Raw genomic sequence first — 57,671 nt, 5'->3', positions numbered from 1 at the left:
GACTCGGGCATCGCGGTTCCTTCCGTTGCGCAGGCGGTGAGGGTGAGCGCAGCGCACACGATGGCTGCCGCGAACATCGAGGGATGTGTGCGCATGGAGCACCTCCTTCCCGCGAGGCTACGCGCGCCGCGTGCTCTCGGGGAGGGGTCCGGCCCGATTCGAAGCGAAGGCGCGTAGCCTGAGCCGATGATCCCCACGGCTGCCCGAACCGCCACCGATGTCGTCGACTGGCGTCGACGCGTCTTCGCCCTCTACGCGGACGTTCGACAAGCTGCGAGTCCGGAGGAGGGCCACGCGCGGTGGCAGCGCGGACGCGACGACATGCTCGCGACGCACCCCGCAACCCCCCTCCTGCCGGAGGTGCGTCCCGACTTCACCGGCGTACCGATCGCGGCGTACGACCCCGACTGGCGGTTCGAGTTGCCGCTCCTGCCAGCCGAGCCCGGCGGGTTCGAGTTCGCGACGGGCACGGACGGGGTGGTGCCCTTCGAGCGGATCGCCCTTGTGGAGGTTCCGGAGGTGGGAACGCTGGACGTGTGGCGCCTCACGACGTACGGCGGCGGTCTCTTCATCCCTGTGCGCGATGCGTTGGCGGGACGCCCTGAGGGAACCTACGGGGGCGGCCGCTACCTCATCGACACGATCAAGGGTGCGGATCTCGGCTCGGATGCCGCGGCCGGAACGATCGTGCTCGACTTCAACTTCGCCTACAACCCGTCGTGCGCCTACGACCCGGCGTGGGCCTGCCCTCTGGCGCAGCCCGGCAATGTGCTCGCGGTCGAGGTGCCCGTCGGTGAGCGGTACCCCGGCGCCTGAAGGCAGGCAGCGAACTGTCCGCCGCGTCAGACGCGGACAAGAGGTCCGATGTATTCGTACGTCACTGCGGACTATTCCCGCGAAAACACGCCTTCCTGGTAGCGTTCGGCTCATACATTGGATGAATCGGCTCGCCGCCGCGGTAATGCCGCCCCGCGCCGCCCGCTCAGCCGACAACGAAAGAATCGATGACCGGATGACCGCCCTCTCCCTCGCCACGCGATCCATCAGGGGGCATCTCCCCGTCAGCGATGTCGGTTTCGGCGCCGCGCAACTCGGCAACCTCAATCGTCGGACGACCGACGAGGAGTCGACCGCGGCGGTACACGCAGCCTTGGCCGCGGGAGTCACGTACTTCGACACAGCTCCGCACTACGGCCTCGGCCTCTCCGAGCGCCGGCTGGGGGCTGCGCTGGCCGGAACGCCCCGCGATGACGTCGTCATTTCGACGAAGGTCGGCCGACTGCTCGTCGACAGCCCCGATACGGCAGATCGTCAGGACGATCAGGGTTTCGTTGTGCCGGCATCCGTCCGTCGTGAGTGGGACTTCTCAGCTGACGGTGTGAAGCGCTCGATCGAGGCCAGCCTCGCCCGTCTCGGCACGGACCGGATCGACATCGTCTACCTGCACGATCCGGACGACCACGAAGAGCAGGCCACCCGCGAAGCGTTGCCGGCGCTCATCGAACTCCGCGAGCAGGGCGTCGTCCGCGCGATCGGCGCGGGGATGAACCAGTCGGCGATGCCAGCTCGGTTCATCCAGGCGCACGACATCGACGTGGTGATGCTCGCGGGTCGGTTCACGTTGCTGGTTCAGACGGCACTGGCCGATCTGATGCCCCTCGCGCTCCGGCGAGGCGTCGCGATCGTCGCCGCCGGCGTCTACAACTCCGGACTGCTCAGCTCGGCTCAGATCCGGCCCGACGCGCACTTCGACTACGCGCCCGCCTCCGACGAGGTCCGCGAGCGGGCAGAGCGGCTCGCCGCGATCTGCCACGCCCATGGCGTCGATCTCCCGTCCGCAGCGGTGCAGTACCCGCTGCGGCATCCCGCCGTCGTCTCGACCGTCATCGGCATGCGCAGCGTCGCGCACGTCGAGAGCAGCATCGAACGGCGGACGTCGCTCATCCCCGAAGACCTGTGGGCCGAGCTCGCTGAGGCGGGCCTCGCCCCGGACCCCGTGGGTGCCGCCTGACGGTTATGGCCGACGCTTTCGCGACCGCCGAGTCCCGCATCGCTGCGTGTCAACGGGGTCGGACGTCGCGATCAGGACGACTGATCCTCGGCAGCCCGCTCCCGCCCGCGAGATTCCGCGAAGTCCTCGACCGCGAGCAGGTGCACATGCATCCGCATCCGCGCTCGATCGGAGTCGTGACGTGCGATCTCGTCCAGGATGCCGCGATGCTCGGCCTGCGTGGCGGCGGTGGCGCCGCGCTCTTCGAGCGCACGCCAGACGCGGGTGCGGTAGGTGTGCCCGGCGAGCGAATTCACGAGGGCCGCGAGGAGCGGGTTGCCGCTGGACTGAGCGATCAACCGATGGAACTGCGTGTCGACGTCGATGATCGCGCCGATGTCGCTCTGCTCGGCCCCGGCGTCGAGAAGGACGTCGACCCGGTCGAGCGCGGCACTCATCTCGGCGATCTCCTCCTCAGTGGCCACGCGGGCCGCGAGCGCCGCGCTCTCGGCTTCGAGCACGCGACGCACGTTCAGCAGCTGGGCGGGTTCCGCATCCATCTGCCGATCGGCGAACCAGGTCAGAGGCCCCAGCAGCTTCGCGGCATCCAGGGCGGTGATGTACGTGCCGTCGCCCTGCCGGGTCTCGACGACGCCCAGGACAGCCAACGCTCGGACCCCTTCGCGCAACGAACCGCGCGAGACACCGATCTGCTCGGCAAGGTCCTTCTCGATGGGCAGACGATCGCCGGGGCGCAGCTTCCCGGATTCGACCATCGACAGGATGGATGCGACGACGATGTCGGTCTGCGACGGCCGCGGCGACGACGCAGTCGGATCCGAGGAAGGACCTGACGGGATCATTTGCCCATCGTAGAGGAGGGCAGGTGGCCCTCGACGCTCTCCCGCACCCGCGGGGCGGGTCGGAGGCCCGGCACCGTCGGTGGCGGAGCGATGCCGCCGACTTCGACGCGACGGCGGGAGTCGAACCCGCTGCACACCCGGGTATGAACCGGTGCCCGGGACCACCCGGACCGTCGCGATGGCCTCACGCTAACCCGGGCCGCGGACATCCCTCCGGGCGATGACCGGAGATGACGCACGATAACGGCGTGTGACGGGACTCAGCCGTTCTTCTTGTCGTTGCCGTTGCCGTTCCCGTTCCCGTTGGAGGAGCCTCCGCGGACGGCAGAGTTCTCGTTCGCGTTCTCCCGGGCCTTCTCGTTGGCGTTCTCGCGTGCGGACTGGCCGGGGACCTTGTCCTCGTCGGCGGATGCCGGTGGGGTCGAGGCAGGCCCCTCATCGGAGCCGCTCGTGTCCGTCGTTGCGGTGTCGGGATCGGCGGGCGTCGTGTCGGTGGCCACGGGCTCGCGGGTATCGGCCGTGTCCAGGGTCACCACGGCCTGATCGCCGCCGTTCACCAAGAGTTCCGCGGGGGCGGGGTTCGTCGGCTCGCTGACGGTCTCCTCGGGGGCCGGGCGACCGCCCGGCGTTCCGTTCGCCCACCACGCGCCGACGAGGATCTGGACGGCGATGACTGCGCCGGCGGCGCCGGCGAGAATCCATGCCCGCGACCGCCGCATTCGTCTGTGAGACCGGACGGCGCGACGGGAGGTGGGCAGCTCGACCTCGTCGAACAAGGAGTCCGCAGCGGCGGCGGCGGTCGCAGCAGTCGCTACGGTCGGCTCGGCGGACCAGGCCTGCGTCGTCTCGTCGAGCGCCGCGACGGTGGGACGGGGCATCCGGACGATGTCGGTCGGCAGCGAACGAGCGCGCCGCGCGACGTCCGCCGCGGCCGGTCGAGTGGCGGGGTCTCGCGCGATCATGGCACCCAGCAGGGCGGACCACTCCGGGCCGAGCCAGGCGGGGATGTCGGGCGACTCCACGAGGCGCGCCATCACGCGTCCGATTCCGGATGCCTCGGGGAAAGCCCGTTCGCCGGTGATCGTCTCCAGAGCGAGAAGGCCCAGCGCGTAGATGTCGGCCGGTGGCCCCGCAGGTTCGCCTCGCACCTGCTCGGGGGCGAGGTAGGCGGCGGTGCCGATGACTGTGCCCGGCGTCGTGTGACGGGTGCTGTCCGCGAGATAGGCAACGCCGAAATCCGCGAGCTTTGCGGCGTGCGCGCGGCCCGGAGTGATCGACGGGGCCAGAAGGACGTTCGACGGCTTGACGTCTCGGTGGACGATGCCCGAGCGGTGCACGATGTCGAGCCCCGCGGCGAGTTCACCGACGAGGCCGGCGGTCTCGGCGGCATCCACCGGCCCATCCTGAAGGGCGGCCGCGAGAGAGCGGCCTTCAACGAACTCCATGACGAGGTACTCGGGCTGACCCGGCACGATCTTGGCGTCGAACAGGGTCACGAGCGAGGGGTGGTTCAGCGACGCGAGCAGCGACATCTCGGTGCGGGCCCGGGGCAGGATCGCGGGGTTCTCCGCCTCCGACCGCATGATCTTGATGGCGACGGTGCGACCGAGGATCACGTCTTCCGCCCGGTACACCCGGGCCATGCCGCCCTGACCGACGCATGCGCCGAGGACGTAGCGACCGTCCAGCATTCCCGACGTGACTGGCTCGTCGAACGGATCGGTCACGGGTACTCCTGCGGGTGTTCCAGGCGCGGAGCGCCGGCCGAGACGTCGCCCGGGTACAGCGACATTCCGACCGTAGAGTGCCGACCGCGGTCAGGTCTGGCGGGTTGACTCCGAAGCGATTTGGTGCATTCGACGCTGCGCGAGGGAGCGCTGCCCCACGCGGAGGCGCCCGGCGACGCCGGCGATGGCGAGGAGCGCTCCGACGAGGAGCAGTCCGACCGCAATCGCCGAGGCGAGATCCGCAGCCGCAATCGTGTCGGTCAGCGCCCGCATGGTCGCGGGGGAGGAGATGAATGCGTAACCGGCGGCCGCCATCGCCGCGAAAGTGAGGCCCCAGACGATCGCGGCCCAGCGGACGCGCGGGCCGGTCGGGGAAGCGGGTGATGCGGGCGCGAGCTCGCCCAGGGGGACGGTGGATGCGTCGGTCACGATGTGGGCCCTTCGGATGCGAAGTCGGAGTCGACGTTGACGTCGATGTATCCCGAGTCCTGCTCGAGGTGAAGCTTCTGGGTCGTGCGGGGAGATGCGGTGTCGCCGAAGGTGGCGGTGTACCGGGTTCGACCGTCGGGGAGGGACGTCCGTGAGACGCTGTCCAGTTCGTCCAGGCCGACGAACCCGTCGGAGGGGGTCGAGACGTAGGCCGACGCGGTGTCGGTGACGATCTCGAGGTCCAGGCGAACCTCGTCGTCGACCGCGATGGTCGTTCCGCCGGCACGCTTGTGTACCTGCATCGCGCCGTCGGCACCGGTCTCCTGCAGCGAGATCCACAGGTCCCCCCACGGCTGCACGAAGGTGTCGGGGCCTTGATAGAACTGCCCCGCGACATTCGAAATGCTCCAGCTCCCCACATGCAGATCGCGGCCGACCGAAATGACGGAAGCCCCGATGCCGGTGACGAGTGCGAGACCGGTGACGAATGCGAGGAATCCGCTGCGTCGCCGGAGCGCACCCGCGACGGTCATCGCCCCGGCCAGCACCATGGCCGCGACGAAAAGCCCGGCTGCGACCCGATCGGCTCCGCCCGCGGTCAGCGCGACGATCGTCCCCACGGTCACCGCGGCGCCGATCGCGAGGGTAACGAACGGGAGCGGCGCACGAGGCGCAGTGGCGTGGCGCTCACGACGACGGGCGGCGGCTTCGGCCGCGAAGGCTGCGGCGCTCTTCTGGCGCTCGCGTCGCAACTGATCTCGCGCGGCGCGTGCGGCATCCTGCTGATCCCGCCGCCATGCCTGGTCTTGGACTTTCCACGCTGCGTGCTGCTCGCGCCATCGCACCAGGTCGTCCTCGTTCGTCGCGTCCGAGGGGGCGTCGGGCTCGACGGGAGCGTCCTCCATCGGCGCGGGCTCCGTGTCGCCCGCGGGCTCCGCGTCGATGGGGGGTGCCGCAGAGCGCGCACCGCGTCGTCCGACCGTGACGACCGCGATGATCGAGAACCCGACCGCGACCGCCGCGAGGGCGAGGATCAGGACGGCGATGTCGCCGACGAACACCCCGCCGAGGAGGGCGAGGCTCGGAATCCCGAGGAGCAGCGGCAACGGAGCCGGGATGAAGGATGCCGCGAGGAAGACGAGCGCACCCACCTGGCCTGAATTGAAGATGCGATACCGCGCTTCGAGCCCCGGGGTCCGCCCCGACGCATCGGGCAGGACCGCCCACGCCACGGCGTAGACGAGCGTCACCGGGAATCCGAGGATCGCGAGGACGACGAGGATGCCGCGAACGATCAGCGGATCGACGGCCCATCGCGCGGCGGCACCGGCAGCGACCCCGCCGAACCACCCGTTCATGCGGACGAACCCGAGGCTCGCCGTCCACCCGAAGAAGCGGTCGGCGGCACCGTCCCGGGGCGGAGTGAAGGGAGGGGCGAGGGTCGGTTCGGAGGGCATGTTCCGAGGATGCCGGGGTTGCGGCATCCTCCACCATCAGGGGTGACCCTGATCCATCCCTGATCCCTCTTCCGGATGATGTGCGCGGCGAGACGCCGATGGTTTGATGTGGACATGCCCACTCTTTCGGCCGCCACGGATGCTGCGGCTCGCCCGCTCCGGCCGGCGCGCCCCGTCGGGCGTCCTGCCCGCGTCCCGCTCGCGCGGCCGCGGACGATGGCGGTGACAGGCGTGGGCGCGGGCCTCGCCGACCACGTCGGCGTCTCCGTGACGCGCGTGCGGCTGCTCCTCACGGTGGCCGCCGTCCTCGGCGGGGCCGGACTCCTCTTCTATGTGTGGTGCTGGCTGTTCATGCCGCTCCGTGCGGGCGACCGAGCGACGGAACGCCGTGTGCCGGTGGCGTGGCTGCTCCTGACCGGAGCAGGCATCGCCGCCATCGGCCTCCTGTTCGTAGCGCAGACATCCGTCGACCTCGATCTGAACGTCTTCTTCCGGGAGACGGCGGGGGATGCGCTGCGCTTCTGGCCGACCGTCCCGTGGGCGTGGGCCACGACGCTGCTGGCGACCGCCGCGGGCGTGTGGGCGGGCAGCATCGACCGCGTCGACCCGTCCAGAGGTCCTCGGCACGCGTTGATCGTGCGGGTGCTCGCAGCTGTCGCGCTCGCCGCCGTGTTCGTCGCCGTCGCCGGCACGGCTGACGTGCGCGGCGGGCGCGCTGTCATCGGCGAGCTCGTCCTGCCCGTTGTCGGCGTCGCGGCCATCGCCGCATCCGCTCTTCTGCAGGCGTGGCGTCACCTCGTCGACGAGCGGATCGGACGCGTGCGCGATGAGCAGCGCTCGGCGATGGCGGCCCACCTCCACGACTCCGTCCTGCAGACGCTCGCCCTGATCCAGAACCGCTCGGGCGCCTCGAGCGAGGTGTCGCGTATCGCGCGAGCGCAGGAACGGGAGCTGCGCGCGTGGCTGTACGACGGTGACTCCCCGGCCGACAGTGATCTTCCCACCGACCTGCGTGACTACGCGGGCGCGCTCGAGCTCGACTTCCCGGTCCGGATCGAGGTCGTCTCGACCGGTACGTCGACGGAGCGTGCCAGCGGCGAACTCGCGGCTGCCGCTCGTGAGGCGATGCTCAACGCGGCTCGCCACGCGGGCGGTGAGATCTCCGTGTACATCGAGGGGGCGGCATCCGCTGTCGACGTCTTCATCCGTGACCGCGGCGACGGGTTCGACCCTGCGGCCGTGCCGGCGGACCGCTGGGGTGTGCGGGAGTCGATCGTCGGACGGATGCGGCGGGCCGGCGGCACCGCCGTCATCCGGTCCGTGCCCGACGTCACCGGCACCGAAGTGCGGCTGAGCCTTCCGACCACAGGAGCGCGGCGTGACTGAGGCGGCTCCCTTGCTGGTCGTGATCGTCGACGATCACTCGATCTTCCGATCGGGGCTGCGGGCCGATCTCGACTCGTCGGTCCACGTCGTGGGCGAGGCGGCGGACGTCGGAAGTGCGATCGCCGTCATCTCGTCCGAACGCCCCGACGTCGTGCTCCTCGACGTGCATCTTCCCGGCGATGACGGCGCTGCCGACGCGATCGGCGGCGAGGCCGTCATCCTCGGTTCCGCCGAGACCCCCACGCGGTTCCTCGCGCTGAGCGTGTCGGACGCCGCGGCCGATGTCGTGCGCGTCATCCGGGCCGGGGCGCGCGGGTACATCACGAAGGGGTCGTCGGGCGCGGACGTGAGTCGCGCGGTGCACGCGGTGGCGGGCGGGGATGCCGTGTTCTCGCCCCGGCTGGCGGGATTCGTCCTCGACGCCTTCGGTGCCGCAGCGGGGGAGACGGCTGCCGTCGACGACGAGCTCGATCGGCTGTCGGGCCGCGAACAGGAGGTGATGCGCCTCATCGCGCGCGGCTACTCCTACAAGGAGGTCGCGCAGGAGCTCTACATCTCGGTGAAGACCGTCGAGACGCACGTTTCCTCAGTGCTGCGCAAATTGCAGCTGTCGTCGCGTCACGAACTGACGGCGTGGGCATCGGAACGGCGTCTGCTCTGATGGCCCTGGCGCGACGACTCACCCCGATGACCACCAAATAAGATTCCATGTATACATATACTCAGTATGTGATTAACTGTCTCCGGGTCCGTGCATCGACTGTTCTCGTCGCCGTGCTCTGGATGGCGCTCGCCCTACCGCTCTTCGGCTGGGCTGCCGCGCAGGGCTCTGCGCTGCCGATCGCCTTCGCCGTGGCGAGCGCCCTCACCTGGATCGCGGGCGGGCGAGCCGCGGCGCTGTGGATGCGATCCGCGATTCCCGGCTCCATGCCGCAAGGCGACACCGGCCGCGGCTCCGACCGGATCGCTCTGCTCGTCTGCATCTGCGATGACCTCGACGCGTCGGCGATCATCCGCAGTTCGCACCAGGATGTTGCCGTCGACGTCGTGCTCCTCGACGATTCCCGCGACCCCGACGTCATCGCGCGGGTCGACGACCTCGCGGCCGCGCGCGGATGGCACGTCATCCGACGTGCGGAACGGTCCGGATTCAAAGCCGGCAACCTCAACGCCGGGATCGCAGAACTCCGCGGGCGCTACGACGCATTCCTCATCTGCGACAGCGACGTCGTCCTCGACCCCGGGGTGGCCCGGATCAGCAGCGCCGCCCTCGCCGACCCCACGGTGGCCGTCGCGCAGGCGTCACCCGCGGCATCCCCGGGGAGAAGCCGCTTCGCGCGGTACTTCGGTCCGTTGCTCGCGACCCACCTCGGAGTCACCCGCCGCGGACGCGGGGCGCATGGCGTCACCGCCTTCCTCGGGCGCGGCGCGCTCGTTCGTGCCGCAGCCCTCGAGGATGTCGCGGGGTTCCCTGAGACCGTCGCGGAAGACCTCGCGATGACCGTTCGGCTCCGCCGCCGCGGCTGGCGGATCGTGGACGTCGACGCCGCCTTCACCGAGGACTACCCGATCGACTACGCGGCGTTCCGGGTGCAGATGCGCAAGACAGCGGAAGGCGCAGTCGAGTTCCTCCGTCACCCGGGGCAGATGCGGGGGCTCCGCTTTCGGGAGGGTCTCGACCTTGCGCTCGAGACCGCCCTCGTGCCGGTCACCGCTCTCGCAGGGGCAGCGACACTGGTCACGGGAGCGGCGCTCGCCGGCATCGGCACGCCCCCGCCCATCTGGGTCATGCTCGTGTCCACGTTCGCGGCATCCGCGCCCCTTCTGCCTGAAGCGGTCCGCCGCGCGCGTACCCAGCGGTTCGCCGCCGGCGCCGCGTTCGCCCTCACGGCAGGTCTGCTCTACGCCTCGACCACGTTCGTCGTCCTCGCTGCGGTCATCCGGACCGTGCTGGGTCGTCGCGCGACGTTCTGGGTGACGCCCAAGACAGCTTCGCACCGTGGCGCGTCGGGCACCGCCGCGCTCTTGCGCGACGAGCTCGTCCTCGTGCCGCTGCTCGCCGTCGGAGCGGTCCTCGCCTCCGGTTCGCTCGCGGCAGTGGTCGGCCCCATCGGGCCCGCGGCGATGGCGACCCTGTTCGCCGTCGGGATGCTCCCGCGTTCCCGTCGCGGGCTGGTCGTCCCCGCCCCGCGGGCCCGTTCGGCGTCGTCGCTTTCGCACCGCGCGGTCGCTGCGCCACCGCGCGGAGCTTTCCCCACCAGGTCGCGCACGCTCGTCAGCTGACTCCGCCTACGACGGTGGAAGCGCGGATGCAAGGGGGCCGCGCACATGCCGGACGCCGGAATAGCGTGCTGGGATGCTCCGCACCACCCCGCGCCTGACGGCCGCCCAGTTGGCGTTGAGCCTCCGCCGCGCAGGAGGCGACGTCTTCACGACGCGGCGGCTGATCCTGGCTCTCAAGACCGCCATCGCCGCCGGCGTCGCCTGGTTCTTCGCGCCCCTCGTCCCGTTCGCGGATGCCGAGTACTCGTACTACGCGCCTCTCGGCGTACTCGTGAGCATGTACCCGACGGTCGCCGACTCGGCGCGCGCAGGCATCCAGTCGCTCATCGGTCTCGCGCTCGGCATCGCGATCGGGTTCGGCGGACTGGCAGTCGTCGCCGCCGGCGCTCCCGGCATCGTCGGGGTGGCGCTGGTGGTCCTCGTCGGTGTGGCGATCGGCGGCATCCGTGCACTCGGCATCGGCCGGGATTGGGTGGCCCTCGCCGGGCTCTTCGTCTTGCTGCTGAGCAAGAACGACCCCGACGACTTCTCGTCGTCGTATCTCGCGACGATGGCGTTCGGCGTGCTCGTCGGTGTGGTGGCCAACTTCGTCCTCGTGCCGCCGCTGTACCTGCAGTCCGCCCGCGACCGGCTGTCGGAGTTGCGCGCCGCGGTGGTGTCCGCGCTCGACCGCGCGGCGGACTCCGCGGGGAAGGGGGAGCCTGATGCCACGAGTCTCCGCGAAGACGGCGATGCGCTCGCTGAGATGGCGATCGCCGTCGCGGCCGACGTCGACGAGGCGTCTCGGTCGGAGCGGGCCAACATCCGCGCTCGTGGGGTCGGCGGCGTGCACGACGAAAACGCCCAGCGGTGGTGGGGGCTCGAGCGCGCAACGTACCTCGCCCGGGATCTGCTCGACGTGCTCGCGCAGCACGACCACCTCGACGAGCGTCACGGCGACGTTGCGAGTCTCGAGGCGGCTCTTCGTCGTGTCGCCGAACTCCTGGCGACCCCGCCCGCAGACGAGGAGATGACCGCGAGAACGGATGCCGCGTGGCGCGCCGTCGACGCCTACGCGGCATCCCTGCCCGCCCCCGATGCCGCCGAGGACCCGCACGATCAGCCCGGTCTCTGGGTCGCCGCCACGCTCGGACGCATCACCGACATCTCGCGACGGGTGTCCGACGCGCTGGCGTGAGGCAGGTTGCGCGGCAGAGGTCATTCATATGAGGGTGAAGGTATGAGCACCACCGTTGGGGACATCGAAGCCCGCGAGCGAGCGCGGCAGCGGGCGGTAGAGGCGCTCGACGTGCTCGACCGGCCGACGGACGAACGCGTCGATCGTGTCACCCGCCTGGCGCGGGAGGTGTTCGGGGTTCCGATGGTGAGCGTGACCCTGCTCGATGACGATCGCCAGTGGCGGCTGTCCGAGCAAGGTTTCGACGGTCAGCGGGAGGCCCCCCGCGAAGGATCATTCTGCGGTGCAGCGGTCGCCAAAGGGTCCATGCTGGTGGTCGAGGACGCGTCGTCCGACGTGGACTTCCGAACCAGCCCCTTCGTCACGGGTGATCCGAACCTGCGTTTCTACGCGGGTCAGCCGCTCGCTGCTCCCGGCGGCGAGCAGATCGGCACCCTCTGCATCCTCGACACCAAGCCGCGCGCGCTCGATGACGCCCAGCGCGATCTCCTCCGCGAGATGGCCCGCTGGGTGGAGACCGAGATCGCCCGGGAGCAAGAGATGGACCGAGCGGGGGAGGTTCAGCGCGCCCTGCTGCCCCGTCGCACTCCGGTCGTGCCGGGCTACACGCTCGCCGCTGACGCAGTCGCGGCCGGATCGGTGATGGGCGACGTCTACGACTGGTACGACCACGATGGTCTCCTTCGCCTGACCCTCGCCGACGTGATGGGCAAGGGACTGGGTGCGGGGCTGGTCGCGGCCAGCGTGAGGGGATCGCTGCGCACGGCGCGCGAGCGGCCCCTCACGACGATCGTGGAAGACCTGGACGTGCAGGTCTCGGAGGATCTCTCGCACCTGCACATGTTCGTCACGGCGGTCGTGGCGGACCTCGATGGCGGAACGGGAGAGGTCCTGCTCGTCGACGCGGGACACTCCCTCACCTTCGTGCTCCGCGCTGATGACACCTGGGAGCCCATCCGCTCCACCGGGCTCCCTCTCGGCATGGGCGCCGACGAGCCGAGGGCCGCTGCCCGCGTCGTCCTCCGCCCCGGAGATGCGCTGCTGTGCTGCAGTGACGGGCTGCTCGACATCCTCGACTCCGAGGACCCGTTCGGGCAGGTGCTGTCGGCGCTCCGCGACCACGGACCGGAGGGCGCCGTCGCCGCGGGGATCGCGCTCGCGCGCGAGCGGAAGGCGCCGGACGACGTCACCCTGATGGTGATCCGGAGGGACGCGTGACCGGACGGTTCATCGCGATCAGGGTTCTCGCCCTGCTGTCGGTCCTGCTCGGCGTGAACTACGTCGCGTGGAGGTGGCTGGCATCGGTGAACTGGGAGGCCTGGTGGATAGCGGTCCCCCTCGTCATCGCGGAGACCTACAGTCTCATCGACACCCTGCTCTTCGCCGTGACGATGTGGCGTGCCCGGGAGCGACCGCGCCCGGCGGCGGCGCCACAGGGCACGGTGGACGTTTTCATCACGACCTACAACGAGCCGATCGACATGGTGATGGCGACGGCTCTCGCCGCGCAGCGCATCACCTATCCGCACGAGACCTGGATCCTGGACGACGGCTCCCGCGCCGAGCTGTCCGCCGCGGCCGAGGCGGCTGGTATCGGATACCTCACCCGCTCCGCGGACTGGGCGGACAAGCCGCGGCACGCCAAAGCGGGCAACCTCAACAATGCGCTTATGGCGACGGACGGCGAGTTCCTCCTGATTCTCGACGCCGACCAGGTGCCGGATCCGCTGATTCTGGAGAACACCCTCGGATACTTCGCCGACGACCCGCAGGTCGCCCTCGTGCAGACTCCGCAGTGGTTCGTCAACGTGGACGAAGCCGACCCGCTGGGCAGTCAGGCGCCGCTGTTCTACGGCCCCATCCAGCAGGGCAAGGACGGGTGGAACGCGGCCTTCTTCTGCGGGTCCAACGCGATCCTCCGCCGCGACGCCCTGATGCAACTGGGGATCGTCGGATACGTCCGAGACCTCGAGGATTCGGTGGTCACGGCATTGAAAGCAGCCCAGCGGATGCTGCGACGCGCGGCATCCGCTCACGACCTCCCCGCGGACGTCGCCGCGGAGTTGGGACGTCTCGCGGCGGCCGTTCACCGGGCGCGCGCGGACCTGGCGCTCGGAGCGCCCATCGCCGAGGTGACGGCCGAGGTCCACGCGGAGGTTCAGGCGGCGTCGCGCCGACTCGTGCAGGTCGACCTCGCCGGCATCCGCGCCGACGTCGAGGAGCTCGCCGCGCTCGCGGTGCAGCGTGACGCCGAGCTCGACGCTTTCGTCGTCGACGATGGAGCGCTCGACGCGCTCGCGGCCCGCGAACTGACCCCGCTCGGGACCATCGCCGCCGTGGACGCGCTCGTGGACGCAGTCCGCGTCGACCGGCCGGGGGAGGCGCAGCCGATCCAGCCGCTCGCGACGATCTCGGTCACCGAGGACATGGCGACGGCGATGCAGCTGCACGCGCTCGGTTGGAGAAGCGTCTACCACCACGAGATCCTCGCGCACGGCCTCGCCCCCGAGGATCTGCGGACGATGCTGACCCAGCGGCTGCGGTGGGCCCAGGGAACGATGCAAGTCCTCCTGCGCGACAACCCGATCGTGAAGAAGGGCCTGACCTTCGGGCAGCGGCTGATGTATTTCGGCACGATGTGGAGCTACCTGAGCGGATTCGCGGCGATCGTCTACCTCGCCGCGCCCATGATCTACCTGCTGCTCGGCGTGCTCCCGGTGACTGCGTGGTCGGTGGACTTCTTCGCCCGGTTCCTGCCCTACTTCATCGTCAACCAGATCCTCTTCGTCGTGGTCGCCAAGGGCATCAGGACGTGGCGAGGGCAGCAATACTCACTCGCGCTGTTCCCCGTCTGGATCGCCGCCTGCGTCACTGCGTTCGCGAATGTCGTCTTCGGACGCTCGCTGAGCTTCGTCGTCACCCGCAAGGACGGTCGTGCCGCCGGTGGCCCGCCGTGGCGGCAGATCTGGCCCCAACTCACGGCGATGGCGCTGCTCGCGGTCTCCGTCGTTGTCGGGATCGTGCGCGTGATCGCCGGGACCGCCGACGGCACGGGCACCCTCGTGAACACCGTATGGGTCGGCTACGACCTGGTCGTCCTCAGCGTCCTGATCCAGGCTGCGAGGTACCAGGGGTACCGGCCCGCCGAGCCCGCTGCATCCTCCTCAGCCCTCGAACAGAAGGAGCCCCCGTGGACATCTCTGTGACGCCCGCAGACGGATACGCCGTCGTCGCCGTCGTCGGACGGCTCACCGCACCAGGGGTGAGCCGCTTCCGCTCCGCCGTCGACGATGCCATCTCCCGTGCCGGCGCGCGCGTCGTCGTCGATCTCGCACGCACCGAGTTCATCGATTCGTCGGGGATCGGGGCCCTGATCGGCGGGCTGAAGTCGGCCCGTCTCGCCGACGGCGACCTTCGCATCGCCGCGGTGCCGGAACCTGTCGCCCGCGTCCTGAAGCTCACCAATCTCGACCGCGTGCTGCGCGCGTACCCGGACGCGGAAGCCGCGTTCGATGGGCGTTGACGCGGCGCGCCGCATCCACGCCCCTGCAGACCTGGCGCTGGTCGACGCCGTCCACGACGCACTCGAAGAACTCTGGCGCGAGGTCCCCGACGTCTCCGACGATGACCGGTTGCTGTTCGGCCTCGCCGTGAGCGAGGTCGTGACCAACGTCGTCGAGCACGCCCCCGGGGATGCGCCCCCGACCGTCGTCGCGGAACTGTCGGTCGACCATCACAGGCTGCTCGCCGTTCTGTCGGATGACGCCGAGCCCGCCCTCATCCGTCTCGACGAGGTGCACATGCCCGCCGAAGACGCCGAATCCGGGCGCGGGCTCGCGTTGGCGCTCGCCGCCCTCGACGAACTTCGCCACGAGACGGGCGAGGGGAACACGTGGGTGTTGCGCCGCGATCGCCGCGGCCCGGCATGAGTCCGGGCGTCGATGTCGGCGCTCGAACGTAGACTCGTGGGGACATGAGCGACTCCATCAAGCCCGTCATCGTCGGCGCCGGAGCGCCCCGCCCCGCGGGCGATTCCCGCCCCGACGAAGACCTCCTGGCCGGTCTCAACCCGCCCCAGCGCGAGGCCGTCACCCATCGGGGGCCGGCGCTGCTGATCGTCGCGGGCGCAGGCTCCGGCAAGACGAGCGTGCTCACCCGCCGCATCGCTTCGCTCCTGCGCACGCGAGAGGCCTACCCGAGCCAGATCCTCGCGATCACCTTCACGAACAAGGCCGCGGGGGAGATGCGCGAGCGCGTGCGCCAGCTCATCGGCGACAGTGCGCAGGGCATGTGGATCTCGACCTTCCACTCGGCGTGCGTGCGCATTCTGCGCCGCGAGGCCGACCAGTTCGGCTTCACCAAGAGCTTCACCATCTACGACTCCGGCGACTCACGGGCCCTCGTCAAGCGACTCGTCAAGGAACACGAGGGTGACTCGTTCGGCTTCACTCCGGCAGCGGTCCAGGGCCGCATCTCGAAGCTGAAGAACGAACTGGCGGACGCCGAGTCCTACGCGCGCCAGGCGAATATGAGCGACCCCGCCGAGCGGGTGTTCGTCGACATCTTCGCGGATTACCAGCGTGCGCTGCAGAAGGCCAATGCGTTCGACTTCGACGACCTCATCGCGCAGACGGTGTATCTGTTCCGCGCGTTCCCGCACGTCGCCGATGTGTACCGCAAACGGTTCCGGCACGTCCTCGTCGATGAGTACCAGGACACGAACCACGCCCAGTACGCCCTCATCCACGAGCTCACGCGGCCCGTCGTCGGTAAGGCGGGCGACGCATTCTCGAGCGGCGGGATGATGATCTTCGAGCCGGATGAAGCTCCCGAGGTCGAGGGCGCGTCCCTCACCGTCGTCGGTGACTCGGATCAGTCGATCTACGCCTTCCGCGGCGCCGACATCCGCAACATCAGCGAGTTCGAGCGCGACTTCCCCGGGGCGAAGGTCGTGCTGCTCGAGCAGAACTACCGCTCGACCCAGAACATCCTGTCGGCGGCGAACGCCGTCATCGGCCACAACTTCGACCGCAAGGACAAGAAGCTCTGGACCGACGTCGGCGACGGTGACCCGATCATCGGCTTCACCGGATACTCGCAGCACGATGAGGCGCAGTTCGTGGCCGACGAGATCGAGGCTCTGCACCGCAAGAACGTCGACTACTCGCAGATGGCGGTCTTCTACCGGACCAACTCGCAGTCGCGTGCGCTCGAAGAGATCTTCATCCGCTCGGCGGTGCCCTACAAGATCATGGGCGGCACCAAGTTCTACGACCGCGCCGAGATCAAGGACGCGATGGCGTACCTCATCGCGGTGGCGAACCCCGCCGACGAGATGGCCGTCCGCCGCATCCTCAACAAGCCCCGACGAGGCATCGGCGACGTCACCGAGACAGCGATCGCCCGGTACGCGGCATCGGAGGGCATCACCTTCCGCGACGCTCTCGCGAACGCATCGGCGCTCGGGGTCGGCGTGAAGGTGCAGAAGGCGATCGCGGAACTGGATGCCGTCCTCGTCGAGGCATCCGAGATCATGCTCCCCAGCTCGGGCGAGATCCCGCCGTCGACGTCCGTCACCGAGGGGCTTCGCGTTCTGCTCAACAAGTCGGGCTACTACGACGTCCTCCGCATGTCGAAGGACCCGCAGGACGAGGCGCGCGTCGAGAACCTCGACGAGCTCGTCGCGGTGACGCGCGAGTTCGCGCGCAACAACCCCGACGGCACGCTGCTGGACTTCCTCACCGAAGTGACGCTGGTGTCGGATGCCGACGACCTCGATGACGCCAGTGGGTCGGTCTCACTCATGACGATGCACACGGCGAAGGGCCTCGAGTACGACGCCGTCTTCGTGACGGGCGTCGAGGAAGACCTCATCCCGCACCGGATCTCGGCGGGGGAGCCCGGTGGTCCCCAGGAGGAGCGGCGCCTCTTCTATGTGGCGCTCACCCGTGCGCGTAAGCGGCTGCACCTGTCGCTGGCGATGACCCGCGCCCAGTTCGGTGAAGTCTCGGCCGCGATGCCGAGCCGGTTCCTGCAGGAGATCCCGCACGAGCTGATCGACTGGCGCCAGTCGCCGGGCGACGTGAACTCCCGCGGCGGCATGCAGTCTCGTGCGATCAACGGGCGCCCCGGTGCGGGCGGGTCGCGCTTCGGCGGGTCAGGATCGAACCGCTACGGCGACGACCTCGTGCCCCTGCCGCGACGGGAGAAGTCCGACGCGCTCGCGAAGTTCACCAACCGCATCCCGGCGAAGATCCGCGACAACGGCGACATGGAGTTGGCGGCGGGCGACCGCATCCGTCACGACGATTTCGGCGAGGGCAAAGTCGACATGATCACCGGCGAGGGTGCCAAGCGCGTCGCCCACGTCCGGTTCGACACCGCGGGTCCGAAGAAGCTGCTGATCAAGGTCGCTCCGATCACCAAGCTCTGAGTGAACGACGGCGTTACGCGGCTGTGTCAGACTGACCCCAGCGATTCGCTGGGAATTCGCTGATAGCGCGCGACGGGGGTCGCGGGACTGGGGTTTTACATGGGCGCATCGCTGCGCCGTCGTTCGGCTGCGCTCGCAGTCGGCGCGGCACTACTGGCCGGATTCATCTGGGCGCTGCCGCAAGCAGCCGTGGCTGCGGAGGCGACGCCGACCGGCGCCATCTCCGGGAAGGTGACCGGCGATCAGATCGCCGAGGGTTACGGCTATGTGGGTGCATGGCTCGATACAGGTTCGCAGTACGACGTCTACTACGGCCAGATCAAGCCGAACGGCGACTACCGCATCGAAGGCCTCCCTGCGGGGACATACCGCGTCGGCTTCAACGAACTCGGCATTGACGACGAGGAACTGGGTGTCACCAGTTGGACCGAGTGGTGGAACGACGCGCTCACCCTCGACGACGGCACCGACGTCGTCGTCGGTGCGGGCACACTCACGGGCATCGACGCGAAGGTCGACTCGGTTCGGGGCGTTGCGAGCGACCCGGTCATCTCGGGCTCGCCCGTCGTTGGCAACAAGCTGACCGTATCCCGCGGAGCTTGGCCGGCAGGGACAGACGTTCAGTACGCCTGGTACGCGAACTACAGCCTCCTCTCCTATGGACCGGCGTCGTCGATCACTCTCGGCGCAGAGACCGTGGGTAAGCGCATCATGGTCGAGGCGTACGGCGACATCGACGCGACGGGGTATCCGTCCGCCGACGCGGTTCAGGTCAAGATCAGTAAGGACACCGCACCTGTTAAGGCCGCCGCGCTCCAGGCGGGCACGCCGTCGGTGAGCGGGACCGCGACCGTGGGAGCAACGCTCGCGACCAAGGCGGGTGCGTGGGCCAAGGGGACCTCCCTCTCGTACCAGTGGTACGCCTCGGGTAAGAAGATCAACGGCGCGACGAAGGCCTCCTACAAGGTCCCCGCGTCGCTCGTAGGCAAGACGATCACGGTCACGGTGACGGGGAAGAAGGCCGGGTACGTCACCACCTCGAAGGTGTCGAAGGCGACTGCGAAGGTGTCGCTGTCGGCCACTCCTGTCATCACGGGCACAGCCAAGGTCGGCCAGAAGCTCACAGCGAAGCCGGGTCGCTGGGGTACTGGCACCCGCCTGTCGTACCAGTGGTACGCGAACGGCAAGGCGATTTCGAAGGCCACCGCGTCTACCCTCACGCTGCCCGCCGCAGTCAAGGGCAAGAAGATCACGGTGAAGGTCACGGGCAAGCAGACCGGCTACACGACGGTCACCACCACCTCGAAGGCGACGGCCGCCGTGGCGGCCAAGAAGCGCTGACGATCTCGCGGGTCGCGCAGCTGAGCTCTGCGCGACCCGCGTCTCATCGCGCGTACGCTGAGCACATGGCTCTGTTCTCCCGCCGTCCGAAGAAGAACTCCGACGAAACCGACGAGGTTCCCGTCGACGCGCAAGCGGAGCTTTCCGATGTCCAGCAGGACGTCAGCGCCGCTGTCGCGGCAGAACAGGCGGATGCCGAGCCGGTGCCCTTCGTGCCGATCTCGATGTCGACCTTCGGGCAGCCCGTTCCGCCGCCCGAGCAGCCGCGTCTGCCGCAGGTCCCCGAGACCGCTCCGGAGCGCACCGAGGGCCGCCCGGGCATGCCCGACAACACGCTCCTCCGCACGGCACTCGTCGACGCTCCGGAGAAGCCGGACAACGCCGCGATCCTCGGCGTCACCCGCCAAGCGCTGCAGGGCACGCTGTACCTCCGCATCCTCGGCGACGCGCAGGCCCAGGTCGCGGCGGGAGAGCCGCTGCGACTGGCGATCTCGATCATGAACGACAAGAAGTTCCTCCTCGCCTACACCGGCGCAGACGCCGTCCAGGCGGGTCTCGGGTCTGACGCCGACGAGAACGCCAACACGTCGGTCCTCGGCCAGCCGTCGCAGAACGTGCTCCGTAACGTCGTCGATGCGGGCTACGACGGCATCGTCTTCGACCACGCCGGCCCCGGCCGGCGCATCGTGCTGCCGACGGGTCTCATCTCTCGGGCCCTCGATCAGGCCGATCCCGACTTCACGATCAAGAACCTCCTCGCCGGGCCCCGCACTCCCGAGACCGCGCGCGCCGTCGTCGACGCCCTGGTCGCGCGCGGCGCCTGGATCGCCGCCGGCCCCCGTCCTGATGGACAGGGGATGGGCGTCGCCGAGGCGCGTTCGGCTGAGGGCACCCGCTACCTCCAGGTGTTCTCGCACCCGCTCGAGGTTCTCGTGCTCCGTCGCGAGGACCAGCCCATGCCGCTCACCGCGGCGCAGTTGGGCGAAGCCCTCAAGAGCGAACCCGAGCTGAGCGGATTCCTCATCGACGCCGCGGGACCATGGATCCGACTCGAGCGTGAGCAGCTTGACCCGCTCATCACGATCGCGGATGCCGCGGAAACCGTCGACGCGGCTGCGGAAGCGGACGCGTCCGACGAGGACTGAAACCCCCTGTCCACCCCGGTGACTCACCCCTAGGGTGGGACGCATGGCGTCGGAGCGGATCACCCTGCAGCTGCCGGGAGGCAGGGAACTGTCGCTCTCGAGCCCGAACCGGATCGTGTTCCCCGAACCGGGGATCACGAAGCACGAGCTCGCGGAGTACGTGCTCGCTGTAGCCGACCCGTTCCTGCGTGCGAACGGTCATCGGCCCGTCTCGCTCGAGCGCTTCCCGGACACCGTCGACGGCGAGAGCTTCTTCTCCAAGAATCCGCCGAAGGGCACCCCCGACTACGTCGACCAGGTGGTCTGCACGTACAACAGCGGTCGCCGGCATCCGCAGGTCGTCCTCAGCGAGGCCGCGGCCATCGCCTGGGCTGTGCAGATGAACACGGTCGTCTTCCACCCATGGGCGTCGCTCGCCGACGACACGGACAATCCCGTCGAGCTGCGCATCGACCTCGACCCCCAGCCCGGCACCGACTTCGGGGACGCGGCGGCCGTCGCCCCCGCGCTGCGCGACGTGCTGCGTGAGGCCGGCCTCGAGGCCTGGCTCAAGACGAGCGGCAATCGCGGCATCCATGTCTTCTGCCCGATCGAACCGACGCACGATTTCCTCGATGTGCGGCACGCGGTGATCGCTGCGGGTCGTGAGTTGGAGCGACGGATGCCGGACAAGGTCACCACGAACTGGTGGAAGGAAGAGCGGGGCGAGCGCATCTTCATCGACTTCAACCAGGCGAACCGCGACCGCACGATGGCCGGCGCGTACAGCCCGCGGGCGCTCCCGGGGGCGACAGTGGCGACCCCGATCACCTGGGACGAGCTCGCCGCCGGCGTCGACCCGACTTCGTTCACGGTGCGCACGGTGCCCGAACGGCTCGCGGCGATCGGTGACCCGTGGGAGACCGTGCAGGCCGCCCCCGGGCGGATCGACACTCTGCTCGAGTGGTGGCAGCGCGACCTCGAGTCGGGACTCGGCGAACTGCCGTTCCCGCCCGAGTTCCCGAAGATGCCGGGGGAGCCGCCGCGCGTGCAGCCGTCTCGCGCGAAGAAGGACTGACGCCGCTCAGTCGGCCGTGACGGTGTCGACCTTCTCCTCGACCGCGGGACGCTTGCGTGCCCAGCGTGCGGGAGTGTTCGGGCCGTCCCAGACCTGGATGATGCCCCACACCGCCGCGGTGAGCGGGACGGCGAGGATCGCCCCCACGATGCCGCCGAGCACGGTGCCGATCGTCAACGCGATGAGCACGGCGAAGGCGTGCAGCTTCATCGAGCGTCCCATCAAGAAAGGCTGCAGGAAGTTTCCTTCGAGCTGGTTGACGGCGACCACGATGATGATGACCCAGATCGCGGCGCCCAAGCCGTTCGTCACGAGGGCGACCAGTGCGGCCAGGATCCCCGCGACGGTGGCTCCCACGATGGGGATGAAGGCAAGGACGAAGACCAGCGCGCCGAGCGGGAGAGCAAGCGGGATCTGGAGGATGAGGAGACCGATCGTGATACCGATCGCGTCGACTGCCGCGACGGCTGCTGTACCGCGGAGGTACGCGCCGAAGGTGTGGACGGCCTTGTGCCCGACGCGCACCGCACGGTCGTAGTTGGACTCGCGGAACGGGCGGATCAGGAACTCCCAGAGCTTCGGGCCGTCCTTCAGGAAGAAGAAGAGGGTCACGATCATCAAAACGAGCCCGGTGAGGAAGTTCGCGACCGCGCTGACGCCGGCCAGAGCGCCGGATCCGAACTGCGCGCTCGTGAGGAAGTCGGTCGCGTTGCCGACCCATTCGTCGATCTGTTTCTGATCGATGTCGAAGGGCAGCGTCTTGCTCCAGTCGAGGACGCTCTGGAAACCCTGCTGCGCCTGCTTCGACAGGTCATCGAACTGATCGCGGACGGCATTCACGACCAGCCAGCCGATACCCCCCAGCACGAGGACGAACGCCAGCAGGGTGAGGATGGTGGCGAACACCGAGGGGATGCCGCGGCGCCGCAGCCATCCCATGAGCGGCGCCGCCGCGGACGCCACGATGAGGGCGAGGAGCACGGGGATCACGACGACCGTGAGCTGCAGCATCCCGAGGATCAGCGCCACGGCGATCACGGCGACGATGATCACCTGCAGCGAGCGGGTCGCGAGGGTGCCGAAGCCATCGGACCACATGCTCGCAGGCTTGCCCGCCGCGGCCGTGCGGACGGGCCGCCCGTCGTCGAGACGCACTGAGCGGGGAGAAGACGAGAAGAAGCCCATGCTGCGACCCTACCGATCGGGTTGCGGCAGAAGCGGCCCCTTGACTCAGGCCAGGACGTCCGCCAGATCATAGGCCGAGACGGTCTCGAGCTGGTCGAAACGGCACGACCGGGCATCCCGATCCGGCCGCCAGCGCTGGAACTGGACGGTGTGCCGGAAGCGGTCGCCCTCGAGCTGGTCGTAAGCCACTTCGAGGACGCGCTCAGGCCGCAGCCGCACGAAGGAGGTGTCTTTCGACGCGGTGAAGCGCGAACGGTCGGAGGCGCCGGTAACCGCTTCGCCGTCCTCGTCGCGGACGACGAGCGGGGCGAGCTCGTCGATCAGCTCGAGGCGTCGCGCGTTGCTCCACGCCGCCACACCGCCGACCTGGTGCAGATTTCCGTCACCGTCGTACAGGCCGACCAGCAGTGACCCGACGCCCTCGCCGCTCTTGTGGATGCGGTAGCCGACGGCGATCACGTCAGCCGTGCGCGCGTGCTTGATCTTGAACATCGCACGCTTGTTCGGGGCGTACGGCAGGGCGAGCGGCTTGGCGACGACGCCGTCGAGCCCGGCACCTTCGAACTCCGCGAGCCACTTCTCGGCGAGGGCGCGATCCGTCGTCGTCCGGGTCAGATGGATCGGATGCGGCACGCCGCCCAGCAGGTCTTCGAGCTGCGCGCGACGTTCCGAGAACGGTTCGTCGCGGAGGTCGCGGTCGCCCCGTGCGAGCAGATCGAAGGCGATGAACATGGCCGGGGTGGTCTCGCTCAGCATCGCGACGCGGGATGCCGCGGGGTGGATGCGCTGCGACAGCTGCTCCCACTGCAGACGCTGCGATCCCGGCTCGCCGTCGGCGACGACGATCTCCCCGTCGAGCAGACAGGGCTGGGGCACCAACCGCGAGATCGCGTCCACGAGCTCGGGGAAGTAACGCGTCAGCGGTTTCGATCCGCGCGACCCGATCTCGACCTCCGAGCCGTCCCACCCGATGATCGCGCGGAACCCGTCCCATTTCGGCTCGTAGAGGAGGCCGCCGGCGGTCTTCGCGGCATCGGGAACGGCCGGGACGGACTTCGCGAGCATCGGCGCGGGGATCTCGTACATGCGCCCATCCTGCCCGGCCCGCAGTGACGCGGGAACGGGCTTGCGAAACGGATCAGGCGAACGCGCTCACGCCGGTGATGTCCCGGCCGAGCAGGAGCGCCTGCACCGACTCGGTCCCCTCGTAGGTGTGGATCGCCTCGATATCGGCCATGTGCTGCATGACGCCGTTCTCGAGGAGGATGCCGTTGCCGCCCAACAGGTCGCGGGCGATCGCGGCGACCCGACGCGCGGCGCGGGTGTTGTGGAACTTCGCGAGCGACGCCTGCGTGGGGCGGAGTCCGCCGGCTGCTTCGAGGTCAGCGAGGCGACGGCAATACAGCTGCATCGCGGTGAGATCCTCGAGCATGTGCGCGAGACGCTCCTGCACCATCTGGAACCGGGCGAGGGGCTTACCGAACTGGATGCGCTGCTGCGCGTACTGCAGCGCGGTCTCGTAGCAGGCGGTCGCGTGACCGAGCGCCGACCACGCGACACCGGACCGGGTTGCGTAGAGGACGGTGGAGGCATCCTTGAACGTCCGCGTGCCGGGGAGCACCGCGTCGGCGGGAAGGCGAACGTCGTCGAGCGCGATGTGGGCCTGGTGGATGCCGCGGAGCGAACCCTTGCCCGCGATGACCGTGCCGGTGTAGCCCGGGCGGTCCTGCTCGACGAGGAAGCAGCGGACGGCACCGTGGTGCTCGTCGCCGTCGGCGTCGATCCGTGCCCAGACGAACGTGATGCCGCCGGAGGCACCGTTGCCGATCCACTTCTTCTCTCCGCGGAGGACCCAGTCGTCTCCGTCACGGCGGGCGACCGTCTCGAGCGAGACCGAATCGGAGCCGTGGTCCGGCTCGGTCAGAGCGAAGGCGGCGGGCACCTCGAAGCGCGCGACCGGGAGGAGCCAGCGCTCCTGCTGCGCCTCGCTGCCGAAGAGGGCGAGCGTGCGGAGAGCGAGACCGCCCTGGACCGCGAGAACCGTGCCGAGCGAACCGTCGCCGCGAGACACCTCCATGTTCACGAGTCCTGCCGCCAGCGGAGAGAAGTGCGTCAGCCGGGGGTGGTCGATGCCGTCGTTCAGGAGGTCGAGCCGACCGAAGCGTTCGGCGATGTCGAGGGGGTAGTCCGCGGCATCCCACGCGTCGCGCATGCGGTCGCCGATCTCATCGACGAAACCCTGCGCCCGCTCCCAGACCTCACGGTCGGCGGCGGGGATGTCGGCGAAGACGGCGTAGTAGTCGGTGTCGAGACGGCCGAGCACGTCGTAGCGGCCGGAAGTCCCACCGGGCAGGGGTGTGGTCATCGGGCCAGGATACGCAACGCTGGCATCCAGTTCCACCGTACGCGGAACGCCGTCTCAGTCGGATGGGCGCAGGGCGCCGAGTCGGCGAGCCACTTCGGCGGGCGGCATCCGTCGCGGGAAGGTCGCCACGACGATGTCGTCGTCTGCCGCCGGCTCCGGGTCGGGGTGCACACCGAAGCGTCGCAGCAGCTCGTCGTACGCGGCTTCGAGGACGGTGGCGGGAACTCGCGTCGATCCGCGCAGGAGGCGCCGGAGCACGTGGTTGTGCACCGCGGTCACAGCGGCAGCGAAGGCCACCGCGTCGACGGGGTCGAGTCCCGGAACCGATCGCCGCAGGTACTCGTCGAACACCCGCTCGTAGCGGAAGACGGTCACGATCTCGCGGTCCCGCAGCGACGGCACCTGCCGGACGACGGCGTAGCGGCGACGCGCGACCTCGGGGTCGGCGGCGAAATGCCGGAAGATCTGGACCGATGCTTCGCACACCGCCGCCCACGGATTCTCGTGCGTCTCGGACAGGAAGGTCCGAAGGCGTTCCAGCAGCAGCTCGTGGTCAGCGAAGACCACGTCGTCCTTGCCTCCGAACTGGCGGAAGAACGTCGACCGCGACACCCCCGCGGATTGCGCGATCTGTTCGACAGAGGTCTGCTCGTAACCGTGCTCCGCGAACAGGGCGAGGGCCGCGGCCACCACTGTGCTGCCCGTGGGGCGGAGGTCGTCGGCCATGGACGGAAGCCTAGTGCGAAGCCCGTTCTGTCAAGGGCCGTGGCGGTGCGGCGCCGGTCGCCTTGACTCGCCTCATGTCATCGCTCTGGAAGCAGCACGCACCCGGCACCATCGGCATTCCGTTCGTGTCCGGCGCGCGGCACGAGGTGGTCGTCGTCGGCGCGGGGCTGACCGGGCTCGCGGCCGCATATGAACTCGCCCGGTCCGGCGTCGACGTCGCTCTCGTCGAGCGGGGCACGGTCGGTGAGCTCGCATCGGGATCGAACACCGGCAAGGTCTCCCTTCTGCAGGGCACGACGCTCTCGTCGCTCCGGTCGGGGCACCCGGCATCCCTCGTCCGGGCCTACGTCGACGCGAACCGCGACGGCTTCGAGTGGATGACGGGCACGGCCGAGCGTCTCGGAGTGCCGCTGACGTCGCGCACCGCCTACACGTACGCCCAGGATGAGAACGGGCGCCGGGCCGTCGTGAAGGAGTACGACGCTGCCCGCGAGGCCGGCCTCGCGGTGCGGCTCGTCGGCGACGAAGAGCTTGGCAGCGCGGCGGTGCCGATGGTTGCCGCCGTCGCCCTCGACGACCAGCGTGCGATCGATCCGATGCGAATGCTGGCGGCGCTCGCCGACGCGTTCGTCGCGGCGGGCGGCACCCTCCACCTCGGGGTCGAGGTCGGCGGGGTGAAGGTCTTCCCGAACCCTCGGGTCGAGACGGACCGCGGACCGCTCTTCGCGTCGCGGGTCGTCCTGGCCACCGGCATCCCGATCCTCGACCGTGGTCTCTACTGGGCGAAGGTGAGCGGGATGCGGTCGGCCTGCGTCTCGTTCACGCTCACGGAGCCGCTGCCTGACGGCATGTACCTGTCCGCCGACGAGCCGACGCGGTCCGTCCGGACGGTCCTCCCCGGCGACGGGCCGGCCGAGGTCGCTCAGATCGTGATCGGCGGGGCGGGACACCCCGTCGGACGCGCCGAGTCGGAGCGCGCGATGCTCGACGAGTTGGCGGAGTGGGCGCGACAGACGTTGCCGGTGGGGGAGGAGACGCACCGCTGGTCGGCGCAGGACTACACCTCGCACAATCGCATCCCCTTCATCGGGACCATGCCCCGCTCACTCGGTCGCGTCCGCTTCGCGACGGGCTACGCGAAATGGGGCCTGACGAATGCGCCCGCCGCTGCGCTTCGCATCGTGAGCGAACTGCGCGGCGAGAAGATGAGCGACCGGCCGCGGTGGATGACGCAACTCGGCACGCGTCTCACGATGCCCGCCGACATCGCCCAGGGTGCGGCGGAGAACGTGAAGGTCGGCCTCGCGGCGGCGAAGGGGTGGGCGGGCGCCGAGGCGGACGCCGTTCCCGTGCCGCAGCCCGCCGAGGGTGAGGGCGTCGTCGCGCAGCGCGGGGGACACCCGATCGGGATCTCCACGACCGCCGGCGAGACCCGCGCCGTGAGCGCCGTGTGTCCGCACCTCGGCGGCGTCCTGGAGTGGAACGACCTCGAGTGCACGTGGGACTGCCCGCTGCACGCGTCGCGCTTCACGGCATCCGGCGACCGCATCGAAGGCCCCGCGACGCGGAGCCTTCGACGGGTCGACTGACTCAGCTCGCTGCCGCGATGACGCCCGTGATGATCAGGGTGACGATGGTCGTCCAGAGGACGATCGCCGCGCCCTGCCAGAACAGCACCGTCCGGGTCGGCACACCCGTGCCCTTCAGAGCGGCGGCCGTGAACTGCGTGGGCAGGATCAGCGGGCCGAGGAGGCTGACGCCCGGCGTGCCGTAGCGGTGGTAGGCCTTCTGGAACTTCTCGGAGCGTGCCGACGGCGTCTTCTCCGAAGCGCTCGCGCGAGTGGTGACCGCGGCCCGAACGCGGGCGGTCGCGAGCACGACGATGGCTACGCAGACGAAGTTGCCGATCGCGCCCGACAGGGCGGCGACGACGGGGTGGATGCCGCCGACCACACCGATCGCGGCAGCCCCCTCGCCCTCGATGAACGGCACGGCTCCCGCGAGCGCCACCACGAGCGGCTGCAGCAGGTCGGGCATCTGCGCCACCAGGTCCTGGAAGCCGGCGACGAGGTCGGAGACGGGGTTCGACATGATGTTCCTCTCGGAGGCGGCGACCGGATCTCGTATCGCCGTGATCCCATCCCACCCGGCTCGTCCGGGCCGCGGCAGTGCCAGCGCGTCACCTCCCGACGTGAGGATCGGCGCCGGAAGGGGTGACATTCGTCATGGTCGTACTGTGGCCGTGTGAGTACGCCCGACCCGACCCCGACGCGCACCGCCGTCGCGCTCGCGCGTGGGGTGACGGCCACCGGCTGGTACATCGCCTCGTCGATGGTCTTCTTCCTCCTGGGAACGCTCGTGGTGTGGGGAGCAGTCGTGCTCGTCGCCCGCGGGGGCTGGCGCATCCCGCCCGTTCTCGTCGGCTTCCTCGGTCTGTCCGCGGTCATCGTCGCGGCGACGGTTCTCCTCCTCATGCGCTATCGCCGGGACGGCGACCTCGACGACCGCGACAGTCCTCCGTGGCACCGACGCTTCTTCTCGCTGCCCGTCGTCGCGGGGATCCTCGCATCGATCCTCCTCGGGATCGTCGCCGGATCGGTGCTCCTCGGCGCCGCGCTCATCGGCGCGACTCTCTGCCTCGTGCGGTGGGGGCCCGGCATCCGCTGGCGCGGTGTCGTCCTCCTCGAAGTCGCGCTCGTGGTCCTCTGGATCCTCGAACGCGTGCGCCCGTCATCCACCGGCGACGCCTTCGTCCTGGCCTTCTTCGCGATCCTGCTCCCCGCGACCCAGGCGCTCTCGCTCTGGTCGTGGGACGTCGTCCTCGAGCTCGACCACGCGCGGCGCACCGAGGCCCGCCTCGCCGCTGTGCAGGAGCGCCTCCGCCTCGCCGGGGAGCTGCACGACCTCCAGGGCCACCACCTGCAGGTGATCGCCCTGCAGCTCGAACTCGCCGAGCGCATGATCGGGCGCGACCCGGATGCCGCGGCCCGCCAGATCTCCCTGGCGCGGGCCTCCGTCGACGAGGCGCGAGACGGCACACGGGCGCTCGCCGGACGCTTCCGCGGTGTACCGCTCCCCGACGAGCTCGCCAACGCGGCGGACCTGCTGCGCGCTGCGGGACTCGAGGTGACCCTCGACGTCGCGGCGGATGCGGCATCCGCTCCCGCCGACCTGCTGGGGCCGGTCATCCGCGAATGCACGACGAACGTCCTCAAGCACGGCGGTGGACGGTGGGCCCGGCTCGGGCTCGAGAAGGCCGGGAACGCCTGGCGGCTGACCGCGGCGAACGACCCCGGACCCGGCTCGACGATCGGAGCCGGCGCCGGGCTCGAAGGCATCGCGCATCGAGTGGGTGTCGCCGGTGGGGACGTGTCGTCGAGCCGCGACGACGCACGATTCGAACTCGTCGTGACCGTTCCCATCGAGACGGTGCCGACCGCGGGAGGGGCCGCATGATCCGCGTGCTCATCGCCGACGACGAGGACATGATCCGCACGGCGCTCGCCACCCTGCTCGGTCTCGAGGAGGACCTCGAGGTCGTCGCGGAGTGCGCCGACGGCGAGAGCGCCGTCGCCCGCGCGCTCGAACTCCGCCCCGACGTCTGCCTCCTCGACCTCGAGATGCCCGGGATCGACGGCGTCGAGGCGGCCGCCCGCATCCGGCAGCGGATCCCCGCCCGCTGCGTCGTGGTCACCCGCCACGCCCGCCCCGGTGTGCTGCGGCGCGCGCTCAGCGCGGGCGTCGACGGCTTCGTCCCGAAGTCCCGGCCTGCCGGCGATGTCGCCGCGGTCATCCGAGAGGTCGCCGCGGGGCGCCGGTACGTCGACCCCGAGATCGCCGCGGACGCTCTGAGCGACGAGCGCTCGCCGTTGACCGACCGCGAGCTCGACGTGCTGCGCGCGGGAGCCCGAGGGGAGACGATCGCCGAGATCGCGGCATCCCTCCACCTGTCCGCCGGCACCGTCCGCAACCACGTCTCGTCGATCCTCGGCAAGCTCGGCCTCGCGACGCGGCAGCAGGCTGCGATCACGGCGCGCGAGCGCGGCTGGATCTGACGGATGCCGCACGAAGAGGCGCTCTCGGGCGGGAACGCGAGCGGCGCCGTCGTCCGCATCGGCGACACCGTGCGGAAGCCGTGGACGGCCTCGACGCCGAGCGTCACGGCGTATGTCCATGCACTTCGCGCCGCCGGGATCGATGCGCCCGAGCCGCGCGGCCGTGACGAGGCGGGGCGCCAGGTGCTCGAGTACGTGCCCGGCGAACTCGCGCTCATGCACGGCACGATGGCACCCGCGGAGCTCGGGCGGGTGGGAGCCATGGTGCGAGCGATCCACGACGCGAGCGCCCGGTGGACGCCGCCGGAGGACAGCCTCTGGGAGAGTGCGATCCCCGCGCCCGCCTCCGAACTCGTCTGCCACAACGACCTCGCGCCGTGGAACCTCATGATGGGGGAGCGGTGGGTCTTCATCGACTGGGATGCCGCGGCCCCCAGCACTCGGCTGTGGGATCTCGCCTACGCCGCGCAGGCCTTCGCACTCAACGACGCATCCGCCGATCCCGCGGATGCCGTTCCGGCGTTCGCCGCGTTCGTCGACGGGTACGACGCCGACGACGAGCTCCGAGATGGCCTGCCGGACGCGATGGCGGAGCGGGCGGCGGCGATGCACGACCTGTTGCGGCGATCCCATGCGGCCGGTGTCGAGCCGTGGGCGTTGATGTTCACGGCCGGGCACGGCGACCACTGGGCATCCGTCTCCGACTATGTGCGATCCCACCGCGAGACCTGGACCGACGCGCTCCGACGATGAGTCGGGTCCCCGCCGAACGAGGGGATCGGGCTTCGGGTGCTCAGGCGGGGGTAGTAGGCTTTTCGACCGGGCGATCTCTCGACATCGAGATAATTCCGCGCCCGTCACCCCCGCCGTCGCCCAGCGAAGGATTGCAGTGGACCTTTACGAGTACCAGGCACGAGACCTGTTCGAGAAGTACGAGGTGCCGGTGCTCGCCGGCATCATCGCCGACACCCCTGAGGAGGCGAAGGCGGCTGCCGAGAAGATCGGCGGCGTGGTCGTCGTCAAGGCTCAGGTCAAGACCGGAGGTCGCGGCAAGGCCGGCGGCGTCAAGGTCGCCAAGACCCCCGACGAGGCGTATGCCGCTGCCGAAGCCATCCTCGGCCTCGACATCAAGGGCCACGTCGTCCAGCGCGTCATGATCGCCCAGGGCGCCGACATCGCTGAGGAGTTCTACTTCTCGGTGCTGCTCGACCGCTCGAACCGCTCCTACCTGAGCCTCTGCTCGGTCGAGGGCGGCATGGAGATCGAGGAGCTCGCCGTCGAGCGTCCCGAGGCGCTCGCGCGCGTCGAGGTCGACCCGCTCCAGGGCATCGACAAGGCCAAGGCCGTCGAGATCGCGAAGGCGGCGAACTTCCCCGAGGACCTCGTCGAAAAGGTCTCGGACGTCTTCGTCAAGCTCTACGACGTCTACAAGGGCGAGGGTGCGACCCTCGTCGAGGTCAACCCGCTCGTCCGCACGGGCGCCGGCGACATCGTCGCCCTCGACGGCAAGGTCTCGCTCGACGAGAACGCCAGCGAGGTGCGCCACCCCGAGCACGAAGCGCTCGAGGACAAGAGCGCCGCGGACCCGCTCGAGGCCAAGGCCAAGGCATCCGGCCTCAACTACGTCAAGCTCGACGGCCAGGTCGGCATCATCGGAAACGGCGCCGGCCTCGTCATGTCGACCCTCGACGTCGTCGCCTACGCCGGTGAGAACCACGGCGGCGTCACTCCCGCCAACTTCCTCGACATCGGTGGCGGCGCGAACGCGCAGGTCATGGCGTCGGGTCTCGACGTCATCCTCGGCGACGAGCAGGTCAAGAGCGTCTTCGTCAACGTCTTCGGCGGCATCACGTCGTGCGTCGCGGTCGCCGAGGGCATCGTGAAGGCCCTCGAGATCCTCGGCGACGCGGCGACCAAGCCGCTCGTCGTCCGCCTCGACGGCAACCAGGTCGAGGAGGGTCGCGCGATCCTCGCCGAGGCCAACCACCCGCTCGTCACGCTCGCCGCCGGTATGGACGAGGGCGCCGACAAGGCCGCCGAGCTGGCGAACGCCTGAGACTACTGAGATACAGGGACCACAGATATGTCTATCTACCTCAACAAGGACTCCAAGGTCATCGTCCAGGGCATCACCGGCGGTGAGGGCACCAAGCACACCGCCCTCATGCTGAAGGCCGGGACGAACGTCGTCGGCGGCGTGAACGCGCGCAAGGCCGGCACGACCGTCACCCACGAGAAGCCCAACGAGGGCGAGGTCGCGCTCCCCGTGTTCGGATCGGTCGCCGAGGCGATCGAGAAGACCGGCGCCGACGTCTCCATCGCGTTCGTGCCGCCTGCCTTCACGAAGGACGCGATGATCGAGGCGATCGACGCCGAGATCCCGCTGCTCGTCGTCATCACCGAGGGCGTGCCCGTCGGTGACACCGCCGAGGCCTGGGCCTACGCCAAGAGCAAGGGCAACAAGACCCGCATCATCGGTCCGAACTGCCCCGGAATCATCACGCCCGGGGAGGCGCTCGTCGGCATCACGCCCGCGAACATCACCGGCAAGGGCCCGATCGGCCTCGTCTCGAAGTCGGGCACCCTGACCTACCAGATGATGTTCGAGCTCCGCGACCTCGGCTTCTCGACCGCCATCGGTATCGGCGGCGACCCGGTCATCGGCACGACGCACATCGACGCCCTCGAGGCGTTCGAGGCCGACCCCGAGACCAAGGCCATCGTCATGATCGGCGAGATCGGCGGCGACGCCGAAGAGCGCGCGGCCGACTACATCAAGGCCCACGTGACGAAGCCGGTCGTCGGCTACGTCGCCGGCTTCACCGCCCCCGAGGGCAAGACCATGGGCCACGCCGGCGCCATCGTCTCCGGCTCGGCCGGGACGGCACAGGCCAAGAAGGAGGCCCTAGAGGCCGCCGGCGTCAAGGTCGGGAAGACCCCGTCCGAGACCGCCGACCTGATGCGCGCCATCATCGAGGCGCTCTAAGCCAAACACGACGAAGGGGCGGATGCGAGCTGCATCCGCCCCTTCGTCGTTCCCCGCACTGGGGGCCGTGTGCGGCGGGGCGCCGCTCCGGGGACGCATTGTGCCGCGGCATCCCGCCCCGTGCGACCGTTCCCGTCCCCGGAACCCCGCCGCAACGGCCGAGGTCCCGATCCGGCCGGGAATGCGCGAGGCATATCCGGCCCGATCGGGACCTCGGTCCAGCGGCGCGCGGTCAGGCGCCGATGAGCGCCTCGATGGGGCCGCGAGCGAAGTAGATCACGAAGCCGGCGGCGACGACCCAGAGCAGCCAGTGGACCTGCTTGGCCTTGCGGGCGAAGACGTTCACGACGACCCAGCTGATGAAGCCGGCGCCGATGCCGTTGGCGATCGAGTAGGTCAGCGGCATGACCGTCGCAGTGAGGAACACCGGCAGCAGGACGTTGAAGTCCGTCAGGTCGATGTTCTTGATCTGCGCGAGCATGAGCGCACCGACGAGCACGAGCGCCGCGGCGGCGACGTAGCCGGGGACGATCGAGGTCAGCGGCGTGAAGAACATCGCCAGGAGGAACAGCACACCGGTCACGACGTTCGCGAGACCCGTGCGGGCGCCTTCACCGATGCCCGACCCCGACTCGACGAAGACGGTCGCCGACGACGACGAGGTCGCGCCACCGGCGATCGCGCCGACGCCCTCAACGATCAGCGCCGACTTGATGCGCGGGAAGTCGCCCTTGTCGTTCGCGAGACCCGACTCCTTCGCGAGGCCCGTCATGGTGCCCATCGCGTCGAAGAAGTTCGAGAACACGAGCGTGAAGACGATCATGACGACCGACACGATGCCGACCTTCGCCCAGTCGAAGCCGAAGTCGATCTTTCCGACCAGGTCGAAGTTCGGGAGCGCGACGATCTGCAGCCCGGTGACCTTGAGGCCCAGGGCGGTCGGCCAGATCGCATTGACGATGTAGCTGATGACCGTGCCGCCGACGAGACCGATCAGCAGCGCCCCCTTCACCCGGAGGGCCATCAGGATGCCGGAGAGGAACAGCGTGACGATGAACATGACCGTGCTGATCGTCGTGATCGAGCCGCCGACGCCGAGGTCGAGCGGGGGAGAGGCGTTGCCCGTCGTGGTGACGAAGCCCGCGTTCACGAATCCGATGAACGCGATGAACAGGCCGATGCCGACCGTGATCGCGAGCTTCAGCTGCACCGGGACGGCGTCGAAGATCATCTTCCGAAGGCCGGTCGCGGCGAGCAGCACGATGATCAGACCGTTGATGACGACGAGGGCCATGGCCTCGCCCCACGTGACCTGGCCGACGACCGAGAACGCGAGGAACGCGTTGATGCCGAGGCCCGCCGCGAAGGCGAACGGCAGGCGCGTGACGAGCCCGAAGAGGATCGTCATGACACCCGCGGTGAGGGCGGTGGAGGTCGCGACCGCGGTGCCGTCGAGGACGGTGCCGGCGACGTCCGGCGTCGACAGGATGATCGGGTTCAGGATCACGATGTAGGCCATCGTCACGAACGTGACGATGCCGCCGCGGATCTCCGTACCGAGGGTGGAGCCGCGGCCGGTGATGTCGAAGTAGCGGTCGAGGAAGGACGAGGATGCCGGGGCTGCGGCACCGCGGGAAGATCGGGAGGTGGTGCTGTTCACCCTCCGAGGGTAGTGGGTCGTCGCGCGCCCCGTGGGCGGCGCGTATCCTCGCGGCATGCACCGCATCTTCGGCACGCCCTTCGCCGCGGTCTATCCCCTCTATCTGGCGAAGGTGGAGCGCAAGGGGAGAACGAAGACCGAGCTCGACGCCGTCGTCACATGGCTCACCGGATTCGACGATGACGCGATTGCGGCTCAGGTGTCGACGGGGGCGACATTCGCGGAATTCTTCGAGGCGGCCGACCTGAATCCCGCCGTGTCGCGGATCACCGGTGTCGTCTGCGGAGTGCGCGTCGAGGAGATCGACGACCCCCTCATGCGCCGCATCCGCTATCTCGACAAGCTCGTCGACGAACTGGCGAAGGGCAAGCCGCTCGAGAAGGTGCTGCGCACCTGACGCCTCGCCCGGTGCGGGAGCCGGAGGGAAGTGTCTGCCGCGGGTAAGGTCGGTTCGTTGTGAATCGCCTGCTCGTCTCCCTCCTCGCTGCCGTCGACGCCCTCGTGACCGTCGCGGTCGGCGTCGGCGTCGTGCTCGCACCCGTCACCCTCGTGTGGGTCTTCGGGGTGAGCGGCAACGCCGAATGGGCGGCACTCTGGCCCGCGGCCGCGACCATCTGGCAGCTCGGACATTTCGCCCCGGTCGCCGTCTCCCTTCCCGCGGAGCTCGTCGCCCTGGGTGGTCTGCCCTCGGGCGGTGCGGACTTCACCGTCTCGCTCGCCCCGACCGCGCTTGCCGCATTCACGGCGATCTCGGGCTGGCGCTCAGGCGGTCGCGCCGCTCGAGCGGGCGCCTGGCCGACAGGGGTCGCCGGCGGCACCCTCGCTGTCGCCGCGCTCGCGACGATGATCGCGCTCACCGGCCGAGCGGGCGTCGCCTCGGTCGATCTGGTCGCCGCCATCGCCGGACCGACCCTCGTGTTCGCCGTCCCCGCGCTCCTCGGCGCCCTTGTGTGCGCGTGGAACGAGGGGGACGACGGCATCGTCGACGCCCTCTCCGAGCGGATCCCCGACGACGTGCAGAACGCGGTGGATGCCGGTGCCCGCGGCGTCGTGATGGCCCTCGCCGGGATCGTGGGTGTCGGTGCTCTCATCCTCGCGGTGCTCTTCGTCGCCCGCGGTGGCGAGATGATCGCGCTCACGCAGGCCGCGCAGGCCGACCTCCCCGGCGTCATCGTCCTGGCCTTGGGGAGCCTTCTCTATCTCCCCACCCTCGTCCTCTGGTTCGCGGGCTTCGCGGTCGGCCCGGGGTTCGCCCTCGGCACGGGTACCGCGGTCTCGCCGGCCGGCACCAGCCTGGGCGTCGTGCCCGGCATCCCGGTCCTCGGTGTCATCCCGGATTCCACGTCTCCGTGGCTGCTGCTCCTGGCGCTGCTCGTCGTCGGGCTCGGCGCATTCGCGGGCGGACTCGCGCGTGCATCGTTGCGTCTCGGGTCACCGACGGATGCCGAACCCTTCCGCCCGCGCCTCGTCGCCCTTGGCGTGCTTACCGTCGGCACCGCGATCGGCGTCGCCGTTCTCGCGTGGGCGGCGCAGGGCGCACTCGGCCCGGGCCGCCTCGCAGAGGTCGGACCCGAGCCGTGGCTGGTCGCCCTCGTGGCAGCCCTCGAGGTCGCCGTCGGCGCAGCGATCATGCTGCTCTCTCCGCGCGGCGAGGAATCGGTTGACCCCCCTCTCACGCGCGAGCCCGCCGCGGTCCCGGGTCCGGAACCTCGTCGTGAGCCGGTGCCGACGGCCTCGCCCGATGAGTTCCCCACCGCCCCGCTAGACTGAGCCGGTGCTCACGGTCGCCGTCCTCATCTCGGGCACGGGATCCAATCTGCGTGCTCTTCTGAATGCCGCCAACGAGCCCGATTTCCCCGCCCGCGTCATCGTCGTCGGTGCCGACCGGCAGGCCGACGGATTCGCTCATGCCGAGACCTACGGCATCCCGACCTTCATGGTTCCGTACCAGGAGTTCGACAGCCGCGAGGCGTGGGGCGACGAACTGCTCGCGCACCTGGATGTGTGGAATCCCGATCTCGTTGTCCTGAGCGGGCTCATGCGGTTGCTGCCCGCAGCGGTCGTCGCGGCGTGGGCACCGCGCCTCATCAATACCCACCCTGCCTACCTGCCCGAGTTCCCCGGAGCGCACGGCGTGCGTGACGCGCTCGCCGCCGGTGCCGAGCAGACCGGCGCGAGCGTCATCGTCGTGGACGACGGCGTGGACACTGGCCCGATCCTCGCGCAGGAGCGGATCCCCGTCCTGCCGGACGATACCGAGCACACCCTCCACGAACGCATCAAGCCGGTCGAACGCCGGTTGCTCATCGATGTCGTCCGTCGCATCGCGACAGGCGAACTCGCTCTCACGTCTTGATTCGCACCACACCCTGAACCGACACCCGAACGCCCCCGACTCGAGGAGTTCCCGCATGGCCGGCCCGCAGATCGATCCCTCCCTCTACCGTGCGCGCGATGTCGTGCCCGTGCGCCGCGCTCTCGTCTCGGTGAGCGACAAGACCGGGCTCCTCGAGCTCGGCCAGGCGCTCGCCGCCGCCGACGTCGAGATCGTCTCGACGGGTGGCTCCGCCGCTCTCCTCCGCGATGCCGGCATCGCCGTCAAGGACGTCTCCGAGGTGACGGGCTTCCCCGAGTCCCTCGATGGGCGCGTCAAGACCCTGCACCCGAGCGTGCACGCGGGGCTTCTGGCCGATCTCCGGCTGGAGGATCACGAGACCCAGCTCGGCGAGCTCGGCATCCTCCCGTTCGAACTCGTCGTCGTGAACCTGTACCCGTTCGTCGAGACGGTCGCCTCCGGCGCCCAGGGCGACGCGGTCGTGGAGCAGATCGACATCGGCGGACCCGCGATGGTCCGCGCGTCGGCCAAGAACTACGCCAACGTCGCGATCGCCGTCTCGCCCGAGTCCTACCCGGCGATCGTCGACGCGCTCGGTCAGGGTGGCACAACGCTCGCGCAGCGCCGTGAACTCGCGGCACGCGCGTTCGCGCACACCGCGGCGTACGACCGCGCCGTCGCGACGTGGTTCGCCGAAGAGACGCTCGAGGGTGACGGCGACCTGCCGCAGCACCTCACGATCAAGGCTGAGCGCCTGGCCACCCTCCGCTACGGAGAGAACTCGCACCAGCGTGCCGCGATCTATTCGCGCGTCGGCGGCCACGGCATCGCGCAGGCGACGCAGCTGCAGGGCAAGGAGATGTCCTACAACAACTACGTCGACGCGGATGCCGCACTCCGCGCCGCGTTCGACCTCGTCAAGCCGGCGGTCGCCATCATCAAGCACGCCAACCCGTGCGGCATCGCGATCGGCGCGCCGCAGGCGCTCGACCCCATCGCGTCCGCTCACCTGCGGGCGCACGAGTGCGACCCCGTGTCGGCCTTCGGCGGCGTCATCGCCGCGAACCGCACCGTCACGCTCAAGATGGCCGAGAATCTGCGCGACATCTTCACCGAGGTGATCGTCGCGCCCGACTTCGAGCCCGAGGCGCTCGAGGTGTTCAAGCTGAAGAAGAACCTCCGCGTCCTCCAGCTCCCGGCCGACTGGCGTCAGGAGCCCATGGATGTGCGGCTGGTCTCGGGTGGCCTCCTCCTCCAAGACGCCGATCGCTTCCCGAACGAGATCGAGTCGCTCGTCGACTCGTGGCAGCTCGTCTCCGGCGAGCGTCCGGCCGACGACGAGCTCGAGAACCTCTCGTTCGCGTGGAAGAGCTGCCGCGCCGTGAAGTCCAATGCGATCGTGCTGGCGAAGAACTCCGCGACGGTCGGCATCGGCATGGGCCAGGTCAACCGCGTCGATTCGTGCCGTCTCGCGGTCGAGCGTGCGGGGGACCGGGCTGCCGGTTCGGTCGCGGCATCCGATGCGTTCTTCCCGTTCGCCGATGGCCCGCAGGTTCTGTTGGATGCCGGGATCACGACGATCATCCAGCCGGGTGGGTCCGTGCGCGACCAGGAGGTCATCGACGCTGCGCAGGCCGCGGGGGTCACGATGTACTTCACGGGCGAGCGCCACTTCTTCCACTGAGCGGGTCGCGTGGCGACGGATCATAGCGGGTGAGGGGGAGGGTAGTTCTCCCCATCGATATCGATCGAGCTGATCGCATACTCTCTTCGCGGGAGGTTCCGCTATGGGAATGATGTTGCCGAACGAGCTGATCTGGGTGATGGAGAAGCTCGGCTTCGATTGGCCCGACATCGACGAGGACGAACTGCGCCGTGGAGGCCAGATCATCTCGACGTTCCGGGATGAGTTGGAGAACAAGATCCAGGTGATGGACCGCAAGGTCAACACCGACATCGCTGCCGCCATGCGCGGTCAGGCGGGTCCGGCGTACGTCGGCGCGTGGAACACCAACCGTTCGCAGAACCTCCAGAAGCTGCTCGACATCCTCGGGCCGGTCCCGCCCGGGGTCGACATCGCCGCCGCCGGCGTCACCGCTTTGAAGATCAAGGTGATCGTCGACGTGACCTCGACGATGGTCACCCTCATCGCGATGCTGACGAACCCGGTCACGGCCGCCGGTGCGGGCCCCATGCTCCTCATCAAGAAGAAGCTGCTGAACGCGGCAGTCGACATCGCGGTGGAGCAGGTGCTCAACCAGGTACTGCCGATGGTCATCGACCCGTTGATGAACGAACTGCCGGGCATCATCATGTCCGCCCTCGACTCGCCGATCGTCGAAGCCGTCGCCGGTGACCCCGACGAGTTCTACGCCGACTTGCAGGCGCTCGAATCGGCTCAGGGCGAGATGGAACAGCACGCGGCGGATGTCGAGGGTCTCACCGATCGGCTCATGTCCGACCTCGCGGGTCTGAACATCGGAGGCGATTGACGGTGCCGGATGCGGTGACCTCACATCCCGGGCTGAATGCCGCCGTCATCGCGTTCCTCGGCAGCGGGAACTCCTCCTTCCCTCGCGCTGACGAGGAAGCGATCATCGCTTCACCTGTGGACCGGGCGGGGCTCGTGGCCACGGTGCGAGACCTCGTGGACGAGTGTCTGGGGACCGTCGTCGATTGGTCGACGCACACGCTCGCCGAAGGTGGCCGGGCGGCGCGAGCCGCCATGGCGCAGCGGCATCCAGAACTGAGCCCCGCGGCGCTGGACGCGCTGGCATGGGCGTACACATACAACTGGCGTTGAACGATTCGACGGGACTACACAGATCATGAAGATGGGCGATGTCACCCGCCAAGTGCAGAATGCGTGGGACGGGATGCCGGTGCACGTCCGGCAGCTCTCCGACATGTTCCGCAAGCACGGGCAGAAGCAGAACCGCAACACCAGCCGGGTCGACGACCTCGACGCGACGAACGTGCCCGACGCGCTTCGCGACGGCTGGAAGAAGGACTCGTGGCACACCCCCGACCGCGTGGTCGGTTCGGGCAAGCCCAACCGTCCTTACCCGGCGGAGTACCTTGACGCGGACTACATCCAGCAGCACCTGCAGCGCTTCGAAGGCGGTGCGACCCGGTTCTACCGGACCGAGAGTCTCAACGAGTACGGCCCCGGTAACCAGGGCACCACGTTCGTCTTCCCGACCTCCGAGATCGACAACATCATCACGCAGGCGGACGGCGACCCGAAGAAGCTCGGCGTCATGCTCGGCCTCGGCGAGAACTTCTTCGTCGACGGCGATGGCAACGCGGTCGACATCACCCGCGCGGACTTCAGCTACGACGAGATCGTCAACGGCAACCTCCGGATGCCGCGAGGAAACGAGGCGGGTGCCAACGAGGCCTGGATCCCGGGCGGTTACCTACCGGAGGGCATTCCCGAGGCGGTGCTGAGCACGCACCCCGACGCCGTCAAGGGTGACCCGTCCGCCGGCGGGACGTGGGGCTCTTACACGCCGTTCGGGCTGTGACCGTGCCGGCGGTTCCCGGCGACGTCCGCTACCCCCGACGGTTCGAGATCTTCCGGCTGGAGGCCCTCGGCGACGACCCGTTCCTCACGGACGCGGAGGCGCGTGATCAGTACGAGCAGGGTCGTCGGCTGGCCGTGACGGATGCCGGTTCCCCGCCCACCTGGTACCTCGATGTGCTGCCGGGCCGGCAGCGGTTCACCATCACCTTCTATTCGCCGCACAAGACGCCCGTCCGCGAGGTCGTGTGGGAGCCGGTGGACGGTCGCCTTCTCCGGCGACGCGCTCTCGAGCTGTTCTACCCGGAGGGGGACCCGAAGCGTCGTGTCCCGTACTCGCAGCTCCTGACGGTCGATCAGCACTGGTACGCCGACGGGGTCGCTCGCATCGTGCGGTCGTCGCCGATCGACGAGGACGTGTTCGCGGAGATCGTCGCCGGGGAGCAGGACCGTCTCGACGTCCCCGAGTTCGGGGAATGGTCGGCGCTGATCGCGGCATCCACTCCGGCAGACATGAGCCGATTCGACGTGGACGCCATCGACGCGGCGGAGGACGTCGCGCGAGCGGCTATCGCGGTCGGCAAACCGCTGGCGGACACCGCCCGGTGGAGCCTCCCCGCATCCGTGTCGACAGTCCTGGACACGGTCACCGCCCTCACCGCGTTCGAGCCGACACCCTCGCTGGTGCCGATCATCGAGCGCGATGCGGCCAAGATCCTTCCGGTGTTCGTGCAGGGGGCATCCCCGCGGCAGTCGGGCCTCGACGCCCGGGAAGAGCGGCGGCGAGTCGACGAACTGTCGTCCGGTTTGGCGGGTGCGTTCGAATACGCGTCGGGACGGCCGATCCCGTTCCCGCTCGACCAGCGCGGCGACGGCCCGCTCGCGGAATACGCGGCATCCCTCCGTAGCGCGAATGCGCGGAGCGCGCAGTGGTGGGTGCTGAACGAGACGGGCGTCGTGGTCGTGCGTTCGGGTGACGAGGATGCCGGTGACCTGGCGCTCGCTGTGCATCTGGTCCCGGCCCGATGGGTGTCGGGCAGGAGCGGGACGCCGACGGGCCGCCCGTCGGCCGATCTTCGTTGGTCGCGCGCAGACCTACGGGAGTGACCCGGGCCGGCGCAAGTCCTAGGTGAGTGTTTAGGGCACAGCTAGCCTGTGCGGTGAGGGGGGAATCATGGGCATCGGTGAAGTCATTCGTCCGTTGAAGAATTCGTTGGACGGCATGCCCGTCCACGTGCGTCAGCTCGCGGACATGTTCCGAAAGCACGGACAGAAGCAGGACCTCAATCGTTCGCAGGTGAACGCAATCGACACCGTCGGCGATGCGTGGCGCACGGACACGCACTGGACTCCCGATTCGATCGTGAGTTGGAAGGGTGACGCCCCTGACCCGAGCGAGTACCTCGACGGCGACTACATCAAGCAGCACCTCGCACAGTTCGAGGATGGTGCGAGCCGCATCTACTTCTCGGACTCGCTGCACGCCAACGGTCCGGGGCAGAGGGACCATTCGACGTTCGTCTTTCCGACCTCCGAACTCCAGAAGATCCTCGACGAGACGGGGGGAAACGCGAATGAGATCGCGGATCGGCTCGGCATCGAACGCAAGTGGTTCTTCGACGACAACGGCGACCCTGTACCGGTCGAGGTCCGCCACTTCGACCCGTCGGAGCTGACGAACCTGCGTATGCCCTCGGGCAACGAGGCGGGGGCGAACGACAACTGGATCCCGGGCGGTCACCTGCCCACCGGCATCCCTGAAGCCGTCATCGACGTCCCGCCGTCGGCGACCGGCGTTGGGCGTGATCTCGACAACGACTACAACCCCGGCCTGTGGCCCGGCACAGGTCAGGGACTGACGCTGCACAAATGATCGAGCCGAATGAGACCGTCGCGGGCACGCCCTGGCTCACCGGCCACGTGATCGACGTGACCGGCGTCCGCTCGGAAGACGGCGAGGGCGGCCTCGCGAGGGCGGGCCGGATCGTCGACGCGATCGAATCCCGCGTCCTCGATGCGCGCGCCGCAGCGCCCGAGGGGGAGTTGATTCCGGGCACGCCGCTCATCCGACGCGGCGACGTGTCGATCGTGCCCCTGTCGTGGGAGCCGGCCTCGTCCACGGCGACGCGTGAAGCCGTGAGGGATCGCGCCAGCGAGATCTGGCGGGGCATCAGGAGCGCGTGCGAGTACAGCCACGGTATGGCCCTGGACGTGAAGCCGGCCGACGGGGCGCCGCCCAACGCCTACGTGCGGGCGCTGGCGCGCCACGGGGTCCGGCGTGCTGACTGGTGGGGCTCCGACGACAAAGCGATCGTGCTCGTCGTCCACGGCGAGCCGCTGCCCGCACTCGCCTCCGCCAGCGCTGTCCACGTCGTGCCCCGCGGGTGGGTGTCGACGGTCCGACCGACCCGACGCGTCCCGGAGGTGGATCTCTCCTGGTCTCCGGAGGCCGCCCGAGAGCAACCGAGGATTTAGTCTGTGAGAAAGCTGATGAGAGGGCTGGACCAATGAGTGCTGTCGATGGAATCGCCACCGATGTGACCCTTCGGATCTACGGAGCGAGCGAGCTCGGCGTGCTGTCGCAGACCGCGCCCGGCGCCGCCCACCCTCGCGTGGAATACGTCGGCGGCGAGGTGTTCGTCGGACTCGACCACCGCGACGGCAACACCCCCGTCACCCAAGGCGAGACCGAAGGGGCGGATGCGGGCTTCCGCGATGCCGTGCGTTCCGCCATCTCCGCGGCGGGGGACACTCCGGTCGAGGGAGCCAGCTCGCTCGTCATCTCTGAAGAGGCGCTCGCCGCCGCCGTACTGCTCGACCCCTCGCGGCTCGCGGGTGCGGGCCTGTCGGGGGCGCCCGTCGCCTTCCCCTATGCGCGGGATCGCGTCATCATCGTGGGGGCAGACGACGACACCGCGATCGCTCGTGTTCTCGACATCGCCGAGCAGCTCTACGAGGCGGAGCAGCCGCTCGTCAGCGCGCACCCCATCGTCCTGACCGAGGACGGCTGGGCGCCGTTCCCGTGGCGCGAGCGTCTGCCCGAGCTGGAGATGCGCTTCGAGCGCATGCTGCGCTTGTTCTCGGTGCGCGCCTACGACGTGCAGACGGCCGCATTGCAGCGACCCGACGTGCACATCGCCCCTGCCAAGATCCAGGTGCTCGAGTCCGGCGTGACGACCACCTTCGCGGCGTGGCCGCAGGGCACCGCGACACTGCTTCCGGTGGTCGACAACGTGATCATCGCCGACCCCGCCGGAACCCTCAGCGTCGCGACGATGGCGGAGTTCCTCGACGCCGCCGGCGATGCGGTCATCCGGACCGGTCTGTCGCCCGCTCGCTACTTCGTGCCCGGTGACGAACCGGATGCCTCGAAGGCATGATTTGGGAGATCGATCAGCCGGAGGACCGTCCCGACGGCGTTGACGCCCTCGGACGGCCCGATCCGGCGTATGCCGCCGCGCTGGGACTCATTCGTGCACCGTTCGGTCGCCGGTCCATGGCGTTCGTGATCGACGTGCTCGTCTGGGTCGTGTTGCAGCTTCCCCTGTGGCTGGGGGCGTTGCCCCTGCTGCTGAAGCTCGCGGGCGGCTCGATCTCGCCCTACGGCCTCGTCAACCACCCCGGCTTCGTGCTGGCGGCCGTCATGGCGGCCGTCTCGGTCGCGCTCTCGCTCGCGTTCCTGATCGTCCAGTGGATCCTGCAGGCGCGTCGAGGAAGGACGATCGGCAAGGGATTCATGGGACTCCGGAGCATCAACGTCCGGACCCTGGAACGGCCGGGCGCCGGTCCGGTCCTCCTCCGCGCCCTCATCGTCGGGGCGGCCGGAATCATCCCGGTCATCGGCACGGCCGTCATCCTCGCCTCGCCGACCTTCGACTCGACGGAGCGCGGGCGGGGCTTCCACGATCGAGCGGCACGGATGTGGCTCGTCGACATCAAGCTCGGGCTGAACCCGTACGACGAGAAGCGGATGCGGATCGCCCGGAAGACGGTGAAGGCAGAACCCGTGCGCGAGCGCGCCGAGCGTCCCTCACTGGCGACGCCGACGCGTCCCGGCGTCAACCCCGAGTACCGGCCGGGTAACCGCATCAGCGCCGGTGTCCTCGGCGTCGGTCGATCGAAGGACGGCGCCCCCGATGCAGGGGAGGCTCCCGCGCCCGCGGCCGGATTGGCGACGGTCATCGACGCTGCTCCCGGTGCCGATGAGTCGCGACGCAGCCCGCTGCCGGACCGCGGGACCTTCCTCCCCGCGGAACCGGTCGGCGGCCCCGTGGCGGCTCCGCCTGCGGTGCCCGCTCCGGCTCACACTCCCGCCGTAGCTCCGGCTCCGCCCTCTGCTGAAGCTCCGGCTCCGGCCGTCGCCCCCGCACCCGCACCCGACTCAGTGTCGGAGCCCGCACCCGCCCCGGCCGCGGCGCCCGCGCCGGCACCCCGGATCGGCCTTCGCTTCGACACGGGGGAGACCCTCATCGTGGCGGCGGCTCTCCTCGTGGGACGCGACCCCGACCCCGCGGCTGCCCCGGGAGCCGAGCCCACGCAGCTGACGGACGAGAGCCGATCGCTGTCGAAGACCCACGCTCTGCTCGTTCCGACGAGCGGCGGGCTCGAGATCATCGACCGCGGGTCGACCAACGGCAGCGCTGTCGTGCGCGCGGGTGCGGAGACGTCTGCCGTCCCCGGGGTCGCCCTGTCTGCCGTCGTCGGCGACACCGTCCGCTTGGGCGACCGCCTCGCTGAGGTCGTCGTGTTGTGATCGTCCTGCTCGCCCCCGTCCGACGAACGCGTCCCCATCCCTTCGGAGAACACCCATGCGGCTGAAGCTCACCCTGCACCGTCAGGGCAACGACCCCGTCGACATCGTCGTGACGGCGGACTCGACCGCGACGGTCGGCGACGTCGCGCGCTACATCGCGGCATCCGATCCCCTGCGGACCATGACGTTCGCCGAGGAGGATGTCCTCACTCTCTCCGTCGCGCCGCCCACGGCATCGCGCGCCGTCGAGCTGCCACACGACCTTCCGATCGGTGAAGCGCCCATCGGGTCGGGATTCGCGGCATCCATCGTCAACTACGGTGCGGGATACATCAAGGCCGGTCGCGGCGAGACGGTCGGGATTCTCCGCGCCATCGCGGGCCCGCTCGCGGGGCAGGAGTTCGCGCTGTCAGCGGGCCACGTGTCCATCGGGCGCGACCCGAGCAACGACGTCGTGCTGATCGACCCGATGGTCTCCAAGCGACACGCGCGCATCGAGGTCGGGACGTACGCGGAGGTCGTCGACCTGAACTCCGCCAACGGTGTTCTCGTCGAGGGCGTCGAGGTGCAGCGTGTGCGCGTCGAGGACGGCCGTCCGTTCGTCATCGGCGGTACGACGCTCGTCGTCTACCTGACCCGTTCGTGGGACGGTGCGGCCACCGAGGATCCGATCATCGAGCGCGGCGGAGGTCTGCTTTTCAACCGCAGCCCCCGCGTCGAGGTGCGGTACCCGGGAACGCGGTTCAAGCCGCCCCGCCTGCCCACCGAGAAGATCGGCAAGATCTTCCCGTGGCCGATCATGGTCGCGCCGATCCTCATGGGCGCAGCCCTCTTCGCGCTCAACGGCAACCCCCGTTCGCTGCTGCTGATCGTCATGACGCCGCTGATGGCATTCGGCAACCTCATCAACCAGTCGGTTCAGAGCCGCAAGAGCGAGGACCACGAGCGCCTGCTGTTCGAGCGCCAGTTCGAGCAGCTCGAGGAGGACTTCTTCCGCGGCAAGCCGGAGGAGGAAGCAGCCCGCAACGCCGAGGCGCCGGCCGTGGCCGATGTCTTCGAAGAGGCCATGCGTCTCGGGCCGCTGCTGTGGACCAGGCGCCCCGAGCACTGGAACTTCCTCGCTCTGCGTCTGGGCACCTGCTCACTTCCGGCCCGCAACGGGATCGACGACGCCGAGACGCCCGACGGACTGCCCGAGTACATCGACCGTGTCGATCGGCTGCGACTGCGCTACGCGACGGTCGACGACGTTCCCGTCTTCGAGACCTTCCCTACCGCCGGATCCGTCGGCATCGCCGGCCCGCGCGCCCTTGTCGCCGACGCGATGCGCGGTGTGGCCGTGCAGGTCTTCGGCCTGCATGCGCCGAACGACGTCGTCACGGTGGCCTTCTCGGATTCCTCCTGGACGCCCGAGCTCGAATGGCTCAAGTGGCTCCCGCACACGTCCGCAGAGCGAAGCCCGTTCCGCGGTGCGGCGCTCGCAGACTCGGCTCCCAGCGGCGCGGCCCTGTTGAACTCGCTCGAGGAGTACGTGCGACGTGCCGCCGGCGGCGGCAGCGGTGAGCCCCGCGGACCCTTCAAGGATGACTGGAACCCGCTGCTCTACGGCACCGACGTCGCTCGTGCCGCGGAGGATCGGACCAAGACGCCCCCCGTGTCCGTCATCGTGTTCGTCACCGGGGACGCTCCCGTCGACCGCGGCCGACTGACGGATGTGCTCGAGAAGGGCGCCGACCACGGCGTCCACGCCATCTTCATCTCGGACACCGTGGAGTCGCTTCCCGCCGTCTGCCGAAGCTTCATCGAACTGACCTCGGACCTGGCCGATGCTCGGGTCGGACTCGTCCGCAACGGCGAGAACTTCGAGCACGTCGCCGTCGAGGGTGTCTCCAACGCCTACATGGAGATGTTCGCCCGTCGCCTTGCTCCGGTCGTCGATGCGAGCACCGTGGTGCACGACGCATCCGACATCCCCAACGCGGTCATGTTCCTCCAGCTCATCGACCCGGCCATCGCGGAGAACCCGAACGCGGCCATCGAGCGCTGGCGGCAGAACAACACGATCCTCGACCGCACCCCCACACCGCGTCCGCGTCTCAAGAAGGCGGGCACGCTCCGCGCGATCATCGGTCAGGGGCCGAGCGACGCGATGGCGCTCGACCTTCGCACGCAGGGCCCGCACGCGCTCGTGGGTGGGACGACCGGTTCCGGTAAGTCCGAATTCCTGCAGGCGTGGGTGCTCGGCATGGCGGCGGCGCACAGCCCGGATCGCGTCACGTTCCTGTTCGTCGACTACAAGGGCGGGTCCGCGTTCGCGGACTGCGTCGATCTGCCGCACTGCGTCGGCCTCGTGACCGACCTCAACCCGCACCTCGTCCGGCGTGCGCTCACCAGCCTCCGGGCCGAGTTGCAGCACCGCGAGCACCTGTTGAACCGCAAGAAGGCCAAGGACCTGCTCGAGCTTGAGAAGCGTCAGGACCCCGACTGCCCGCCGTCGCTCGTCCTGGTGATCGACGAATTCGCCGCCCTAGCGTCGGAGATGCCGGAGTTCGTGGACGGCGTGGTCGACATCGCGCAGCGAGGCCGCTCGCTCGGCATCCACCTCATCATGGCGACCCAGCGCCCCGCCGGCGTCATCAAGGACAACCTGCGCGCCAACACGAACCTCCGTATCGCGCTGCGCATGGCGGATGAGGCGGACTCGCGCGACGTGGTCGACGACGACGTCGCGGCGAGCTTCCCGGCATCCGTTCCCGGCCGTGCGATCGCGAAGACCGGGCCCGGTCGACTCGTGCCCTTCCAGTCCGCGTACACCGGCGGCTGGACGAGCCAGGAAGAAACGACGGTCGCCGAGGTGCGTGTCGCCGAGCTGCGCTTCGGTGCATCCGCCGAGTGGGAGCCCGATCGGCCCGCCGAGTCCGACTCGCACGAAGAGGACCTCGGGCCGAACGACCAGCGTCGCATCGTGTCGACACTTGTCGCGGCGCGGGAACTCGCCGAGTTGCCGCTCCCGCGGCGTCCGTGGCTCGACGATCTGTCTCCGCTCGTCGACTTGGCCGATCTCGCGAACGACGGCGACACCCGCATTCCGATCGCCCTCATGGACGTTCCCGAGAAGCAGATGCAGGAGTCGGCGGCCTTCGTCCCCGATCGCGATGGCTCCCTCGTCGTCTACGGCACGTCAGGTTCCGGTAAGTCGACCGTGTTGAAGACGATCGGCACCGCCGCGGGCATGCGTCCGGATCGCGGCCGCGTCAACGTGTACTGCCTCGATTTCGCCACCGGTGCCCTCGGGGCACTGTCGGCGCTGCCGCACGTGGGTTCGGTCGTCGACGGCTCCGACGTGGAGCGTATCCAGCGTCTGTTCCGCACGCTGGACAGCGAAATGGACCGGCGGGCGACGGCGTTCTCGGCTGCGAGTGCGGCGACGCTGCAGGAGTACCGCGAGATCGCGGATCCGAACCTGCCGCGCATCATTTTGCTCATCGACAACTTCCCCGAGTTCAAGAAGGACTGGGAGATCGCACCCGGTCGCGGGCCGTTCTACCGGACTTTCATGCGGATCCTGGGTGAAGGCCGCACCCTCGGCGTCCACACGGTGCTGACGGCCGACCGTGGCAACGCGGTTCCCAGTGCGGTGGCGTCGAACATCTCCCGCAAGGTGGTGCTCCGCATGGGTGACCCGTCGCAGTACATGCTGCTCGGTACCCCGCGCGACGTCCTCGACGAGCAGTCGGCTCCGGGTCGCGCAGTCGTCGACGGGCACGAGGCTCAGATCGCCGTCCTCGGCGGCACATCGAACGCCGTGGAGCAGACGAAGGCTCTCACCGCGCTCGGGGCGGAGCTCCGGGCGGCGGGTGTGCGCGATCTGCCGGAGATCGGTGCTCTGCCGACCGCGGTCCCCGCGTCGGACATGCCGGCACGGGTCGACGGGATGCCGGTGTTCGGCGTCGCCGACGACACCCTCTCGGCGCACGGCTTCGAGCCCATCGGTTCCTTCGTGATCTCCGGGCCCCCGGCATCCGGGCGTACGAACGGTCTCAAGTCGCTCGTCATGGCGATGGAGCGGTTCGATCCGGGCGTGCAGCTCTACCACTTCGGTAGCCGCAGATCCGAGCTCAAGGACTTCCGTCCCTGGGTCAAGAGCGCCACACGCCCCGACGACGAGAAGGAACTCGCGACCGAATTGGCAGAGCTCGTCACGCGGGAACTGTCAGAGGGACGCATCCTGATCGTCATCGAGGACATGCCCCACCTCTCGGACGGACCCGCCGACCGCCCCATGCGAGCGCTCTTGCAGGCCATGAACGACAGCGAGCACATGCTCATCGGTGAAGCGGAGATCTCCCGCGCGAGCGGCAGTATCGGCGTGCTCGGAGAGTGGAAGGCCGGCAGGCAGGGCATCGTCCTCAAGCCCGACACATACGACGGCGAGGCGATCTTCAAGACGCCGTTCGGACGCGTCAAGCGGTCGGACTTCCCCGTCGGTCGTGGCATCTTCGTGCAGGCGGGTCGCTCGGTCACCGTGCAGATGCCTCTCGTCGCGGATGTCACGCCCGCCTCGGAACCGGTCGTCAGCGTGCCCACGACGCGTGCCGCGGCTCGCGAAGCGGTGACGGCGGATGCTGTCGGCACGACGCTGGGAGCTTGACCTTCCTCCAGAAGCGTCCGACGCTGTCGGCCATTCGGGCGATGGTGGACCTGCAGGGACCCAGCGGTCACTGATCCGCACCGCATTTCGTGCTGGGCGAAATATAGGGCCTCGCAGGTGGGTAGTTCTCCCCATATGTGACGCCGAATTCGTTCGCTAGCATCGGTGACGCGGGGGGATGGATAAGGGCCCCGCACCACGACGAAACGCTGGGAGGCGGGTTCATGGCTCACGATTTTGGTGCAACATACAGCGAGATGGAGAGCGCGGCGCAGCGCCTGCGCGACGGTCGTCAGACCGTCACCGACACGCTGAAGGAACTCCAGGGCATCATCGATGACCTGGTGCAGGACGGCTTCAAGACCGAGAACGCGTCCGAGGCTTACTCGACCGCCTACTCGGAGCTGACCACGTCGCTCGACGACGCGGCTGAGGCCGTCAACGACATGGCTCAGGCGCTCGACCGCATGGCGGACCGTATCCGCGACACGGACGCGGAGCTCGCCGGCGGTTGATCCCTCGACAAGCTCACGGGCCGCGGTGCGATCTCATGATCTGCACCGCGGCCCGTTGCCTGTGTTCAGGATGATTATGATCAGGATGACGAACGGAGTGTCGCGCCGATGACCACCTCGCAGACCTACTGGTACAACCTTTCCACCCAGTCCGTGGTGCGCGATGACCAGCGCCCCTCCGAGGACTGCCTGGGCCCGTTCGCCACCGCGGCCGAGGCAGAGGATTCACCCGCCGTGCTCATCGAGTACGCGAAGAGCTGGCTCGAGAGCGAAGAGAGTGAGCCGTACCGTCAGATGGCGGCCGAGCTCGACGACGACATCGATCGCGCCTGACCAGCGCATGCGTGCTCCCCGCCGCGGAGCGGTCGCCCTTCTCGCGGCTGCCGCCCTCGCCCTGACCGCGTGCGCGCCCGCGTTGCCGCCGTCGGTCATCGCCGACAGCAGCGTCACCGTCGGGTGGGAAGGCCAACTCACCTCGTTCAACGCCGCGACCGACCCCACGGCGGCCAACCGTGACATCGCTGCGGCTACGCGCTCGGCCTTCGGTCACATCGTCGTCGGCGAGGTCGTCCCGGACGAGTCGTTCGGCACAGCGAAGATCGTGAAGGAAGACGCCTTCACCGTTCGTTACGACCTGAAGGAGCCGCTCTGGTCCGACGGCATCCCACTCGACGCCGCCGACCTCGTGCTGGGGTGGGCGGCATCCGTCGGTCTCCTTGCGAAGGACGGCCCCACCGATGCGGCGCTGAAGGCCGAACGGCCGAAGGTCGACGAGTTCGCTCGCGCCATCGATGTCACTTTTCCCGCGCCCACCATCTCGTGGCAGACCGCGATCGGGGCTGACGTACCGGCGCACACCGTCGGGATGCGCGCCTTCGATCTCGATGACCCGATGGAGGCGAAGCAGGCCGTCATCCGAGCGGTGCTCGACCGGGACACGACAGCTCTCGCCGCCGTCTCGGACGTGTGGAACAGCGACTTCGCTCTCACCGACGGCGAACTCTCGCCGAGTGTGGCGCTCTCGAGCGGGCCGTACGTCGTCTCGAAGGTGGCCGACGAGGGCGCGAGTGTCACTCTGACGCCGAACCCTCAATACCGCGGCGCGGCTGTGCCGCAGATCGCCGACGTCACGCTCGTTCCTCGCGGGGACGACCCTCTCGTGGCCGTCGGGAAGTCCCTCGACATCCTCTCGTTCACGCCGACCCCCGCTGATCGCACGCCGGTGAAGGAACGCGAGCGGCGCGACTTCGCGGTGCAGACCACGAACGACGGCACCATGTGGACCGTGCTCCTCAGCACCGACGCGGTGTTCACCCAGCGCAACGCCCGCGCGGCCTTCTTGCGCGCGATCCCCGCGGACGACATGGTGGCGGCCGGGGCGGGCGAGTGGTCGCAGTCCTACCCGAAGACGACGTCGATGGTCACCGCCCCGGGTTCGCGGGCGTTCGAGGTCGTCACCGAGGACTCCGGCTTCGCGAAGACGATCGGCACCCCCGCCGACGACGCCAGCGTCGACCGCGCCGCTGCGGGTGTCCGCGGCGGGGCCCGGGTGTGCGTGCTCTACGACCGCAAGAGCGAGTTCGCGAAGGGGGCCTTCACGGCCCTCAAGGCCGGAGTCGCCGAGGCCGGCTGGAACGCGGTCGACTGCGCGACAGATGACCTGGACGCTGCCCAGAAGGGGTCGGGGTGGGATGCCGTCATCCGTCGGGTCCGCGTTCCCCAGACTCCCGGGCAGATCGCGAGCCAGTGGGGCAGCAAAGGGTCTTCGAGTCTTCTCGGTCAGGCCGACCCGGCGCGCGACGAGCTGATCGCCACACTTCAGCAGACGGTGGACGTCTACGCGGCGCGCGATCTGCTGGCGAAGATCGAGTCGACGATCGTGTCGGCCGCGGTTGCCCGACCACTGGCTGCGGTTCCGCGTCTGACCATCTCCGCTCCCCGCGTGACCGGAGTCACGGTGCGCGACGGCGACGACGCTCCGGTGCTCTCCGGGGTCTCGGGGTGGACGCCCGCGGGGTGAGTGGCGGCGTCCCGCCGTCGTGTCCGATTCCCGCGAGTCGGTGTCGGATGGACGTGTCAGGCTGAGGTCATGACGATCGCAGCGATGACCTTCGACGAGCGGTATCGCGCGATCGATGCGCGCGACGCCCGCTTCGACGGGCAGTTCGTCACGGCGGTGCACACGACCGGGATCTACTGCCGTCCCAGCTGTCCGGCGCGGACCCCGAAAGCATCGAACGTCAGCTTCTTCCCCACGAGCGCCGCCGCACACGAGGCCGGGTTCCGGGCGTGCAAACGCTGCCTGCCCGAGGCGACCCCGGGCTCACCGCAGTGGAACCTGCGCGGCGATGTCGCCGGGCGGGCGATGCGACTCATCGCGGACGGCGTCGTCGACCGGGACGGGGTCTCCGGGCTCGCCGCCCGGCTCGGGTACTCCGATCGCCATCTGACGCGGCTCCTCACGACGGAGCTGGGCGCCGGCCCCCTGGCCCTCGCCCGTGCGCATCGCGCACACACGGCACGCACGCTGCTCGTCGACACCGACCTGTCGATGGCGGACGTCGCATTCGCCGCCGGGTTCGGCAGCATCCGTCAGTTCAACGACACCCTCACCGAGGTCTTCTCGCTCTCACCGACCGAACTGCGTGCGCGGCGACGCGTCACATCGACGACACCGGGTCGCATAGACCTGGTGCTGCCGGTCCGGGAGCCGTTCGACGCGGTCGGGCTCTTCGGGTGGATGCGGGCGCACGCGATCCCGGGAGTCGAGACCGGCGACGCCGTGTCGTTCGCGCGGACCATCCGGCTCGACGGCGGTCCCGCGTGGTTCGAAGTGAGGCAGGATGCCGCGGGCCGGTTGCGTCTCCGTGCGGAACTCGCCTCTCTCCGCGACCTCGCCCCGCTCATCGCGAGGGTGCGTCGCCTGTTCGACCTGGATGCCGACCCGACCGCGATCGACGCCGCCCTGTCGCGGCATCCTGAGCTGCGGTCCCTCGTCGAGCGAGTTCCGGGCGTGCGGCTGCCCGCCGCGATGGACGCGGACGAGATGCTCATCCGCGCGATGATCGGGCAGCAGATCAGCGTCGCGTCGGCCCGCACCGTCATGGGGCGGCTGGCGGCCGCCCTCGGCGAGTCGGTCGAATCGCCGACGGGACCCGCCGTCCTGTTCCCGACGCCGACCGTCATCGCCGAACGCGGGGGAGAGGTGCTGCGCGGCCCCGGCGCGCGCATCCGCGCGATCGTGCACGCAGCATCCGCGCTCGCGGACGGCTCACTCCAGCTCACTCCCGGCGACGACACCGACGAGCAGCGCGCTGCACTGCTGGCGCTTCCCGGCATCGGGCCGTGGACCGCCGACTACGTCCGTATGCGGGTGCTCGGCGATCCCGACGTCCTCCTGCCCGGCGACGTCGCCGCGCGTGCGGGAGCGGCGGCTGCCGGCATCCCCGCGGATGCCGCGGGCCTCACCTCCTGGTCGACTCGCGCGGCCCCGTGGCGCAGCTACCTGATGGCGCACCTCTGGTACGCCGCCCCCGTCACGCAGGCGTGGCGAAGCGGCGACGCATCCTCACCCCGGAAGGACGATCGATGACCGCGATCCTGCAGACCCTCGAGACCCCCGACGGGCCGTTCACGATCCTCGAAGACGACGGCCGTGTGCTGGCGTCGGGGTGGACCGCTGACGGCGCCGTGGTCCTCGGCCGACTCCGCGCCGACCGCGTCCCCTCTGATGTCGGGCCCGGTCGCGCTCGGTCGGCCGAAGCCGTCGCCGCGTACTACGACGGTGACCTCGCGGCAATCGACGACGTGCCGGTGTTCCAACAGGGGACGGCGATGCAGCTCGCCGGATGGGCGGCACTCCGGAGCATTCCGGCGGGGCGCCCGCTCACGTACGGCGAGTTCGCAGCCCACCTCGGGTCGCCGACCGCCATCCGGGCCGCGGCATCCATCTGCGCCCGGAACGCGCCCGCACTGTTCGTGCCCTGCCATCGGGTGCTCCGCACCGGGGGAGGCCTCGGCGGCTTCGCCTGGGGGCTGGACGTCAAACATCGTCTGCTGCAGCGCGAGGCCGCGATCTGAGACGGATTTCGAGTAAGCGCTTGCTTACCACGAAACCACAGGGATATCCTGGAGGGCTCCCGCACGATGCGGGCGCCTCGTCCGGCCCCATCAAGGAGGAAGCCATGTCCACGGAGATCGTCTACACGAAGTCCGCCGCCTTCCTCGTCGCCGAACGCCCCGTCCGTCAGGGATGACGCCAGAGAGCTGACCTCGCGCGGAAGGTTCCCGCGCTCCTCTTCGTTCTCCCTCGACGGGTCGTCGCGACCCCGATCGTCCGCGCCTCGCTGCGCTCCTCGCCGCCTCGGCATCCGCTCCTCACCTGTGCAGGATCATGACCTCCTCGACGCATCCTCGTCTGTCCACCGCCCGCTCTCTCGCACGCCTGATCCCCTTCGCGAAGCCCGTGCTGCCTCGCTTGGGCCTCGGCGCCCTCAGCGCGCTCGTCGCAAGCCTGCTGGGGTTGTCCATCCCGCTCGTCCTCGAGCAGATCGTCGGCACGAACGGCCCGATCGCCTCCGGTAACCCCTGGTTCATCGCCCTCGGCGCCGGCGCCGTGCTGCTCCTCGGCCTCCTCGAAGCCCTCATGGTGTGGGCTCGCCGCTGGTTCGTCCTCGCGCCCGCCACGGCGGTCGAGTACGAGCTGCGCACCGACTTCTACGCGCGCCTGCAGCGCCTGCCCGTCGCCTTCCACGATCGCTGGCAGTCCGGCCAGCTGTTGAGCCGGATGATGCAGGACATCGGCCTCATCCGGCGCTGGATGGCCTTCGGCGTCGTCCTCCTCGTCGTCAACATGATCACGATCGTTGTCGGCTCGGCGATCCTGTTCAGCTGGCACTGGCTGCTCGGCACCGTCTTCGTCGTCGTCTCGGCGCCGCTGTGGATCGCAGGGTTCGTCTTCGAGAACCGCTACGGGATGCTGTCGCGGCAGAGCCAGGACCAGGCCGGCGATCTGGCGACCGCCGTTGAGGAATCGGTGCACGGCATCCGCGTCCTCAAGGCGTTCGGCCGCGGGAGCCATGCCCTTCGCAAGTTCACCCGTCAGGCCGAGACGCTGCGCCAGACGGAGATCAGCAAGGCCAAGGCCGTCGGCTGGATCTGGTTCTGGCTCGTGCTGCTCCCCGACATCGCGTTCGCGCTGTGCCTGGGCGCGGGCATCTACCTCGTCTCGACGGACCAGATCGACACCGCCGCGCTCATCGCGTTCTTCGCGATGGCGACGATCCTCCGCTGGCCGGTCGAGTCGATCGGGTTCCTGTTCTCCTTCCTCGTCGACGCGCGTACCGCCACGGACCGCATCTTCGAGGTCTTCGACGAGCAGAACACGATCGTCGACCCCGAGAACCCCGTCACCATCGCGGAACCTCGCGGCGAGCTGGTCTTCGAAGGCGCGCGGTTCCGGTATCAGGATGCCGCGGCCTCCGAGCGCGACCTGCTCGACGGGATCGATCTGTCGCTGCGTCCCGGCGAGACCATGGCCCTGGTCGGTCTCACGGGGTCGGGCAAGACGACGCTGACGACGCTTCCCGGCCGTCTGTACGACGTCACCGGTGGCCGCGTGCTGATCGACGGCGTCGACGTCCGCGACCTGCCGCTCACCGAGCTGCGCCGGCACGTCGGCATGGCCTTCGAGGATGCGACGCTGTTCTCCCAGACCGTGCGGGAGAACGTGCTTCTCGGTCGTGAGGACCTCGATCCTCACAGCGCCGAGGGTGAGCGCGTGCTCCGCGAGGCCCTCCAGGTCGCGCAGGCCGCGTTCGTCGAGGATCTGCCCCACGGCGTGGACACGGTCATCGGCGAGGAGGGGCTGAGCCTCTCGGGCGGCCAGCGTCAGCGGCTCGCGCTCGCGCGCGCCGTCGCCGCACGCCCCGCCGTGCTCGTCCTCGACGACCCGCTGTCGGCGCTCGACGTCGACACCGAGGCGCTCGTCGAAGACGCCCTCCGCGTGGTCCTGGCCGAGACGACGGCGCTCGTCGTCGCGCATCGGCCCTCCACCGTCACGCTCGCCGACCGCGTCGCGCTCCTCGAAGAGGGACGCATCACCGCCGTCGGCACGCACTCCGAGCTCCTGCGCACCAGTGAGCACTACCGGCACGTCATCTCGAGCCTCGAGGACGAGCAGGAACGTCAGCACGAGAGGGAGGTGTCCCTGTGAGCACCGTCACGGGCACCAGCGGTGAAGACCGCTCCGATTACACCCGCGAGGAGAGCCGGCAGATCCGGCGTCGCTCGCTGCGACTGCTCGGGTCGCTCGTCACGCCGCTGAAGATGCAGCTCGTCCTCGCGGGGATCGTGCTGGTCATCTCGACCATCCTCCGCGTCGCCGGACCGGCTCTCGTCGGTTGGGGCATCGCCAACGCGCTTCCCGCCGTCCAGAAGGAAGCCGATTGGATGCCGACGATCGTCGTCGTCATCGTCTTCCTGGTGAGCGCCATCGGTGGCGCGGCCCTCATCGGCTGGTACGCCGTCGTCGTCGCGCGTCTGACGCAGGCGGTCATGCTGGACCTCCGCAAGCGCATCTTCCTGCACACGCAGAAGCTGAGCCTCGAGTTCCACGAGTCGTACACGTCGGGTCGCATCATCTCGCGACAGACGAGCGACCTCGACACGATCCGCGAGCTGCTCGACGGCGGTTTGAACGAGCTCGTGTCGGGTCTGCTCTACGGCGGGTTCACGCTCGTCGCGCTCATCCTGCTCGACTGGCAGTCCGGCCTCATCCTCGCGGCCATGGGCCTGCCGCTCTTCTTCCTGATGCGGTGGTTCTACCTGCGTTCGCAGGTCGTCTACCGCGAGTCCCGAGTGGTCAGCGCGAAGGTGATCGTCAAGTTCGTCGAGACCATGACCGGCGTCCGCGCCGTCAAGGCGTTCCGCAAGGAGCCCGCGAACGACCGCGAGTTCGGCGGCCTCGCAAGCGACTATCGCGACATCAACATGCGCTCGATCCGCCTCTTCGGAACGTTCGAGCCCGCGATGATGGCGCTGTCGTCCCTCGCGCTCGCCGCAGTCGTCCTCTGGGGCGGGCTCCGCGTCGTGAGCGGGGCGCTCGAGCTCGGCTTCCTGTTGTCGGCCGTCCTGTATGTCCGCAACTTCTTCGCGCCGATGCAGGAGGTGGCGTTCTTCCTGAACTCCTACCAGTCTGCGACGGCGGCGCTCGAGAAGGTGTCGGGCGTGCTCGAAGAGGATCCGACCGTTCCCGACCCGACCGATCCGGTCGAGCTGCGCGAGGCGCGCGGACACCTGAGCTTCGACGACGTGACCTTCGGGTACTCCGAGTCGAAGACGATCCTGCCGGACTTCCGGCTCGACATCCCCGCGGGGCAGACGATCGCCCTCGTCGGGACGACGGGTGCCGGCAAATCGACGCTCGCCAAGCTCGTCGCGCGCTTCTACGACCCGACCAAGGGGGCGGTCACCCTCGACGGAGTCGACCTGCGGCACCTTCACCCGAAGGACCTCCGCCGCGCGATCGTCATGGTCACGCAGGAGGCCTACCTGTTCAGCGGAACGGTCGCCGACAACATCGCGCTCGGTAAACCCGACGCGACGATCGACGAGATCCGAGCGGCGGCC

General features: G+C 69.4%; 51 protein-coding genes and 1 tRNA gene (1 of these 52 running past the window's edge). 40 read left to right on the top strand and 12 right to left on the bottom strand.

What is annotated here, in order from left to right; all coding sequences use genetic code 11:
- On the bottom strand, positions 1–95 hold the start of the coding sequence (locus MO1_RS13715) for a DUF8738 domain-containing protein (RefSeq protein ID WP_036313188.1). 325 nt of this gene lie to the left of the window's left edge; 95 of the gene's 420 nt are visible here — the first part of the coding sequence; the start codon lies at positions 93–95; its stop codon lies off the left edge, out of view.
- Positions 96–186: 91 nt separating this feature from the next.
- On the opposite strand from MO1_RS13715, the gene MO1_RS13710 reads away from it, so the two are divergent.
- Both MO1_RS13710 and MO1_RS13705 read left to right on the top strand, forming a co-directional pair.
- Positions 187–816 carry a DUF1684 domain-containing protein gene (locus MO1_RS13710; protein WP_060916330.1) on the top strand — a complete coding sequence of 210 codons (630 nt, stop codon included), beginning with the start codon at positions 187–189 and terminating at the stop codon, positions 814–816.
- Between the two features lie 196 nt (positions 817–1,012).
- Positions 1,013–2,011, top strand: coding sequence for an aldo/keto reductase (locus MO1_RS13705; protein ID WP_060916329.1), 999 nt, complete (start codon positions 1,013–1,015; stop codon positions 2,009–2,011).
- Positions 2,012–2,082: 71 nt separating this feature from the next.
- Here MO1_RS13705 and MO1_RS13700 read toward each other — a convergent pair whose 3' ends face one another.
- The 5 genes from MO1_RS13700 to MO1_RS13685 form a co-directional block, all read right to left on the bottom strand.
- Complete coding sequence (locus MO1_RS13700; RefSeq protein ID WP_060916328.1) at positions 2,083–2,853, bottom strand: FadR/GntR family transcriptional regulator; 771 nt, start codon at positions 2,851–2,853, stop codon at positions 2,083–2,085.
- 105 nt (positions 2,854–2,958) lie between these two features.
- Positions 2,959–3,031, bottom strand: a tRNA-Met gene (locus tag MO1_RS14655).
- 82 nt (positions 3,032–3,113) lie between these two features.
- Positions 3,114–4,580 carry a serine/threonine protein kinase gene (locus MO1_RS13695; protein WP_060916327.1) on the bottom strand — a complete coding sequence of 489 codons (1,467 nt, stop codon included), beginning with the start codon at positions 4,578–4,580 and terminating at the stop codon, positions 3,114–3,116.
- Between the two features lie 90 nt (positions 4,581–4,670).
- Positions 4,671–5,009: a hypothetical protein gene (locus MO1_RS13690; RefSeq protein WP_060916326.1), complete on the bottom strand. Its 339-nt coding sequence runs from the start codon at positions 5,007–5,009 to the stop codon at positions 4,671–4,673.
- Complete coding sequence (locus MO1_RS13685; protein WP_060916325.1) at positions 5,006–6,466, bottom strand: PspC domain-containing protein; 1,461 nt, start codon at positions 6,464–6,466, stop codon at positions 5,006–5,008. The genes MO1_RS13690 and MO1_RS13685 overlap by 4 nt, the downstream gene beginning before the upstream one ends.
- Positions 6,467–6,580: 114 nt before the next feature.
- Between MO1_RS13685 and MO1_RS13680 the strand changes: the two genes are divergently transcribed.
- From MO1_RS13680 to ligD, 12 genes are all read left to right on the top strand, one after another.
- Entirely contained in the window at positions 6,581–7,852 is a 1,272-nt protein-coding gene (locus MO1_RS13680; RefSeq protein WP_082724430.1) for an ATP-binding protein, read from the top strand.
- Positions 7,845–8,513: a LuxR C-terminal-related transcriptional regulator gene (locus tag MO1_RS13675; protein WP_060916323.1), complete on the top strand. Its 669-nt coding sequence runs from the start codon at positions 7,845–7,847 to the stop codon at positions 8,511–8,513. Before MO1_RS13680 ends, MO1_RS13675 begins: the two co-directional genes overlap by 8 nt.
- Positions 8,514–8,581: 68 nt before the next feature.
- On the top strand, positions 8,582–10,135 hold the full coding sequence (locus MO1_RS13670) for a glycosyltransferase family 2 protein (RefSeq protein WP_255209278.1): 1,554 nt from the start codon (positions 8,582–8,584) through the stop codon (positions 10,133–10,135).
- Between the two features lie 73 nt (positions 10,136–10,208).
- Positions 10,209–11,312, top strand: coding sequence for an FUSC family protein (locus MO1_RS13665; protein WP_060916321.1), 1,104 nt, complete (start codon positions 10,209–10,211; stop codon positions 11,310–11,312).
- A 42-nt stretch (positions 11,313–11,354) separates the two neighbouring features.
- Positions 11,355–12,530, top strand: a complete 1,176-nt coding sequence (locus MO1_RS13660) for a PP2C family protein-serine/threonine phosphatase (RefSeq protein WP_076709401.1) — start codon at positions 11,355–11,357, stop codon at positions 12,528–12,530.
- A complete protein-coding gene (locus tag MO1_RS13655; protein WP_060916320.1) occupies positions 12,527–14,518 on the top strand; it encodes a glycosyltransferase in 1,992 nt (663 codons plus the stop codon). Before MO1_RS13660 ends, MO1_RS13655 begins: the two co-directional genes overlap by 4 nt.
- Positions 14,503–14,835 carry an STAS domain-containing protein gene (locus tag MO1_RS13650; protein ID WP_060916319.1) on the top strand — a complete coding sequence of 111 codons (333 nt, stop codon included), beginning with the start codon at positions 14,503–14,505 and terminating at the stop codon, positions 14,833–14,835. The genes MO1_RS13655 and MO1_RS13650 overlap by 16 nt, the downstream gene beginning before the upstream one ends.
- Positions 14,825–15,241 (top strand): ATP-binding protein, encoded by a 417-nt coding sequence (locus MO1_RS13645; RefSeq protein ID WP_060916318.1) that lies wholly within the window; start codon positions 14,825–14,827, stop codon positions 15,239–15,241. Before MO1_RS13650 ends, MO1_RS13645 begins: the two co-directional genes overlap by 11 nt.
- A 44-nt stretch (positions 15,242–15,285) precedes the next feature.
- Positions 15,286–17,745, top strand: coding sequence for an ATP-dependent helicase (locus tag MO1_RS13640; protein ID WP_036313136.1), 2,460 nt, complete (start codon positions 15,286–15,288; stop codon positions 17,743–17,745).
- Positions 17,746–17,844: 99 nt separating this feature from the next.
- Positions 17,845–19,086 carry a hypothetical protein gene (locus MO1_RS14650; RefSeq protein ID WP_060916317.1) on the top strand — a complete coding sequence of 414 codons (1,242 nt, stop codon included), beginning with the start codon at positions 17,845–17,847 and terminating at the stop codon, positions 19,084–19,086.
- Between the two features lie 65 nt (positions 19,087–19,151).
- Complete coding sequence (locus MO1_RS13630) at positions 19,152–20,231, top strand: SseB family protein (protein WP_060916316.1); 1,080 nt, start codon at positions 19,152–19,154, stop codon at positions 20,229–20,231.
- Between the two features lie 43 nt (positions 20,232–20,274).
- Positions 20,275–21,288, top strand: coding sequence for a non-homologous end-joining DNA ligase (gene ligD, locus MO1_RS13625; RefSeq protein WP_060916315.1), 1,014 nt, complete (start codon positions 20,275–20,277; stop codon positions 21,286–21,288).
- Between the two features lie 6 nt (positions 21,289–21,294).
- Here the strand turns inward: ligD and MO1_RS13620 are convergent, their stop codons facing one another.
- The 4 genes from MO1_RS13620 to MO1_RS13605 are packed head-to-tail and all read right to left on the bottom strand — an operon-like array spanning position 21,295 to position 25,564.
- Positions 21,295–22,473 carry an AI-2E family transporter gene (locus MO1_RS13620; RefSeq protein ID WP_060916314.1) on the bottom strand — a complete coding sequence of 393 codons (1,179 nt, stop codon included), beginning with the start codon at positions 22,471–22,473 and terminating at the stop codon, positions 21,295–21,297.
- A gap of 45 nt (positions 22,474–22,518) precedes the next feature.
- On the bottom strand, positions 22,519–23,559 hold the full coding sequence (locus tag MO1_RS13615) for an ATP-dependent DNA ligase (RefSeq protein WP_060916313.1): 1,041 nt from the start codon (positions 23,557–23,559) through the stop codon (positions 22,519–22,521).
- A gap of 52 nt (positions 23,560–23,611) precedes the next feature.
- Positions 23,612–24,838: an acyl-CoA dehydrogenase family protein gene (locus MO1_RS13610; RefSeq protein WP_036313125.1), complete on the bottom strand. Its 1,227-nt coding sequence runs from the start codon at positions 24,836–24,838 to the stop codon at positions 23,612–23,614.
- A 54-nt stretch (positions 24,839–24,892) separates the two neighbouring features.
- Positions 24,893–25,564 carry a TetR/AcrR family transcriptional regulator gene (locus tag MO1_RS13605; RefSeq protein WP_036313122.1) on the bottom strand — a complete coding sequence of 224 codons (672 nt, stop codon included), beginning with the start codon at positions 25,562–25,564 and terminating at the stop codon, positions 24,893–24,895.
- A 74-nt stretch (positions 25,565–25,638) separates the two neighbouring features.
- Here MO1_RS13605 and MO1_RS13600 point away from each other — a divergent pair, with 74 nt between their 5' ends.
- The gene (locus MO1_RS13600) at positions 25,639–27,153 is read left to right on the top strand and encodes an FAD-dependent oxidoreductase (protein WP_060916312.1); all 1,515 of its coding nucleotides are present in this window, start codon (positions 25,639–25,641) and stop codon (positions 27,151–27,153) included.
- Position 27,154: 1 nt separating this feature from the next.
- On the opposite strand, the gene MO1_RS13595 is transcribed toward MO1_RS13600, so the two are convergent.
- Complete coding sequence (locus MO1_RS13595) at positions 27,155–27,655, bottom strand: hypothetical protein (protein ID WP_060916337.1); 501 nt, start codon at positions 27,653–27,655, stop codon at positions 27,155–27,157.
- 153 nt (positions 27,656–27,808) lie between these two features.
- On the opposite strand from MO1_RS13595, the gene MO1_RS13590 reads away from it, so the two are divergent.
- From MO1_RS13590 to sucD, 5 genes are all read left to right on the top strand, one after another.
- Positions 27,809–29,020 carry a sensor histidine kinase gene (locus MO1_RS13590; protein ID WP_060916311.1) on the top strand — a complete coding sequence of 404 codons (1,212 nt, stop codon included), beginning with the start codon at positions 27,809–27,811 and terminating at the stop codon, positions 29,018–29,020.
- A complete protein-coding gene (locus MO1_RS13585) occupies positions 29,017–29,619 on the top strand; it encodes a response regulator transcription factor (RefSeq protein WP_060916310.1) in 603 nt (200 codons plus the stop codon). Before MO1_RS13590 ends, MO1_RS13585 begins: the two co-directional genes overlap by 4 nt.
- A 3-nt stretch (positions 29,620–29,622) precedes the next feature.
- Positions 29,623–30,372 (top strand): phosphotransferase, encoded by a 750-nt coding sequence (locus MO1_RS13580; RefSeq protein WP_060916309.1) that lies wholly within the window; start codon positions 29,623–29,625, stop codon positions 30,370–30,372.
- A gap of 136 nt (positions 30,373–30,508) precedes the next feature.
- Positions 30,509–31,675, top strand: a complete 1,167-nt coding sequence (sucC, locus tag MO1_RS13575) for an ADP-forming succinate--CoA ligase subunit beta (protein WP_060916308.1) — start codon at positions 30,509–30,511, stop codon at positions 31,673–31,675.
- Positions 31,676–31,702: 27 nt separating this feature from the next.
- Positions 31,703–32,605 (top strand): succinate--CoA ligase subunit alpha, encoded by a 903-nt coding sequence (sucD, locus tag MO1_RS13570; protein ID WP_036313101.1) that lies wholly within the window; start codon positions 31,703–31,705, stop codon positions 32,603–32,605.
- Between the two features lie 232 nt (positions 32,606–32,837).
- Here sucD and MO1_RS13565 read toward each other — a convergent pair whose 3' ends face one another.
- Positions 32,838–34,265 (bottom strand): NCS2 family permease, encoded by a 1,428-nt coding sequence (locus MO1_RS13565; protein ID WP_036313099.1) that lies wholly within the window; start codon positions 34,263–34,265, stop codon positions 32,838–32,840.
- 55 nt (positions 34,266–34,320) lie between these two features.
- Here MO1_RS13565 and MO1_RS13560 point away from each other — a divergent pair, with 55 nt between their 5' ends.
- The 20 genes from MO1_RS13560 to MO1_RS13465 all read left to right on the top strand — a co-directional run.
- Positions 34,321–34,662 (top strand): DUF2200 domain-containing protein, encoded by a 342-nt coding sequence (locus MO1_RS13560; protein WP_060916336.1) that lies wholly within the window; start codon positions 34,321–34,323, stop codon positions 34,660–34,662.
- 59 nt (positions 34,663–34,721) lie between these two features.
- Positions 34,722–36,035, top strand: a complete 1,314-nt coding sequence (locus MO1_RS13555; RefSeq protein WP_060916307.1) for a cell division protein PerM — start codon at positions 34,722–34,724, stop codon at positions 36,033–36,035.
- A gap of 4 nt (positions 36,036–36,039) precedes the next feature.
- On the top strand, positions 36,040–36,621 hold the full coding sequence (gene purN, locus MO1_RS13550) for a phosphoribosylglycinamide formyltransferase (RefSeq protein ID WP_036313094.1): 582 nt from the start codon (positions 36,040–36,042) through the stop codon (positions 36,619–36,621).
- Between the two features lie 55 nt (positions 36,622–36,676).
- Positions 36,677–38,284, top strand: a complete 1,608-nt coding sequence (gene purH / locus MO1_RS13545; protein WP_060916306.1) for a bifunctional phosphoribosylaminoimidazolecarboxamide formyltransferase/IMP cyclohydrolase — start codon at positions 36,677–36,679, stop codon at positions 38,282–38,284.
- Positions 38,285–38,387: 103 nt separating this feature from the next.
- Positions 38,388–39,092 carry a WXG100-like domain-containing protein gene (locus MO1_RS13540; protein WP_235186137.1) on the top strand — a complete coding sequence of 235 codons (705 nt, stop codon included), beginning with the start codon at positions 38,388–38,390 and terminating at the stop codon, positions 39,090–39,092.
- A 14-nt stretch (positions 39,093–39,106) separates the two neighbouring features.
- Positions 39,107–39,403 (top strand): hypothetical protein, encoded by a 297-nt coding sequence (locus tag MO1_RS13535; protein WP_126963230.1) that lies wholly within the window; start codon positions 39,107–39,109, stop codon positions 39,401–39,403.
- 25 nt (positions 39,404–39,428) lie between these two features.
- On the top strand, positions 39,429–40,127 hold the full coding sequence (locus MO1_RS13530; protein ID WP_036313086.1) for a hypothetical protein: 699 nt from the start codon (positions 39,429–39,431) through the stop codon (positions 40,125–40,127).
- A 2-nt stretch (positions 40,128–40,129) separates the two neighbouring features.
- Positions 40,130–41,230, top strand: a complete 1,101-nt coding sequence (locus tag MO1_RS13525; RefSeq protein ID WP_255209277.1) for a hypothetical protein — start codon at positions 40,130–40,132, stop codon at positions 41,228–41,230.
- Between the two features lie 67 nt (positions 41,231–41,297).
- On the top strand, positions 41,298–41,996 hold the full coding sequence (locus tag MO1_RS13520) for a hypothetical protein (RefSeq protein ID WP_036313079.1): 699 nt from the start codon (positions 41,298–41,300) through the stop codon (positions 41,994–41,996).
- Positions 41,993–42,598 carry a hypothetical protein gene (locus MO1_RS13515; RefSeq protein ID WP_157526443.1) on the top strand — a complete coding sequence of 202 codons (606 nt, stop codon included), beginning with the start codon at positions 41,993–41,995 and terminating at the stop codon, positions 42,596–42,598. The genes MO1_RS13520 and MO1_RS13515 overlap by 4 nt, the downstream gene beginning before the upstream one ends.
- A 32-nt stretch (positions 42,599–42,630) precedes the next feature.
- On the top strand, positions 42,631–43,503 hold the full coding sequence (locus MO1_RS13510; RefSeq protein ID WP_060916304.1) for a hypothetical protein: 873 nt from the start codon (positions 42,631–42,633) through the stop codon (positions 43,501–43,503).
- Positions 43,500–44,876: an RDD family protein gene (locus tag MO1_RS13505; protein ID WP_060916303.1), complete on the top strand. Its 1,377-nt coding sequence runs from the start codon at positions 43,500–43,502 to the stop codon at positions 44,874–44,876. The genes MO1_RS13510 and MO1_RS13505 overlap by 4 nt, the downstream gene beginning before the upstream one ends.
- Before the next feature lie 55 nt (positions 44,877–44,931).
- The gene (locus MO1_RS13500) at positions 44,932–49,527 is read left to right on the top strand and encodes a type VII secretion EssC family protein (RefSeq protein WP_060916302.1); all 4,596 of its coding nucleotides are present in this window, start codon (positions 44,932–44,934) and stop codon (positions 49,525–49,527) included.
- Between the two features lie 224 nt (positions 49,528–49,751).
- Entirely contained in the window at positions 49,752–50,042 is a 291-nt protein-coding gene (locus MO1_RS13495; RefSeq protein WP_231370862.1) for a WXG100 family type VII secretion target, read from the top strand.
- 108 nt (positions 50,043–50,150) lie between these two features.
- Positions 50,151–50,375, top strand: a complete 225-nt coding sequence (locus MO1_RS13490; RefSeq protein ID WP_018188871.1) for a hypothetical protein — start codon at positions 50,151–50,153, stop codon at positions 50,373–50,375.
- A gap of 7 nt (positions 50,376–50,382) precedes the next feature.
- Positions 50,383–52,062 carry an ABC transporter substrate-binding protein gene (locus tag MO1_RS13485; RefSeq protein WP_060916301.1) on the top strand — a complete coding sequence of 560 codons (1,680 nt, stop codon included), beginning with the start codon at positions 50,383–50,385 and terminating at the stop codon, positions 52,060–52,062.
- Between the two features lie 69 nt (positions 52,063–52,131).
- Complete coding sequence (locus MO1_RS13480) at positions 52,132–53,634, top strand: DNA-3-methyladenine glycosylase 2 family protein (protein ID WP_036313063.1); 1,503 nt, start codon at positions 52,132–52,134, stop codon at positions 53,632–53,634.
- Positions 53,631–54,122 (top strand): methylated-DNA--[protein]-cysteine S-methyltransferase, encoded by a 492-nt coding sequence (locus tag MO1_RS13475; protein WP_060916300.1) that lies wholly within the window; start codon positions 53,631–53,633, stop codon positions 54,120–54,122. Before MO1_RS13480 ends, MO1_RS13475 begins: the two co-directional genes overlap by 4 nt.
- 313 nt (positions 54,123–54,435) lie before the next feature.
- Positions 54,436–56,256, top strand: coding sequence for an ABC transporter ATP-binding protein (locus tag MO1_RS13470; RefSeq protein ID WP_060916299.1), 1,821 nt, complete (start codon positions 54,436–54,438; stop codon positions 56,254–56,256).
- A partial coding sequence (locus tag MO1_RS13465) for an ABC transporter ATP-binding protein (protein ID WP_060916298.1) occupies positions 56,253–57,671 on the top strand: 1,419 nt, incomplete at its 3' end. The genes MO1_RS13470 and MO1_RS13465, both read left to right, overlap by 4 nt.

The organism is Microbacterium oleivorans NBRC 103075 (assembly GCF_001552475.1).
GTDB classification, from domain to species: Bacteria; Actinomycetota; Actinomycetes; order Actinomycetales; family Microbacteriaceae; genus Microbacterium; species Microbacterium oleivorans.
Note: the sequence above shows the minus strand (reverse complement) of the source record. Positions and strands in the feature narration are given on the sequence as shown.

What these genes read in the sequence shown, in the direction of transcription:
- MO1_RS13710 (WP_060916330.1), top strand. Translation starts at nt 187, where the DNA reads ATGATCCCCACGGCTGCCCGAACCGCCACCGATGTCGTCGACTGGCGT.
- MO1_RS13705 (WP_060916329.1), top strand. Translation starts at nt 1,013, where the DNA reads ATGACCGCCCTCTCCCTCGCCACGCGATCCATCAGGGGGCATCTCCCC.
- MO1_RS13700 (WP_060916328.1), bottom strand. Translation starts at nt 2,853, where the DNA reads ATGATCCCGTCAGGTCCTTCCTCGGATCCGACTGCGTCGTCGCCGCGG.
- MO1_RS13685 (WP_060916325.1), bottom strand. Translation starts at nt 6,466, where the DNA reads ATGCCCTCCGAACCGACCCTCGCCCCTCCCTTCACTCCGCCCCGGGAC.
- MO1_RS13680 (WP_082724430.1), top strand. Translation starts at nt 6,581, where the DNA reads ATGCCCACTCTTTCGGCCGCCACGGATGCTGCGGCTCGCCCGCTCCGG.
- MO1_RS13665 (WP_060916321.1), top strand. Translation starts at nt 10,209, where the DNA reads ATGCTCCGCACCACCCCGCGCCTGACGGCCGCCCAGTTGGCGTTGAGC.
- MO1_RS13660 (WP_076709401.1), top strand. Translation starts at nt 11,355, where the DNA reads ATGAGCACCACCGTTGGGGACATCGAAGCCCGCGAGCGAGCGCGGCAG.
- MO1_RS13645 (WP_060916318.1), top strand. Translation starts at nt 14,825, where the DNA reads ATGGGCGTTGACGCGGCGCGCCGCATCCACGCCCCTGCAGACCTGGCG.
- MO1_RS13640 (WP_036313136.1), top strand. Translation starts at nt 15,286, where the DNA reads ATGAGCGACTCCATCAAGCCCGTCATCGTCGGCGCCGGAGCGCCCCGC.
- MO1_RS14650 (WP_060916317.1), top strand. Translation starts at nt 17,845, where the DNA reads ATGGGCGCATCGCTGCGCCGTCGTTCGGCTGCGCTCGCAGTCGGCGCG.
- MO1_RS13630 (WP_060916316.1), top strand. Translation starts at nt 19,152, where the DNA reads ATGGCTCTGTTCTCCCGCCGTCCGAAGAAGAACTCCGACGAAACCGAC.
- ligD (WP_060916315.1), top strand. Translation starts at nt 20,275, where the DNA reads ATGGCGTCGGAGCGGATCACCCTGCAGCTGCCGGGAGGCAGGGAACTG.
- MO1_RS13620 (WP_060916314.1), bottom strand. Translation starts at nt 22,473, where the DNA reads ATGGGCTTCTTCTCGTCTTCTCCCCGCTCAGTGCGTCTCGACGACGGG.
- MO1_RS13615 (WP_060916313.1), bottom strand. Translation starts at nt 23,559, where the DNA reads ATGTACGAGATCCCCGCGCCGATGCTCGCGAAGTCCGTCCCGGCCGTT.
- MO1_RS13610 (WP_036313125.1), bottom strand. Translation starts at nt 24,838, where the DNA reads ATGACCACACCCCTGCCCGGTGGGACTTCCGGCCGCTACGACGTGCTC.
- MO1_RS13605 (WP_036313122.1), bottom strand. Translation starts at nt 25,564, where the DNA reads ATGGCCGACGACCTCCGCCCCACGGGCAGCACAGTGGTGGCCGCGGCC.
- MO1_RS13600 (WP_060916312.1), top strand. Translation starts at nt 25,639, where the DNA reads ATGTCATCGCTCTGGAAGCAGCACGCACCCGGCACCATCGGCATTCCG.
- MO1_RS13595 (WP_060916337.1), bottom strand. Translation starts at nt 27,655, where the DNA reads ATGTCGAACCCCGTCTCCGACCTCGTCGCCGGCTTCCAGGACCTGGTG.
- MO1_RS13585 (WP_060916310.1), top strand. Translation starts at nt 29,017, where the DNA reads ATGATCCGCGTGCTCATCGCCGACGACGAGGACATGATCCGCACGGCG.
- MO1_RS13580 (WP_060916309.1), top strand. Translation starts at nt 29,623, where the DNA reads ATGCCGCACGAAGAGGCGCTCTCGGGCGGGAACGCGAGCGGCGCCGTC.
- sucD (WP_036313101.1), top strand. Translation starts at nt 31,703, where the DNA reads ATGTCTATCTACCTCAACAAGGACTCCAAGGTCATCGTCCAGGGCATC.
- MO1_RS13560 (WP_060916336.1), top strand. Translation starts at nt 34,321, where the DNA reads ATGCACCGCATCTTCGGCACGCCCTTCGCCGCGGTCTATCCCCTCTAT.
- purH (WP_060916306.1), top strand. Translation starts at nt 36,677, where the DNA reads ATGGCCGGCCCGCAGATCGATCCCTCCCTCTACCGTGCGCGCGATGTC.
- MO1_RS13540 (WP_235186137.1), top strand. Translation starts at nt 38,388, where the DNA reads ATGGGAATGATGTTGCCGAACGAGCTGATCTGGGTGATGGAGAAGCTC.
- MO1_RS13530 (WP_036313086.1), top strand. Translation starts at nt 39,429, where the DNA reads ATGAAGATGGGCGATGTCACCCGCCAAGTGCAGAATGCGTGGGACGGG.
- MO1_RS13520 (WP_036313079.1), top strand. Translation starts at nt 41,298, where the DNA reads ATGGGCATCGGTGAAGTCATTCGTCCGTTGAAGAATTCGTTGGACGGC.
- MO1_RS13515 (WP_157526443.1), top strand. Translation starts at nt 41,993, where the DNA reads ATGATCGAGCCGAATGAGACCGTCGCGGGCACGCCCTGGCTCACCGGC.
- MO1_RS13510 (WP_060916304.1), top strand. Translation starts at nt 42,631, where the DNA reads ATGAGTGCTGTCGATGGAATCGCCACCGATGTGACCCTTCGGATCTAC.
- MO1_RS13505 (WP_060916303.1), top strand. Translation starts at nt 43,500, where the DNA reads ATGATTTGGGAGATCGATCAGCCGGAGGACCGTCCCGACGGCGTTGAC.
- MO1_RS13500 (WP_060916302.1), top strand. Translation starts at nt 44,932, where the DNA reads ATGCGGCTGAAGCTCACCCTGCACCGTCAGGGCAACGACCCCGTCGAC.
- MO1_RS13495 (WP_231370862.1), top strand. Translation starts at nt 49,752, where the DNA reads ATGGCTCACGATTTTGGTGCAACATACAGCGAGATGGAGAGCGCGGCG.
- MO1_RS13490 (WP_018188871.1), top strand. Translation starts at nt 50,151, where the DNA reads ATGACCACCTCGCAGACCTACTGGTACAACCTTTCCACCCAGTCCGTG.
- MO1_RS13485 (WP_060916301.1), top strand. Translation starts at nt 50,383, where the DNA reads ATGCGTGCTCCCCGCCGCGGAGCGGTCGCCCTTCTCGCGGCTGCCGCC.
- MO1_RS13480 (WP_036313063.1), top strand. Translation starts at nt 52,132, where the DNA reads ATGACGATCGCAGCGATGACCTTCGACGAGCGGTATCGCGCGATCGAT.
- MO1_RS13475 (WP_060916300.1), top strand. Translation starts at nt 53,631, where the DNA reads ATGACCGCGATCCTGCAGACCCTCGAGACCCCCGACGGGCCGTTCACG.
- MO1_RS13470 (WP_060916299.1), top strand. Translation starts at nt 54,436, where the DNA reads ATGACCTCCTCGACGCATCCTCGTCTGTCCACCGCCCGCTCTCTCGCA.